The 50,874-nt window shown below is 74.1% G+C and carries 45 protein-coding genes; 28 read left to right on the top strand and 17 right to left on the bottom strand.

The annotated features are described in order from the left end of the window. Positions 1-227 precede the first annotated feature (227 nt). Entirely contained in the window at positions 228-1,679 is a 1,452-nt protein-coding gene (locus AB0946_RS39285) for a WGR domain-containing protein (RefSeq protein WP_366765523.1), read from the top strand. Between the two features lie 372 nt (positions 1,680-2,051). Here the strand turns inward: AB0946_RS39285 and AB0946_RS39290 are convergent, their stop codons facing one another. Both AB0946_RS39290 and AB0946_RS39295 read right to left on the bottom strand, forming a co-directional pair. Beyond that, positions 2,052-3,632 (bottom strand): glycerol-3-phosphate dehydrogenase/oxidase, encoded by a 1,581-nt coding sequence (locus tag AB0946_RS39290; protein ID WP_366765524.1) that lies wholly within the window; start codon positions 3,630-3,632, stop codon positions 2,052-2,054. Continuing rightward, on the bottom strand, positions 3,629-4,240 hold the full coding sequence (locus AB0946_RS39295; RefSeq protein ID WP_366765525.1) for a TetR/AcrR family transcriptional regulator: 612 nt from the start codon (positions 4,238-4,240) through the stop codon (positions 3,629-3,631). The genes AB0946_RS39290 and AB0946_RS39295 overlap by 4 nt, the downstream gene beginning before the upstream one ends. An 82-nt stretch (positions 4,241-4,322) precedes the next feature. Here AB0946_RS39295 and AB0946_RS39300 point away from each other — a divergent pair, with 82 nt between their 5' ends. From AB0946_RS39300 to AB0946_RS39315, 4 genes are all read left to right on the top strand, one after another. After that, complete coding sequence (locus AB0946_RS39300) at positions 4,323-5,915, top strand: FAD-binding oxidoreductase (RefSeq protein ID WP_366765526.1); 1,593 nt, start codon at positions 4,323-4,325, stop codon at positions 5,913-5,915. 39 nt (positions 5,916-5,954) lie between these two features. Further along, entirely contained in the window at positions 5,955-6,836 is an 882-nt protein-coding gene (locus AB0946_RS39305; RefSeq protein WP_366765527.1) for a diacylglycerol kinase family protein, read from the top strand. A gap of 72 nt (positions 6,837-6,908) precedes the next feature. After that, entirely contained in the window at positions 6,909-7,277 is a 369-nt protein-coding gene (locus AB0946_RS39310; RefSeq protein ID WP_366765529.1) for an NUDIX domain-containing protein, read from the top strand. A gap of 189 nt (positions 7,278-7,466) precedes the next feature. Continuing rightward, the gene (locus AB0946_RS39315; RefSeq protein ID WP_366765530.1) at positions 7,467-9,980 is read left to right on the top strand and encodes an ATP-dependent Clp protease ATP-binding subunit; all 2,514 of its coding nucleotides are present in this window, start codon (positions 7,467-7,469) and stop codon (positions 9,978-9,980) included. A gap of 25 nt (positions 9,981-10,005) precedes the next feature. Here AB0946_RS39315 and AB0946_RS39320 read toward each other — a convergent pair whose 3' ends face one another. Further along, on the bottom strand, positions 10,006-10,410 hold the full coding sequence (locus tag AB0946_RS39320) for an STAS domain-containing protein (protein WP_366765565.1): 405 nt from the start codon (positions 10,408-10,410) through the stop codon (positions 10,006-10,008). Between the two features lie 191 nt (positions 10,411-10,601). Here AB0946_RS39320 and AB0946_RS39325 point away from each other — a divergent pair, with 191 nt between their 5' ends. The 3 genes from AB0946_RS39325 to AB0946_RS39335 all read left to right on the top strand — a co-directional run bounded on the left by AB0946_RS39325 (position 10,602) and on the right by AB0946_RS39335 (position 15,418). Next, a complete protein-coding gene (locus tag AB0946_RS39325; protein WP_366765531.1) occupies positions 10,602-11,474 on the top strand; it encodes a trypsin-like serine protease in 873 nt (290 codons plus the stop codon). Positions 11,475-11,695: 221 nt separating this feature from the next. After that, a complete protein-coding gene (locus tag AB0946_RS39330) occupies positions 11,696-12,742 on the top strand; it encodes a class I SAM-dependent methyltransferase (RefSeq protein ID WP_366765532.1) in 1,047 nt (348 codons plus the stop codon). 963 nt (positions 12,743-13,705) lie between these two features. Then, complete coding sequence (locus AB0946_RS39335; RefSeq protein ID WP_366765533.1) at positions 13,706-15,418, top strand: LCP family protein; 1,713 nt, start codon at positions 13,706-13,708, stop codon at positions 15,416-15,418. A 33-nt stretch (positions 15,419-15,451) separates the two neighbouring features. Here AB0946_RS39335 and AB0946_RS39340 read toward each other — a convergent pair whose 3' ends face one another. After that, positions 15,452-16,231, bottom strand: coding sequence for a DUF1206 domain-containing protein (locus AB0946_RS39340; RefSeq protein WP_366765534.1), 780 nt, complete (start codon positions 16,229-16,231; stop codon positions 15,452-15,454). Between the two features lie 214 nt (positions 16,232-16,445). Between AB0946_RS39340 and AB0946_RS39345 the strand changes: the two genes are divergently transcribed. After that, positions 16,446-17,087, top strand: coding sequence for a hypothetical protein (locus AB0946_RS39345; protein WP_366765535.1), 642 nt, complete (start codon positions 16,446-16,448; stop codon positions 17,085-17,087). 243 nt (positions 17,088-17,330) lie between these two features. Further along, positions 17,331-17,948 carry a sigma-70 family RNA polymerase sigma factor gene (locus tag AB0946_RS39350; protein WP_366765536.1) on the top strand — a complete coding sequence of 206 codons (618 nt, stop codon included), beginning with the start codon at positions 17,331-17,333 and terminating at the stop codon, positions 17,946-17,948. 98 nt (positions 17,949-18,046) lie between these two features. Here the strand turns inward: AB0946_RS39350 and AB0946_RS39355 are convergent, their stop codons facing one another. Next, positions 18,047-19,180, bottom strand: a complete 1,134-nt coding sequence (locus AB0946_RS39355; protein WP_366765566.1) for an MFS transporter — start codon at positions 19,178-19,180, stop codon at positions 18,047-18,049. 291 nt (positions 19,181-19,471) lie between these two features. Here AB0946_RS39355 and AB0946_RS39360 point away from each other — a divergent pair, with 291 nt between their 5' ends. Continuing rightward, a complete protein-coding gene (locus tag AB0946_RS39360; protein WP_366765537.1) occupies positions 19,472-20,134 on the top strand; it encodes a ScbR family autoregulator-binding transcription factor in 663 nt (220 codons plus the stop codon). Positions 20,135-20,276: 142 nt separating this feature from the next. Here the strand turns inward: AB0946_RS39360 and AB0946_RS39365 are convergent, their stop codons facing one another. Beyond that, the gene (locus tag AB0946_RS39365) at positions 20,277-20,729 is read right to left on the bottom strand and encodes an SgcJ/EcaC family oxidoreductase (RefSeq protein WP_366765538.1); all 453 of its coding nucleotides are present in this window, start codon (positions 20,727-20,729) and stop codon (positions 20,277-20,279) included. A 90-nt stretch (positions 20,730-20,819) separates the two neighbouring features. On the opposite strand from AB0946_RS39365, the gene AB0946_RS39370 reads away from it, so the two are divergent. The 3 genes from AB0946_RS39370 to AB0946_RS39380 all read left to right on the top strand — a co-directional run bounded on the left by AB0946_RS39370 (position 20,820) and on the right by AB0946_RS39380 (position 24,603). Further along, a complete protein-coding gene (locus tag AB0946_RS39370; RefSeq protein ID WP_366765539.1) occupies positions 20,820-21,308 on the top strand; it encodes a MarR family transcriptional regulator in 489 nt (162 codons plus the stop codon). A 121-nt stretch (positions 21,309-21,429) separates the two neighbouring features. After that, positions 21,430-22,305, top strand: coding sequence for a class I SAM-dependent methyltransferase (locus tag AB0946_RS39375; RefSeq protein WP_366765540.1), 876 nt, complete (start codon positions 21,430-21,432; stop codon positions 22,303-22,305). A gap of 117 nt (positions 22,306-22,422) precedes the next feature. Further along, on the top strand, positions 22,423-24,603 hold the full coding sequence (locus AB0946_RS39380) for an MMPL family transporter (protein WP_366765541.1): 2,181 nt from the start codon (positions 22,423-22,425) through the stop codon (positions 24,601-24,603). Between the two features lie 213 nt (positions 24,604-24,816). Here AB0946_RS39380 and AB0946_RS39385 read toward each other — a convergent pair whose 3' ends face one another. After that, positions 24,817-25,740: an SDR family oxidoreductase gene (locus AB0946_RS39385; RefSeq protein ID WP_366765542.1), complete on the bottom strand. Its 924-nt coding sequence runs from the start codon at positions 25,738-25,740 to the stop codon at positions 24,817-24,819. Between the two features lie 85 nt (positions 25,741-25,825). Between AB0946_RS39385 and AB0946_RS39390 the strand changes: the two genes are divergently transcribed. Beyond that, a complete protein-coding gene (locus tag AB0946_RS39390) occupies positions 25,826-26,392 on the top strand; it encodes a helix-turn-helix domain-containing protein (protein WP_366765543.1) in 567 nt (188 codons plus the stop codon). Between the two features lie 84 nt (positions 26,393-26,476). Here AB0946_RS39390 and AB0946_RS39395 read toward each other — a convergent pair whose 3' ends face one another. Further along, positions 26,477-26,875 (bottom strand): ACT domain-containing protein, encoded by a 399-nt coding sequence (locus AB0946_RS39395; RefSeq protein WP_366765544.1) that lies wholly within the window; start codon positions 26,873-26,875, stop codon positions 26,477-26,479. Between the two features lie 197 nt (positions 26,876-27,072). Here AB0946_RS39395 and AB0946_RS39400 point away from each other — a divergent pair, with 197 nt between their 5' ends. From AB0946_RS39400 to AB0946_RS39420, 5 genes are all read left to right on the top strand, one after another. Next, positions 27,073-27,795 carry an FAD binding domain-containing protein gene (locus AB0946_RS39400; protein ID WP_366765545.1) on the top strand — a complete coding sequence of 241 codons (723 nt, stop codon included), beginning with the start codon at positions 27,073-27,075 and terminating at the stop codon, positions 27,793-27,795. 50 nt (positions 27,796-27,845) lie between these two features. Next, complete coding sequence (locus tag AB0946_RS39405; RefSeq protein WP_366765546.1) at positions 27,846-28,349, top strand: AAA family ATPase; 504 nt, start codon at positions 27,846-27,848, stop codon at positions 28,347-28,349. A gap of 90 nt (positions 28,350-28,439) precedes the next feature. Next, positions 28,440-29,366, top strand: a complete 927-nt coding sequence (locus AB0946_RS39410; RefSeq protein ID WP_366765547.1) for a glyoxalase — start codon at positions 28,440-28,442, stop codon at positions 29,364-29,366. A gap of 11 nt (positions 29,367-29,377) precedes the next feature. Beyond that, on the top strand, positions 29,378-29,827 hold the full coding sequence (locus tag AB0946_RS39415; RefSeq protein WP_366765567.1) for a DUF5709 domain-containing protein: 450 nt from the start codon (positions 29,378-29,380) through the stop codon (positions 29,825-29,827). 34 nt (positions 29,828-29,861) lie between these two features. Further along, positions 29,862-30,092, top strand: coding sequence for a hypothetical protein (locus tag AB0946_RS39420; RefSeq protein ID WP_366765548.1), 231 nt, complete (start codon positions 29,862-29,864; stop codon positions 30,090-30,092). Between the two features lie 61 nt (positions 30,093-30,153). Here the strand turns inward: AB0946_RS39420 and AB0946_RS39425 are convergent, their stop codons facing one another. The 9 genes from AB0946_RS39425 to AB0946_RS39465 all read right to left on the bottom strand — a co-directional run bounded on the left by AB0946_RS39425 (position 30,154) and on the right by AB0946_RS39465 (position 41,144). Then, positions 30,154-30,969, bottom strand: coding sequence for a carbohydrate ABC transporter permease (locus tag AB0946_RS39425; RefSeq protein ID WP_366765549.1), 816 nt, complete (start codon positions 30,967-30,969; stop codon positions 30,154-30,156). Between the two features lie 12 nt (positions 30,970-30,981). Then, positions 30,982-31,908, bottom strand: a complete 927-nt coding sequence (locus AB0946_RS39430; protein WP_366765550.1) for a sugar ABC transporter permease — start codon at positions 31,906-31,908, stop codon at positions 30,982-30,984. Next, entirely contained in the window at positions 31,880-33,130 is a 1,251-nt protein-coding gene (locus tag AB0946_RS39435; protein ID WP_366765551.1) for an ABC transporter substrate-binding protein, read from the bottom strand. The genes AB0946_RS39430 and AB0946_RS39435 overlap by 29 nt, the downstream gene beginning before the upstream one ends. A 137-nt stretch (positions 33,131-33,267) precedes the next feature. Continuing rightward, complete coding sequence (locus tag AB0946_RS39440) at positions 33,268-34,011, bottom strand: alpha/beta hydrolase (protein ID WP_366765552.1); 744 nt, start codon at positions 34,009-34,011, stop codon at positions 33,268-33,270. Between the two features lie 85 nt (positions 34,012-34,096). Beyond that, a complete protein-coding gene (locus tag AB0946_RS39445) occupies positions 34,097-36,844 on the bottom strand; it encodes an AAA family ATPase (protein ID WP_366765553.1) in 2,748 nt (915 codons plus the stop codon). 135 nt (positions 36,845-36,979) lie between these two features. Then, positions 36,980-38,041, bottom strand: coding sequence for a helix-turn-helix domain-containing protein (locus AB0946_RS39450; protein ID WP_366765554.1), 1,062 nt, complete (start codon positions 38,039-38,041; stop codon positions 36,980-36,982). A gap of 124 nt (positions 38,042-38,165) precedes the next feature. Further along, positions 38,166-39,017: an NmrA/HSCARG family protein gene (locus AB0946_RS39455; RefSeq protein WP_366765555.1), complete on the bottom strand. Its 852-nt coding sequence runs from the start codon at positions 39,015-39,017 to the stop codon at positions 38,166-38,168. Positions 39,018-39,990: 973 nt separating this feature from the next. Further along, entirely contained in the window at positions 39,991-40,566 is a 576-nt protein-coding gene (locus AB0946_RS39460) for a DNA starvation/stationary phase protection protein (protein ID WP_030640487.1), read from the bottom strand. Between the two features lie 134 nt (positions 40,567-40,700). After that, positions 40,701-41,144 carry an SsgA family sporulation/cell division regulator gene (locus AB0946_RS39465; RefSeq protein ID WP_366765556.1) on the bottom strand — a complete coding sequence of 148 codons (444 nt, stop codon included), beginning with the start codon at positions 41,142-41,144 and terminating at the stop codon, positions 40,701-40,703. A gap of 224 nt (positions 41,145-41,368) precedes the next feature. On the opposite strand from AB0946_RS39465, the gene AB0946_RS39470 reads away from it, so the two are divergent. From AB0946_RS39470 to AB0946_RS39505, 8 genes are all read left to right on the top strand, one after another. Continuing rightward, positions 41,369-42,358, top strand: a complete 990-nt coding sequence (locus AB0946_RS39470) for a pirin family protein (RefSeq protein WP_366765558.1) — start codon at positions 41,369-41,371, stop codon at positions 42,356-42,358. A gap of 21 nt (positions 42,359-42,379) precedes the next feature. After that, positions 42,380-42,718, top strand: coding sequence for a GNAT family N-acetyltransferase (locus tag AB0946_RS39475; RefSeq protein ID WP_225810084.1), 339 nt, complete (start codon positions 42,380-42,382; stop codon positions 42,716-42,718). Positions 42,719-42,985: 267 nt separating this feature from the next. Next, complete coding sequence (locus AB0946_RS39480) at positions 42,986-45,262, top strand: xanthine dehydrogenase family protein molybdopterin-binding subunit (protein ID WP_366765560.1); 2,277 nt, start codon at positions 42,986-42,988, stop codon at positions 45,260-45,262. Then, positions 45,259-46,191, top strand: a complete 933-nt coding sequence (locus AB0946_RS39485; RefSeq protein WP_366765561.1) for an FAD binding domain-containing protein — start codon at positions 45,259-45,261, stop codon at positions 46,189-46,191. The genes AB0946_RS39480 and AB0946_RS39485 overlap by 4 nt, the downstream gene beginning before the upstream one ends. Beyond that, the gene (locus AB0946_RS39490; protein WP_366765562.1) at positions 46,188-46,670 is read left to right on the top strand and encodes a (2Fe-2S)-binding protein; all 483 of its coding nucleotides are present in this window, start codon (positions 46,188-46,190) and stop codon (positions 46,668-46,670) included. Before AB0946_RS39485 ends, AB0946_RS39490 begins: the two co-directional genes overlap by 4 nt. A gap of 66 nt (positions 46,671-46,736) precedes the next feature. Then, on the top strand, positions 46,737-47,726 hold the full coding sequence (locus AB0946_RS39495) for an amidohydrolase family protein (RefSeq protein WP_366765563.1): 990 nt from the start codon (positions 46,737-46,739) through the stop codon (positions 47,724-47,726). 20 nt (positions 47,727-47,746) lie between these two features. Then, positions 47,747-48,985 (top strand): XdhC/CoxI family protein, encoded by a 1,239-nt coding sequence (locus tag AB0946_RS39500; protein ID WP_366765564.1) that lies wholly within the window; start codon positions 47,747-47,749, stop codon positions 48,983-48,985. Positions 48,986-49,063: 78 nt separating this feature from the next. Beyond that, positions 49,064-50,806: a pyruvate dehydrogenase gene (locus AB0946_RS39505; protein WP_171150276.1), complete on the top strand. Its 1,743-nt coding sequence runs from the start codon at positions 49,064-49,066 to the stop codon at positions 50,804-50,806. Positions 50,807-50,874 lie beyond the last annotated feature (68 nt).

Below are 50,874 nucleotides of genomic sequence, written 5' to 3' on the forward strand. Positions count from 1 at the left end.
AGGCGGAGGAGGGCGCCATGGCGGAGCCATGGCAACCGACGACAACGCGGCGAGGCGCGGTGCCAGGGCCCGCGAGCCCGGCATGATCCAAACGAAAGACCCTAGCCCCGACGGTCCCCGGGCCGGCCCCCGGGGTCCGGGGTGATTGTCAGTGGGTGCCCCTACGGTGAGGAGCAGTCGAGGACCTGCTGGAACGGCCGCGGGTCCGCCTGGGGGAGGGGTGTGCCATGTCCACGGCGTCCGCGGTGTCGACGACGTACCTGGAGCTGTCGCAGGAGGGCGACGGCGCCCACAAGTTCTACGAGGTCGCCGTCGACGGACAGGTGGTGACGGTGCGGTACGGCAGGATCGGCGCGGCCGGACAGACGCAGACGACGACGTTCCCGACCGCGGAGAAGGCCCGGGCCGCCGCCGCGCGGAAGGTGGGGGAGAAGGTCCGCAAGGGGTACGCCCCGGCGGTCCGGGGGCAGCGCGCGCCCCGCGCGGTGACCCGCCGCCAGGTGAGCTCCGCGCCGTCCACCGCCCGTGCCGTGGCCCCGGTGCTGTGGCGCTTCCGCACCGGCTCCGCCGCGTTCGGCATCCACGTCGACGACGACCGCTGCTGGGTGGGCAACCAGGCCGGTGACGTCTACACGCTGGACCACCAGGGCGCCGTCCTGGCCCGGTTCAGCCTGCCCGACGGGGTCAAGTGCCTGGTCGCGGACGACTTCTGGATCTACGCGGGCTGCGACGACGGCAAGGTCTACGACCTGTCCTCCAAACTCCCCTTCGCCGCCTACGACATCGCCGCCGACGTCGACATCTTCTGGCTGGACATCCACGAGGGCGTCCTGGACGTCTCCGACCGGGACGGCCGGCTCACCGTCATCGACCACGAGGACGAACACCAGTGGTCCCGGCGCAGCCAGGGCGAGCACGCCTGGATGGTCCGCGCCGACGACCGGGCCGTCTACCACGGCCACCACCGGGGCGTCACCGCCTACGCCCCGGACGGTGGCGGCGAGCTGTGGCACACGCCCACGAAGGGCGGTGTGCTCTTCGGCTGGCAGGAACAGGACGCGGTGTACGCGGGCACGGCGCACCGCGTGGTGCAGCGGCTGTCGAAGGACACCGGCGCCATCGAGGCGACGTACGCGTGCGACAGCGCGGTGTACTCCTGCGCCACCTCGCCCGGCGGCCGGTTCGTGTTCGCCGGGGACGCGGCGTCGTCCGTCTACTGCTTCGACCGGGACGGCACTCGCCTGTGGAAGCTCGGCACGGGCAGCGGCTCGGCGCTGTCGATGCAGTACCGCGACGAACGGCTCTACCTGGTCACCACCGACGGTTCGCTGGTGTGCGTCGACGCCAGCGAGGCGGCCGTCTCGGCGGCCCAGCAGGGCACGGTGCCGGTGGTACGGGACGTCAAGCTCGCCGCCGCGACGCCGACGTACGCCCCGGCCACGGAGGCCGCCGCGGTGGCCACGGTCGCCCAGGCACCCGCGGGCGCGGTGGTGGTCGAGTGCGTCCGGGAAAGCGGCCGACTCCGTGTCCACGTGGTCTCCGGCGGCTACGACTCCTCCTGGAACGTCCAGTTCCCGCGCGCGATACGCGAACCCGGCGCACGGTACGTGGTGGACGCCCTGCACCCGGCGGCGGGCGGTTTCTACCGCGTCCGCGGGGACATCCGCCGCCTCCTGTGACGCCGGCTCACGGGGCCGCGCCGCTCGGGAGACGGGGCACCGGTTGCCCGCCGACGCCTCCGGACGTTCCCGGTACCCGGGAGGGGCGGCGGCCCGATGCGCCGTCGCGGTGCGGGCACTGCGGCGGCCCGCGGCCCAAGGGCGCAGCCGTGCGGGACCGGCGCCGGCGCCGACCGCCGGGCCGGCGCCTCGCACCCCGGCTCCTGCGGTCCGTCCGGCGCCCCGCCGAGCGGCGCCCCACGACGACCGGGAGCGGGTGTCACGGGACGATCCTCTGCGCAGGACCGGCGGAGCGGGACGTGCCGAACGATGCCCGGCGGCGGGGCCCGGCGCCATCGGGCACCGGGCGCGCGCGTCCGCCGGGCGCCCGTGTCAGGGGTGTGCCGGCGCCGCCCCGTCCAGGACGTCCCGGGCCGTGGGCAGCGCCTGGACGCGGTCCTGTGGGACCACCCCGATGCGGGTCCGGCGGTCCAGGAGGTCGGACTCGTCCAGCGCGCCCTCGTGCCGCACCGCCCACAGCAGTTCGGCGCGGGTGACGGGATGGCCGGGGAGCACCGGCTCGGCAAGGGCGGGGTCCTGGGCGGCGAGGGCGTGGAGCGCCACGGCCTCGGTGCCGTAGCGGCGGACCAGGCGGCGCGGTGCGGGCAGCGAGCGCAGGCGTTCGGGCGCGGCGGCGCCGATCAGGGGCAGTGCGGCCGTGGGGGAGGGGGCGGCGCGCAGGCCGCGGGCTCCGGCCGCCGCGTCCACGGCGTCCTGCGCCATCCGCCGGTAGGTGGTGAGCTTGCCGCCGACGACCGTGGTGACGCCGTCGGGCGAGGTGAGCACCGCGTGCCGCCGCGAGATGTCGGACGTGCGGGGCGCCCCGTCGCGGGCGTCGTGGGCGGAGGTGTCCAGCAGCGGGCGCAGTCCGGCGAAGGCGCCGACGACCTCGTCCCGGGACACGGGGGTGCCGAGGGCCGAGCCGAGCACGTCCAGGAGGAAGCCGATGTCGGTCTCGGGGACCTCCGGCACGTCAGGGATCGCGCCGTCGACCGGTTCGTCGGTGAGGCCGACGTAGACCCGGCCGTCGCCCTGGGGCAGGACCAGCACGAAGCGGTTGGTCTCCCCGGGGATCGGGATGTGCAGTCCGGCCGGCAGGGCGCCGAGCTGTTCGGAGCGCAGGACGAGGTGGGTGCCGCGGGAGGGCCGTATCCGGATGCCCTCGGTGAGGGCGCCCGCCCACACCCCGGTGGCGTTGATGACGGCGCGGGCCCTGATCTCGCCCTCCTCGCCGGTGAGTTCGTCGCGGATCCGGGCGCCGGTCCCGGTCAGCCGCAGCGCGCGCACCCGGGTCAGCACCCGGGCGCCGTGCGCGGCGGCCGTCCGGGCCAGGGCGGTCACCAGCCGGGCGTCGTCGGTCACCTTGCCGTCCCAGGACAGCAGGCCGCCGCGCAGCCCGGCCGCGCGGACCGAGGGGGCGAGGTGCCGGGCCTCCGTCGCCGAGAGCCGGCGGGGCACGGGCAGCACCTGGCGCGGGGTCCGGGCGGCCAGCCGCAGCACGTCCCCGGCCCGGAGCCCGGCCCACGCCAGCGAGGCCTGGGCCCGGGACACCAGCGGGGTCAGCGGCAGCACGAAAGGCTGGGCCGCCACCAGGTGCGGCGCCGTGCGGGTCATCAGCACCCCGCGCTCGACCGCGCTCTCGTGCGCCACGTCGAACTGCGCGGAGGCCAGATAGCGCAGCCCGCCGTGGATGAGCTTGGAACTCCAGCGGGAGGTGCCGAAGGCCAGGTCGTGGGCGTCCACCGCGACGACGTCCAGTCCGCGGGCCGCCGCGTCCAGCGCGGCACCGGCGCCCGTGGCGCCCAGCCCGACGACCAGGACGTCGGCCGTCCGGCCGTCCGCGGCCTCGGCCAGTTCCCGGCCGCGCCGGTGTGCGCTCAGGGACGAGCCGGGCGCGGCCTCGGTGTGGCTCATGGCGTCAAGGTCCTCTCCAGGAGGGTGCGCAGCTCACCGAGGAGCGCGGCGGAGTCCAGCTCCGGATCGTCCTCGTCGGTCATGGTGCGCAGGGACAGGGCGAAGGACTGCACGGTCAACAGCAGGGCGCGCGCCTGCCGTTCGGTGTGGCCGGGCCGTACGGACCCGTCCGCGTGGCCCTCGCGCAGCGCGTCGGCGAGCAGCGCCAGCAGCGCCTCCTGGCTCGCGCCGCGCCGGTCGAGCACGTAGGGCAGGAGCAGTTCCGGGTCGACGTCGACGATCTTGCGGAAGAGGGGGTGCGCGCGGAACGCCCCGACCCCGGCCACCAGTCCGTCCACGATCCGGGTGCGTGTGGCCGTGCCGGGCGCGGGCTCCGGTATGGCCCGGGTGGCCACGTCGATCCACTCCCGGGTCATCAGATCGCCCACCAGGCTTCGCAGGTCCGGCCAGCGCCGGTACAGCGTCATCCGGGAGACGCCGGCGCGCCGGGCCACGTCGGCGAGCGTGGTGCGCCGTACGCCGACGGCCAGCACACAGTCGCGCACCGCGTCGAGCACGTGATCGTTGTCCGAGCCGCTGCCCGAACCGTTGTGACGAATGGGCGTCATGTGTCACAGTGTAACGCCCCGGCGGCCGGGCGGAGGCGACCGGACCCCGACCAGCACACCCACCTGTGAGGACGACCGTTCAATGGACATGCTGTGGAACGGCTGGGGCGACCCGGCCAAGGCGGCGCCGCTGCCCGACTCGGTGACCGGGCTGCTGCGCGACCTGCTCGGCGTCAGGCCGCGCAGCACGCCCGCGCTCGCCCTGGAGGACATCCGCCTGCCCGCCCCGAGCGTGGGTACCGCCGTCCTCACGGCGCTCGCGGCGGCCGTCGGCGGCGAGGAGCACGTCCGCACGGACACGGAGAGCCGCATCCGGCACACCCGCGGCAAGTCCACCCCGGACCTGCTGCGCATCCGCGCGGGCGACGTCGCCGACGTCCCGCAGGCCGTCGTCCTGCCCGCCGGACACGACGAGGTGCTCGCGGTCCTGCGCGCCTGCGCCACGCACGGCCTGGCCGTCGTACCCTTCGGCGGCGGCACCTCGGTGGTCGGCGGACTCGCCCCGCAGCGCAGCGCGTTCGTCGCCCTGGACCTGCGCCGCATGAACGGCCTGCTCGACCTGGACCCCGTCTCGCGCACCGCCGTCCTCCAGCCCGGCCTGCGCGCCCCCGAGGCCGAGGCCCTGCTCGCCGGGCACGGCTTCACCCTCGGCCACTTCCCGCAGTCCTTCGAATGGGCCACCATCGGCGGCTTCGCGGCGGCCCGTTCCAGCGGACAGGCGTCCGCCGGGTACGGCCGCTTCGACGAAATGGTCCTCGGCCTCACCCTCGCCACCCCCGAGGGGACCATCGAGACCGGCCGTGCCCCCCGCTCCGCCGCCGGACCGGACCTGCGCCAGCTGATCCTCGGCTCCGAGGGCGCCTTCGGCGTCATCACCTCCGTCACCGTACGGATGCGCCCCCTGCCCGAGACGCGGCTGTACGAGGGCTGGCGGTTCGGCTCCTTCGAGGAGGGCGCCACCGCACTGCGCCGGCTCGCCCAGGACGGCCCCCGCCCGACCGTGCTGCGCCTGTCCGACGAGACCGAGACACTCGTCGGCCTGGCCCAGCCGGACGCCATCGGCGCCGACCCGGCGCAGGGCGGCGCGGGATGCCTGGCGATCACCGGATACGAGGGGACGGCCGAGGAGACCGCACACCGCCGCGAACGGGCGGCGGCCGTCCTGACGGACTGCGGGGGCACCCCGGCCGGCACCGGACCCGGCGAACGCTGGGCGCACGGCCGCTACTCCGCGCCCTATCTGCGCGACGCCCTGCTCGACACCGGCGCCTTCGCCGAGACGCTGGAGACCGCGGCCTTCTGGTCCCGCGTCCCCGCCCTCTACACGGCCGTCCGCACGGCGCTCACCGACACCCTCACCCGGGCCGGCACCCCGCCCCTGGTGATGTGTCACATCTCGCACGTGTACGAGAACGGCGCCTCGCTGTACTTCACCGTCGTCAGCGCCCAGGGCGAGGACCCGGTGGCCCACTGGACGCCCGCCAAGCACGCGGCCAGCGAAGCCGTGCTCGCCGCCGGCGGCACCATCTCCCACCACCACGGGATCGGCACCGACCACCGCGACTGGTACGTCCGCGAGGCCGGCCCGCTCGGCGTCTCGGCCCTGCGCGCCGTCAAGCGCCGCCTGGACCCCGAGGGGCTCCTCAACCCCGGCGTGCTGCTGCCCACCGACTGACCCCACCCGATCCGACCGCCTGCCTCGAAAGGCCCACCGATGCGCCAGTTCACCGCCGTCGTCAACCCCACCGCGGGCGGCTCCACCGGGGCGGCGACCCTGCTCCGGCTGGCCCGGCTGCTCCGCGAGGGCGGGGCCGAACTGGAGACGGAGTACAGCCACAGCCTCGCCCACGCCCAGGACGTCGCCCGCGCGGCCGGTGCGCGCGGCCGCGTCGTCCTGGCCGTGGGCGGCGACGGCATGGCGGGCGGCATCGGCGGCGCGCTCAGCGGTACCGGAACCGTCCTGGGCCTCGTACCGGCCGGACGCGGCAACGACTTCGCCCGCGCGCTCGGCCTGCCCGCCGACCCGGCCGCGCTCGCCGGCATCCTGCTGCACGCCGAGCCCCGTCCCGTCGACACGATCGAGGTGGAGTCGGCCGTGCACCCGCGCACGGTGGTCCTGGGCAGCGTGTACGCCGGCGTCGACGCGCTGGCCAACCGGCACGCCAACAACGCCCGGCTGCTGCGCGGCGCCGCCTCCTACTACGCGGGCGGCCTGCGTGCCGTCACCACCTGGCGGGCGGCCGACTACCGCGTCACCGTCGACGGAGCGGAACACACCCACCGCGGCTACACCGTCGTCGCGGCCAACTCCCCTTATTACGGCTCCGGCCGGCTCATCGCGCCCGGCGCGCGCGTCGACGACGGCCTGCTGGACCTCGTGCTGATCCGCGAGGCCCCGCGCCGGCTGTTCTTCGCCCTGATGAACGAGCTGAAGACCGGCGCCCACGTCCGCCGCCCCGAAGTGAGCGTCCTGCGCGGCAGAGAACTGCGCATCGAGGCGGGCCGGTCCGTCCCCTACGGCGCCGACGGCGAGGTGGGGGCCACCCTGCCGGTCACGCTGCGGGTACGCCCCGGGGACCTGCCGGTGCTGTACTGACGCCCACGGCACCGACGGCGCATCACCCGCGCGCCCGTGGGTAGGCAAGGAGTGCCTGGGGAGGGGAGCCATATGTCGCTGGAGCAGGCCGAGGGTGTGGTGCGGGCGGTCGTCGTGTACGACGGGCGGCTGCTGCTGGTGCCGGAGGGAGACGGCTGGGCCCTGCCCTCGGGGACCCCGGAACCGGCCGAGAGCGCCCAGGCCACGGCGGCCCGGGCCGTCTACGAGCTGACGGGTTACCTGGTCGACGGCACCGAGCCGCTGGAGCCGCCGGACGCGGCCGGGGAGACGGCCGTGGTCTGCCAGCTGCTGAGCGAGTCACCGTCGGACGGGGGCCGCTTCGCACCGGAGCAGGTGCGCTGGGCACCGATGGAGGAGACAGCCGGCACGCCGCTGCCGGCGAGCGTGCGCACGTACCTGCGGGGGCACACCCCCGTGTGAACCCCCCGGTCAGCAGGAGAGCCGCGGGCCGTGGCACGGGGTGTGCCGTCGGCCCCGCGTGCGTACGGCGGGCCGGATCCCACGCCGGTCCCCTCCGGTTGCGGGGCCGTCCCCACGGGGGTTCAGTGAGTAGGGGCCGTCCGGGGGCCTCGATACCGCTGCTGCTCGCCTGCCGTACCAGGAGCTGTCATGTCGATGTCGTTCGGTGCGCCGTTCGGTTCCTCGGATGCGTTCAATGAACTGCTGAATCGTTTCTTCGGAATGTCGCCGACGTCATCGCCCCCCGCCGTGCAGCGCGTGCCCATCGGACGGCTGCTGACGGATTCGTCCCGGCAACTGCTGAACCTGGCCGCGCAGCGGGCCGCCGACGACGGCACCTCCGACCTGGACACCGAACACCTGCTCTGGGCGGCCACCCAGGTCGACCCCTCACGCCAACTCCTCTCCCGGCTGGGCGTGGACCCCGACACGATCGCCGCCGAGCTGGCCCGGGTCCTCCCGCGCGAGTCCGCCGAACCCTCCGCACAGCCGGGCCTCACCCCGGCGGCCAAACGCACCCTCGGTGCCGCCTACGCCCGGTCCCAGGCGGCCGGCGTCTCCTACATCGGTCCCGAGCACATCCTCGGCGCCCTGCTCGGCGACAGCGACACGGGTGCGGCCCGGATGCTGCGTGCCGAAGGCCTGGACACCGAACGCGTCGCGGGCCTGACCGAACAGCCGGCGGCGCGCGCCGAAGGGGCCCCCGCCGAACGGAAGACACCGGCCACGACCCTGGACGAGTACGGCCGAGACCTGACGGAGGAGGCCAGGGCCGGCAAGCTGGACCCGGTGGTCGGCCGCGGCGAGGAGATCGAGCAGACCGTCGAGATCCTCTCCCGCCGCTCCAAGAACAACCCGGTGCTCATCGGCGAACCCGGAGTCGGCAAGACCGCCATCGTGGAGGGACTCGCCCAGCGCATCGTGGCGGGCGAGGTCCCCGACGTCCTGAAGGACAAGCGCGTCGTCTCGCTGGACCTGTCGGGCATGGTGGCGGGCGCGCAGTACCGCGGACAGTTCGAGGAACGCCTCAAGAAGGTCATCGAGGACGTCCAGGCGGCGAGCGGCGACATCATCCTCTTCATCGACGAACTGCACACGGTCGTCGGTGCCGGCGCCACCGGCGAGGGCTCCATGGACGCCGGCAACATGCTCAAACCCGCGCTCGCGCGCGGTGAACTCCACGTCGTGGGCGCGACGACCATCGACGAGTACCGCAAGTACGTCGAGAAGGACGCCGCCCTGGAACGCCGGTTCCAGCCCGTGATGGTGCCCGAGCCCACCGTCGAGGAGACGGTGCAGATCCTCGAAGGGCTCCGCGACTCCTACGAGGCGCACCATCAGGTCCGCTTCGACGACGAGGCCCTGGTGGCCGCGGCCGAACTGTCCGACCGGTACATCAGCGACCGCTTCCTGCCGGACAAGGCCATCGACGTCATGGACCAGGCCGGTGCCCGGGTGCGGCTGCGCAGCGCCGGACGCTCCACCGAGATCGTCAGCCGCGAGGACCGCATCGCCAGGCTGCGCCGTGAACTCGAACAGGCCATCTCCGCCGAGGACTTCGAGAAGGCGTCGGAGCTGAAGCGGGAGATCGCCGAGGCGGAGGCGGAACTCGCCGGCATCGAGGAGCGCCGCGAGGGCGTCGTCTCCGTCACGGCCTCCGACATCGCCGACGTCGTCTCCCGCCGCACCGGCATCCCGGTCTCCCAGCTCACCGCCGGCGAGAAGGAGAAACTGCTCCGGCTCGAAGCGGACATGCACGCGCGGATCGTCGGCCAGGACGAGGCGGTCACCGCCGTCTCGCAGGCCGTGCGCCGCAACCGCGCCGGCATGGGCGACCCCCGCCGTCCCGTCGGCTCCTTCCTCTTCCTCGGCCCGACCGGTGTCGGCAAGACCGAACTCGCCAAGACCCTCGCCGCCCTGCTGTTCGGCGAGGAGGACCGGATGATCCGGTTCGACATGAGCGAGTTCCAGGAGAAGCACACCGTCGCCCGGCTGGTCGGCGCCCCTCCCGGATACGTCGGCTACGAGGAGGCGGGCCAGCTCACCGAGAAGGTCCGCCGCCAGCCCTACAGCGTGGTCCTCTTCGACGAGGTGGAGAAGGCCCACCCCGACGTCTTCAACACGCTGTTGCAGATCCTGGACGACGGACGGCTGACCGACGCCCAGGGCCGCACCGTCGACTTCCGGCACTGCGTCGTCATCATGACGTCCAACATCGGCGCGCGCCGCATCCTGGACCACAAGGGCGATGTCTCCGCACTCAAGGACGAGTTGATGGAGGATCTGCGCACGCGGTTCCTGCCGGAGTTCCTCAACCGGATCGACGACATCATCGTCTTCCACGCCCTGAGCGAGGACGACCTCGGACAGATCGTGGACCACCTGCTGGACCAGAGCAGGCGCAAGGTGCGCGCTCAGGGCCTGGACCTGGAGGTCACGGAAGCGGCCAAGAAGCTGCTCATCGCCCACGGCCACCAGCCCGAGTTCGGCGCCCGCCCGCTGCGCCGCACGATCCAGGCGGAACTCGACAACCGCATCGCCACCCTGCTGCTCGGCGGCGAGGCCGATCCCGGCGACACGATCGTCGCCGAGGTCCGCGACGACTCGCTGCACTGCACGGTACGCAAGAGCGGCTCCGGCGAACCGCCGTCCCGGGAAGGCTGAGGGAAGGAGTCCTCGGCCGCGCCGCTCAGCCTCCCAGCGCGTCCCGCACGCTGGGGTAGCAGGCGAGGAGGGGGGTGAGGCCGACGATCTCCAGGGTGCGCAGGACGGGCCGCCGTACCCCCGCCAGACGCAGCCAGCCCCCCGGGGCGTGGGCCTGATGGGCGGCTATGAGGACGTTGATGCCGCTGGAGTCCATGAACGGCACACCGCTGAGGTCCGCGACGGTGCGCGCGCCGTCGGGGTCCGCGGGGGCGAGGGCCCGGCGCAGGGCGCCGGAGGTGTGGTGGTCGACCTCGCCGGTCACCGCGACGACGGTGACACCGTCCACGTCGGTCCGCGTGACCGACAGCGGCTCCGGCCCCGCCTGCTCGTTCGTGTCTGCCGTGTCTGCCACGCGTCCCTCGTCCACGCTCACCCGATCCTTGCCCAGAGCTTCCCTTCCCGTCAGGCTGCCCAGGATCGCCCGGAGGATGCAGGAAGGCCCCTGCGCACACCGGGTGACCGCCGGGGGAACAGAGTTGCCGCTCCCCGCCGTCTTGTCCCGCACGGCCCGGCCCACTTCAATGCTCTCCACCCCCGCAGGAGAACACCTGTCCCACACCACCAGTGAAGGGGTTCTTCTTGAGAGCCGTACGTGTCACCGCCGTCACCGCCTGCGCCTGCGCCACCGTGCTCGCAGCCGCGCTGCCCTCCTCCGCGATCAACTCGTACAACGCCACGCCCGCGCCCGAGCGCACCGAGGTCGGAGCCCTCGTCGCCGCCTGGGACGACGACGGCGACCCGGCCACCCCGGACCGCGTCGACTGGGTGTGCTCCGGCACGATGGTCGACGCCGGCACCTTCCTGACCGCCGCCCACTGCACCAGCGACTGGCCGGCCGGCGTCCGCTTCTTCGTCTCGCTCGACCAGGACGTCCAGGCCGGACTCGACGCCGCCGCGAAGAAGTACCCGGGAGACCCGGCCGCCCAGGCGAACGCCGTCGCCGTCCAGGGCACCGCGCACACCCACCCCGACTACCCGGGCCCCGCCTCCGACCCGCACGACATCGCGGTCGTCGAACTGCCCGCCGCGAAGGTCGCCGCCCGCTGGTCCTTCACCCCGGCCACCCTGCCGACCGCGAACCAGCTCGGCGCCCTCGGCCCGCAGCAGCTGAACTCCACCGACTGGTTCGTCGCCGGGTACGGCACACAGGAGGCCGCCGGCGGACCGGGCGGCCAGACCCACCCCGGCGGCGGCGTCCGCATGAAGGCCCCGGTCACCTTCAACGCCCTGAACGACTCCTGGGCCCGGCTGGGCATGACGGCCCCGCAGGGCAACGGCGGTGCCTGCTACGGCGACTCCGGCGGGCCCAACTTCGCCGTCATCGGCGGCAGGAGCGTCCTCGCCGCCACGACCATCACCGGCGACACGCCCTGCTACGCCACGAACGTCGCCTACCGCCTGGACACGCCCGGCGCCCGCGCCTTCCTGGCACCGTTCGTGAAACTGCCGTAACCCCACGAGCCGGGGGGCACCGGTCCCTGCGCGGAGGGGCCGGTGCCCGCCCGTGCCTCCCGCGCGAGGGCCGCGGGGACTCCGCGCCGCGCGGCCCGGGAGAGCGTCGGGCCGGTGGCGGACATAGGCTGATCTGGCCGGGTATGCCACAGAGGACGGCCGAGCCCTGAGCCTTTCCCGATGCGACGGCCCGACCCGGCCGACGGGAAGGAAGAACCGGGATGGATCAGGAGAGGACCAACCAGTTCCTGGACCGCTTCGTCACCGACCTCGCGTCCACCGAGGCCGCCGGCAGCATCGCGCTGGGGCACCGGCTCGGCCTGTACCGGGCACTCGCCGAGGGGCCGGCGACGCCCGAGGAGTTCGCCGCACGCACGCGGTGCCATCCGCGTTACCTCACCGAGTGGCTGCGCGGCCAGGCCGCCGGCGGATACGCCGAGTACGACCCGGCGACCGGCCGGTTCTCGCTGGGCGAGGAGCAGGCGTTCTGCCTGGCCGACCCGGACGGTCCCAATGTCGCCGCCGCCTTCCGCTTCGCGCTCGGCATGCTGCGCGCCGAGCCCCGCATCGCCGAGGCGTTCCGCACCGGCGAGGGCGTTGGCTGGCATGAGCACGATGATGAGGTGTTCTACGGGGTCGACGCCTTCTTCCGCGCCGGTTACGAGGCCGAGCTGGTCCCGAACTGGATCCCGGCGCTGGACGGGGTCGACGCGAAGCTGAGCGCCGGGGCCCGGGTCGCCGACGTGGGGTGCGGTCTCGGCTCGTCGTCGATCCTGCTGGCCGAGGCGTATCCGCGCACGCGGGTCGTCGGGTCCGACTACCACGGGGAGTCGATCGCGCTGGCGCGCGAGAGGGCCGCCGAGGCCGGGGTCGCCGGGCGCGTCACCTTCCAGGTGGCCACCGCGCAGACCTTCGAAGGGGCGGACTACGACCTGGTGGCGATGTTCGACTGCCTGCACGACATGGGCGACCCGTTGGGGGCCGCCCGACGGGCGCGCGAGGCGCTCGCCGCGGACGGCACGTGGCTGCTCGTGGAACCGCTCGCGTCCGACCGGGTCGAGGAGAACTTCCATCCGGTGGGCCGGCTGTACTACAGCGCCTCCGCGTTCCTGTGCGTGCCCAACGCCCTGTCCCAGCAGGGCGGTTATGCCCTGGGCGCGCAGGCCGGCGAGACGGCCGTCCGCGAGATGGTCACGGAGGCGGGCTTCACCCGGTTCCGCCGCGCCGCGCAGACCCCCTTCAACGCGGTCTACGAGATCCGGCCGTAGACAGCGGGGCGAAGACCCGGCCGGCCCCGGCCCCGCCCGCGGAGCTACCGGCGGCGCCCGCCGCACCCGTTGTGGTGCCGGCCGCGTACGGGCCGCCCGCCGCACCGGCCCGGCTGTGTCCGACCCGGTCGCCGGCCAGGGGAGCGATGTCACGCGCGCCGCGCCGGCCGCGTGGGCGGCGCCCTGCCTGCCGCCAGCTCGGGCCCGCCGTGGTGCTCGTTGCCCCCCCGTGGTGCCGCCGCGCCCGCCGCCCCCGTCGTGGTGCTCCCGGTGCCCGCCGCGTACGGGCCGCCCCCTGCACCGGCCTGGCTGCGTCCGATGTGGCCCCGGTCACGGGCCAGGGAGCGATGTCACGCGCGCCGCGCCGGCCGCGTGGGCGGCGCCCTGCCTGCCGTCAGCTCGGGCCCGCCGTGGTGCTCGCGATCCCCGTCGTGGTGCCGCCGCGCCCGCCGTGGTGCTCGCAGCGCACGCCGTGGTGCCGCCGCGCCCGCCACCGCATTCGAACCGCCCGCCGCACCGGCCCGGCTGCGTCCGGCGCGGGCCCGGTCGGCGGCCGGGAGGGACGCACGCGCGCCGCGCCGGCCGTGTGGGCGGCGCTCTGCCCGCCCTCAGGCGGCACCTGGCGCAGTCGAAGCCCGCCGGACCGGTCCGCTCCCGCCGCGGCAGCCGACGGCAGATCCACCGCATCGACGACCCGGACGCCATGACCTGGTCCATGCCGTGGCGGCCGGGCCGACCGCGCGCTCCTCGGCCGCCCCGTCCCGGCGCAGGATTCACGCCGGACGCTTACCAAGGGCACGTACACTCCGCCTGCCGTGCCGCTCCGGACGCGGGCGGCCTCGCGATGAGATGGCCTCGCCTGTGCATCGGCTGTGGATCCGCGCTGTTCCGGCAACGTGTTTGCTAGATTGCGCAACCACGCAACCGATGTGCCGCAGGCCCGACCGTTCAGGGAAGTGGAAGATGAGCGACCCGTGGGACGGGCCGGCCGGCCAGGGCACGCGCAGCCGTGGCGCGCGGGTGCCCCGGCAGCGCGGGGCGGAGCCGGACGGCGCGCACCCGCCGGGCGGCCGGGCCGCGGCCCGCGCGGCCTCGCGGGCGCGCGGCGGCAGGCGGTCCCGCCGGGCCAGGCCGGTGCGGCGCGGCAGGCGGGTGCTGAAGATCCTCGGAATCGGCCTGTCCGTCCTGATCGTGGTCACCGCCGGCGCGGGCTGGTGGTTCTACGAGCACCTGAACGGCAACATCCACAGCGTCTCCCTGGACGGCAAGGGCGGCACGGAGAAGGCCGACGCCTTCGGCCGCACCCCCATCAACATCCTGGTCATGGGCTCCGACGGCCGGACCAGCGCCACGGACTGCAAGCTCGGCGGCGGCTGCTCGAAGACCGGCGTGCAGACCGGCAGCAACGCCGACGTGGAGATGGTGCTGCACATATCCGCCGACCGCTCGAACGCCACCGTCATGAGCATCCCCCGCGACACCATGACCAAGGTCCCGGCCTGCCGGGACAGTGAGTCGGGGCAGTCCACGAACGGCTACTACGGCCAGATCAACAGCGCGCTGCAGTACGGGCCCGCCTGTCAGGTGGCCACCGTCCACCAGCTCACCGGCATACCCATCGACCACTTCGTCAAGCTCGACTTCTCCGGCGTCGTGAAGATGTCCGACGCGGTCGGCGGCGTCTCCGTGTGCGTCAGCGACGACGTCTACGACACCTACTCCCACCTGAAGCTGTCCAAGGGCACCCACACCCTCAAGGGCGTCGCGGCCCTGGAGTTCGTCCGCTCCCGCCACGGCTTCGGCGACGGCAGCGACCTCGGCCGCACGGTCTCGCAGCACATCTTCCTCAGCGCGATGATCCGCAAGTTCAAGAGCGCGGGCACGCTCACCGACCCCACCGCGGTCTACCACCTCGCCGACGCCGCCACCAAGGCGCTGACCGTGGACGACGGGCTCGGCACGGTCAACAGACTGATCTCGCTCGCCGGCGACGTGAACAAGGTGCCCACCAAGCGGATCACCTTCACCACCATGCAGACGGCCCCCGATCCCGGCGACAGCGACCGGGTGGTGGTGGGCCCGGGCGCGAAGAGCCTGTTCGCCACCATCGCCAACGACCAGGCCCTGACCACCGGCTCCGGCAAGAAGTCCGCGGCGGCCTCCGCGACCGCCAAGGCGAAGGCCACCGCCCCCGCCGTGCCCGCGGCCGGGATCGCGGTGACGGTCGAGAACGGCACCGGTATCACCGGCCGCGCCTCCGCCCTCGCGACCGCCCTCACCGGCCAGGGCTTCAGCCCCGCCACGACGACGGCCAACGCCCCCAGCCCCGCCGGCAGCACCACCCTCACCTACGGCACCGGCGAGAAGGCCGCGGCCCAGACGGTCGCCAAGGCGCTCGGCCTGCCCGCGTCCCACCTGGTGCAGGGCGCCGGCAGCGGCCTGACCCTGGTGATCGGCGGCGACTGGCCGAGCGGCACCAGCTACCCGGGCGGCTCCTCCTCGCCGCCGCCCGCCGACACCAAGGCCGCCGTCGGGGGCGCCCACGCCTCCACCGCCGACCAGGCCAAGACCTGCGCCAAGGTGAGCCCCTACCGGACGGTCACGTACGGCGGCGTCTCCATGACACCGTCCCAGGCCTACGCCGCGGCGCGGAACAAGCCCGACTCCGACGCCTGAGCGGTCGCGGGGACCGGCCGTGAGGCCGCCGGGTCAGAGCTTGCGCCAGCGCGCGTTGCACCAGGAGAAGACGCCGAACGCGGCCAGGCCGAGCGCGACCAGCGCGAGCAGCCAGGGCCCGGCCGGCAGGTCGCGGAACGCGCGCAGGGTGTCGTCCATGCCCTTGGCCTTCCCCGGCTGGTGCCGGACGGCCGCGACGAGCGCGAACACACCGGCCGCGGCGAAGACCACACCACGGGCCGTGCCGCCCGTCACCCCGAGGCCCTCCACCACCGGCCGGACCCGGGCCGGCATGGCGTCGGTCCGCAGCTTGTCCCGGAACTTCCGCTGCACGGCCCGCACCGCGATCCACCCGCCGGCGATCACCACGGCGGCCCCCGCGAGACCGAGGAGCCACTGGCCGCCGGGCCACTCCAGCACCCGTGCGGTGACGTCGTCGGTGTGCCGGTCGGAGGAACCGCTGCCGCTGCCCCGTTCCCCGGCCGCGTAGGAGAGCACCGAGTAGGACACGAAGCAGTAGAAGACGCAGCGGAACAGCGCCGCCGCCCGCCGGGAGAGCTTGGACCCGTCGGGGCCGTAGCCGCCGAACGCGGCCTCGGACAGCCGCCACAGCGCCATCCCGGCGAGGGCGACGCCCACGATCCACAGCATCACCGAGCCGAACGGCTTTCCGGCCAGCTCGCCGAGGGCACCGCCGCGGTCGGCCTGGTGCCCGTCGCCGTCACCGCCGAAGGCGATCTGCACCGCGATGACGCCCACGAGCACATAGATCAGCCCACGCGCGGCGAAGCCCGCCCTGGCCGCCGCCTCCACAGCCGAGCTGTCCGCAACCCGCCGCGCCCGGGACCGACCCCGCACCGTCCATGTGTGTGCATCCATACAGCGCCGGATGCCCCCGGGCACGGCTCCGACACCTGCCCCGCCGCGGGCCCGTCCGCTGCGAGCCGGGCGGCCCGTTGAGCACCGGGGCGGGCGGTTTCCGTACCTCCCTGTGGAGAACGGTCACCGGGTGCGAGGATGGGGGGTCATGACGGCAGGGTGGGGTGTGCGCACGGTGCGTACGGCCGTGTTCGCGGCCGTCTGCGTCGTACTCGCCGCCCTCGGGCACGTCCTGATGTCCGGCCGTGACGTGCCCGCGTGGGCACTGGCCGCCGGCCTCGCCGGCACGGGTGGCGCGGGCTGGTGCCTGACCGGCCGTGAGCGGGGCCCGGCGCTGGTCGTCCCGCTCGTCGTCGCCGCCCAGGCGGCCCTGCACTCGGCGTTCTCCCTCGCCCGGACCGCTTCCCCGGGCACCCCGCCCCCGCCGGCCCCCGTGTCCCCGGGCATGGGCGCCATGCCGACGGACGCCATGGACATGGCGCACATGGCGCACATGGCGCACCCCACGGACGGAACCGGCTGGTCGGCGTCCGGGATGCTCGCCGCGCACCTGCTCGCGGCGCTCCTCACCGGACTGTGGCTGGCGTACGGCGAGCGGGCCGCCTTCCGCATCCTGCGGGCGGTGGCCGGCCGGCTGGCCGCGCCGCTGCGCCTGCTGCTGGCCCTGCCCGCCGCCGGCCACCCCGGCCCCCGCCTGCGCCGGCCCCGCTCGGACCGGGCGCCCAGCCTCGAACTGCTCATCCACGCGATCACCTCGCGCGGGCCGCCCACGGGAACCGCTGTCGTCTGAGGACAGCCGGTACACCGGGGCCGCCCCCGCGCGCCCCGGTCCACGGCCCTGCGCCCGCGCACGCGCCGGCGGCGCGCAGCCGCTCACGCCCGTCGCCGGGTGCGGTCGCACCCCGGCACGCCCGTGCCGGCGTGCCGTCGCCCACGACCCGTGCGCGCCCCGTAGGGCCGTCTCCTCCCACACCGGACCGGCCGCGCCAGGCGTGTCCCGGTCCGGTCACGGCCGACCCGAGAAGGACACCAGGTGATCACTCCTGTCCTGCCCACAGCACGGACCGCGTACGGCCGGACGTCAGCCGCCGACGAGTCGGCGACCGCGTGGGCGCTGGCCGCCCGGCACGGTGACGCCGACGCGGTCGAGCGCTTCGTCCGTGCCCTGCACCGCGACGTCCAGCGGTACGTCGCCCACCTCTGCGCCGATCCGCAGGCCGTCGAGGACCTCGCCCAGGACACGTTCCTGCGCGCCCTCGGCAGCCTGCACCGCTTCGAGGGCCGCTCCTCGGCGCGGACCTGGCTGCTGTCCATCGCCCGCCGGGCGGTGACCGACAGCCACCGCCATGCCGCCGCGCGGCCCCGGCTGTCCGACGCGGCCGACTGGCAACGCGCGGTCGAGTCGGCCCAGCCGCGCGGCCTGCCCGGATTCGACGACGGCATCGCGCTGCTGGACCTGCTCGCCGGGCTGCCGGCCGAGCGCCGGGAGGCGTTCGTCCTCACTCAGCTGCTCGGCCTGCCCTACGCCGAGGCTGCCGAGGCCGGCGACTGCCCCGTCGGCACGGTCCGCTCCCGCGTGGCCCGCGCCAGGGCGGCCCTGATCGGTCTGCTGGAAGCGGCGGAACAGCCCGCCGGCCCGCCGGCCGTCTGACCGCTCGGCCAGGGTGGGGCCGGCGCGCCACCGGTCCCACCGGGGCACCGGGGCGAGGACGCGGACCGACCCGGACGGACGCGGACGGTGGACTCCGGTCAGCGCGCTTCCGCGTCCGCTCCCGTGCCTCGCGGCCCGCGTCCGCCGGCCGTCAGCACCGCGCAGGCGCCGGCCGTCAGCAGTCCACCGGCGAGGAAGGTCCCCCGCGCACCGGCGAGCGGCAGGATCAGACCCCCGAGCGCGGCGCCCGCCGCGATACCGGCGTTGTACGCGCCGGAGTTCGCCGCGAGGGCGAGGTCCGTGCGGCCCGGTGCCCAGTGCAGCATCGCGTTCTGGGCGGTCATGAACACCGGTCCGAGCGCACCGCCCATCAGCACCAGGCACACGACCGCCGGGACCTGATGGCCGCCCGCCGCGGACAGGCCGAGCATGCCGAGCGCCTGGGTGGCCACGGCCGTGGGCAGCGCGGCGTGCGGGAAGCGGTCCAGCAGCGCCGCGGTGACGCTCACCCCGGCCAGACAGGCGGCACCGAAGACCGCGAGCAGCACCCCGGCCGTGCCGGGGGCGAACCCGCTCACGTCGTCCAGGAACGTCACCAGGTAGGTGTATCCGGCGAACGCCCCGGTGGCGGAGAGGAATCCCGCCACCAGCACGGTGGTGAACCGGCGGACGTCGGGGCCGGCGCCGTACGCGGCGGGCTCGTCCTCCGGGCGCGAGGCCGGCAGCAGGACGGCGATGGTCACGAGGCAGACCAGCCCCGGAACCGCCAGGCAGGCGACCGGTACCGGCCAGCCGCGCTGCCGGCCCAGCCAGGTTCCCGCGGGGACACCGAGGACCAGGGCGAGCGAACCGGCGACGGACAGCGCCCCGACCACGCGCCCGCGCACCTCCGGGGCGAACAGGCCCACCGCGACCGGTCCCGTCACCGCCCAGAACAGCGCCTGTGCGAGGGCGGTCAGCAGCCGCGCCCCGAGGAGAGGACCGTACGAGCCGGCCAGGGCCCCGCCCAGGCTGGACACGACCAGCGCGGCCAGCACCCCCGTGAGTACGTGACGCCGGGGCACCGCCCGCAGGGCGTGGGCGAGCGGCAGGGAGGCGACGGCGACCGTCACGCCGTAGCCGGTGACCAGCAGCCCGACCGCCGGCAGGGACACCCCGAGGCTGTCGGACATGAGGTCCAGGAGGCCGATGGGCAGGTTCTCCGCGGTGTTGAAGGTGAAGGCGGCCAGCATGAGGGCCGCGAGCACCGCCGGGCCGCGCCATGCGGCCGGTCGCGCGCCGACCTCACGGTCTCGTCCCGGCCTGGTCCACCGCGCCGGCTCCGTGACACCGCCCATGCGCTCAGCTCACCGGGCACACCGGTCCCGCCGCAACCGAATTCCGGCTCGCTGCCACGGCCGGGGCGTCCTGTGACGGGCGCATGTGCCAGGTCCCCGTGAACCGCCTTGGCCCGCCCTTGCGTTCAGAGGGCGTGCGGTAGGGTACGAGCTGTTTGGTTTAATTTTCAGCTTGGGGGAGGGTCCATGGCTCAGCAGGAACGAGCTGTCCGGACCCGACGTGCTGTTCTGGAAGCGGCCGCCGCCGTCTTCGCGGAACGCGGATACGCCGCCGCCACCATCGCCGAGATCCTGAACCGGGCCGGTGTCACCAAGGGCGCCCTGTACTTCCACTTCGACTCCAAGGCGGCCCTCGCCCGGGGCGTGCTGCAGGAGCAGCTGCGGACCGAGTACCACCTGCCCCGCGAACTGAAGCTGCAGGAGTGGGTGGACGCGGGCATGACCCTCGCCAAGCGGCTGCCGCAGGAGCCCGTGCTGCTCGCCGGTGTCCGGCTCTCGGCCGACCTCCAGGGCCACGACGTCCTCGGCAGCGCCTGGCCCGCCTGGGCCCGGATGACCTCGTGCGTCCTGGCGGAGGCGAAGGAACGCGGCGAGGTGCTGCCGCACGTGGACCCCGAGGAGACCGCCCAGGTCTTCCTCGGCGCCTGGATCGGTGTGCAGTTCGTCTCGCAGGCCGTGGCCGGCTGGGCCGACCTGGACGACCGCATGTCGGCACTGTACGGGCACCTCCTCCCCGCCATCGCGGCCCCGGCCGTCCTCGTCCGGCTGGACACCGCTCCGGACCGGGGCGCCCGTGTGATCGCCGAGGTCCAGCGGAACCCGGCGGCCCTCGCCGGCGTCTCCGCCTGACGCCGGCCGCCGCGCCCGGCTCCCGCCGACGGGTGTCTTCGAGGCGTCGAGATTGGCGTCGTACCCACAAGTACCAAACCGCCGGGACGGTTTACGACGGGCCTCGTCCGAGGCCATCTGTGTTCGAGGACCCGGAAACCGGTCACGCCCGTCCGGCCGCGGGGACCAGGCCGGGGGCGAACCGGAACGAGACCGCCTCCGTCAGCGGCTTGCGCCTGGTGTTGTGGAAGGCGGCGATCCGCCACCTTCCGTCCGTCTCCCGCACCAGCGTGTACGTCTGCACCTTGCCGAGCCGGCGGGGCCGCCTGCCCTTGTAGGTGTCGCCGCGCCCGCTGACGACGGCCGTGTCCGGGGCGGGGAAGCGGATGCCGACGACCTCGTCCGCGAGCCGGGTGTGCTTGAGGAAGGTCGTGAACAGCACGCGATGGCTCTCGGTGATGTCCCGGCGTCCCTGGTAGAGCGTGCCGACGTAGGTGGCGTAGGTGGCGTCCTCGGTGAACAGGCGGCCGTAGGCGTCGGCGTCGTGGTCGTTCCAGGCGGCGACGAGCGCGTCCAGGACGGCGCTGACGGCCGCGGCGTCGTGCGATGCGGGCATGACGGAGGTCTCCCCTCATGGTTAGACTGGCGCGGTGTCTTACTGAGAACAGTATCTGCACGTGTGCAGAGACTTGGGAAGGGGTCCACCGTGCCGAATCCCGGGAGCGGCAGGGACGACGAACACGTGATCTTCCGTCAGTACCTGGACGCCGTGGGCCTCCAGGGCCTGGCCAGCGCCGAGGCCGCGGGTCTGCACACCTCGGAGTGGTACGCGCTCAGCCTGCTCGGCCGGGAGGGCAGCCTGACCTCGGGCGAGCTCGCCACCCGCACGGGGCTGACCACCGGGGCCACCACCCGGCTGATCGACCGCCTGGAGCGCGCCGGATACGCGCGCCGTACGCCCGACCCCACCGACCGCCGGCGCGTGCACGTCGAAGCCGTCCCGGACGCGCTCGACCGCGTGGAGCAGGTCGTGGGCCCGGCCCGCCGCCGTCTCGCCGAGGTGCTGGCCCACTACTCACCCGAGCAACGCGCCCTGATCTTCGACTACTTCGCCCGCGCGGCCCCCGCGTTCCGCGCCGCGACCGAGGAGATCCGGGCGGCGGCCCCGCCCAGGCGGGCCAGGAAGTCCGGCTGACCCCGGCGGACCGGCGCGCCGGACGGCCGCGCGCACGCCGCGCGCACGCCGGGCGCTCCCGGGCGTGACATCATCGCCGTCGTCCCTACGAGCGCTCCGCACCGGAAGGGCACGGGCCACGATGACCGACTGGGAGTGGGACGAGACCCTCTTCGCGGGCGCCGCCCCCTACTACCAGCGGGGCCGGCTGCCCTACGCCCCCGGGCTGGTCCCATGCCTCGCGGAGGTGCTCGCGGCCGACGGCACCGGACGCCTCCTCGACGTGGGCTGCGGTCCGGGCACCGTCACCCTCCCCCTGGCCCCGCTGTTCCGCGAGACGGTCGGCGTCGACCCGGACCCCGGCATGATCACCGAGGCCGCCCGCCGGGCCGCCACCGCCGGACTGGCCGCCAGGACCCGCTGGCTGCGGCTGCGCGCCGAGCATCTCCCGGCCGGTCTCGGCACGTTCGACGTGGCGGTCTTCGCCCAGTCCTTCCACTGGACCGACCGCGAGCGGGTGGCCCGGACCGTCCACGGCATGCTCCGGCCCGGCGGAGCACTGGTGCACCTGGCCGACCTGACGACCGAACACCGTACGACCGCGGGCCTGCCCCACCCGGACGTGCCCTACGCCGGCATCACCGCACTGGTCCGGCGGTACCTCGGCCCCGTCCGCCGCGCCGGCCGGAGCCTGCTGCCGCGGGGCACGCCGGGAGGTGAGGCGGCGGTGTTCTCCGGGGCCGGATTCGCGGGCCCCGAGCGGCATGTCGTACCCGGCGGACAGGCGCTGGTGCGCACCACGGACGACGTCGTCGCCTGGACGTTCTCGATGTCCTTCGCCGCCCCGCACCTGTTCGGCCCGGACCGCGCGGTCTTCGAGGCGGACCTGCGCCGTCTGCTCGGCAGCGCCTCCCCGGCGGGCCGGTTCGCCGAACGGGTCCCGAGCACCGAGGTGTTCGTCTGGCGCCGGCCGCCCGACGCCTATATCGAGGAGAGGACGCGTGCCCATGGTCACTAGGATGTGAGGCCAAGACAACCATGCGACCGGCCGTTCGTTACGGTCCGGTCGGGGTCGCCGATGCCAGGGACCGCTCCCCGGGCTGCGGTGATCTTCCTTCCCAGGAGGACCCTCCGCATGTTCCGACGAATAGGCAACGCCGTCGTCCGTCATCCCGTTTGGACGATCGTGGCGTGGCTGATCGCCGCGGTGGCCATCGTGGCCACCGCTCCGAGTCTGCCCTCGAACAGTGACGAGAGCAGCTTTCTGCCCAAGAGTTACGAGTCGATCCAGGCGGCGCAACTACAGGAGAAGGCGTTCCCCAGCGCCTTCACGCCGTCGGCGATCGTGCTCTACCAGCGCACCGACGGCGGCAAGTTCACCGCCGCCGACGTGCGTGACGTCGCCCGGATCACGTCCGAGCTGGGCGAGAAGCACATCGACCAGGTACAGAAGGTCGTCCCCGGCCGGCCGTCCGAGGACGGCAGGTATGACCTGACCCTCGTCCAGATGGACAGCAAGTCCGCCGGTCAGCCCAAACAGGCCGACGCCGCCAAGGAGTTGCGCGAAGAGGCCAAGAAACTGGCCAAGGGCACGGACCTGGAGGCCAGGCTCGGCGGTTCCGCCGCGCAGGCGCTCGACCAGCAGGACTCCTCCAAGCGGGGCGAGGCGCTGATCGGTATCGGCACCTTCGGGATCATCCTGATCACCCTGCTGATCATCTTCCGCGCACCGATCCTCGCCGTGCTGCCCCTGGTGCTGATCGGCCTGGTGTCCGCCGTCGCCAACGGGCTGATCGCCTACGCCACCAAGCTGTTCGGGCTGGAGGCCAACAGCTCGATCTCCTCCATCCTGATCGTGGTGCTCTTCGGCGTGGGCACCGACTACTTCCTGTTCCTGATATTCCGTTACCGGGAGAGTCTGCGGGCCGGCGACGAGCCCAAGGAGGCCATGGTCAACGCGGTCGGCCGGGTCGGCGAGGCCATCGCCTCGGCGGCCGGCGCGGTCATCATCGCGTTCCTCGCCCTGGTGCTGTCCACGCTGGGCTTCCTCAAGCAGATGGGCCCGGCACTCGCCATCGCGGTCGGTGCCACGCTGGTCGCGGGTCTGACCCTGATCCCGGCCGTGGTCTCGCTCATCGGGCCGAAGGTCTTCTGGCCCTCGAAGTCCTGGAAGACGGAACCCGAGAACGCCCGCTTCGCCGCCCTCGGCCGGGGTGTCCAGCGCCGCCCGGCGCTGACCGCCGTCGTCTCGGGCCTCGTCCTGCTCGTCCTGTCGCTCGGTACCCTCGGCTACAAGGCCACCTTCGACCTGGCGTCGGGCTCCATGCCCAAGACCAAGGAGTCCATGGTCGTCCAGGACGAGATGCAGAAGGCGTACTCGGCGGGCGCCGCGGCGCCCACCGACGTCTACCTGTCCAGCACCGACGGCAAGCCGCTCGACAAGTCCGCCTTCGACGCGTACGCCGGGAAGCTCGGTGCCGTGGACGGCGTCGCCAGCGCCCGCCTGACCCAGGTCAACAAGGCGGGCACCACCGCGGACTTCACCGTCACGCTCAAGTACGAGGCGTCGACGGACAAGGCGATCGACGCGGTGGGCAAGGTCCGTGACGTCGCGCACTCCTCGGCGCCCGGGGGCGCCGAGGCGCTCGTCGGCGGCATGTCCTCGATCTACAAGGACATCAACGCGGCGGTCAACCACGACTACCGGACGGTCTTCCCCGTCGCCGCCGCCCTGATCATGGTCATCCTGGGCCTGCTGCTGCGCAGTGTGGTCGCGCCCTGGTACCTCATCGCCTCCGTGGGCCTCGGCTTCGGCGCCACCCTCGGTGCCACGGTGTGGATCTTCCAGGACGCGCAGGGCCACTCCGGGCTGATGTTCATGCTGCCGGTGATCATGTACCTCTTCGTGGTCGCGATCGGCACCGACTACAACATCCTCATGATCGCGCGGTTGCGCGAGGAGGCCCGTGAGGGCCGTGAGCCGCGCGAGGCCGCCGGCATGGCGCTCCGGCACGCCGGGCCGACCGTGGCCGCGGCGGGCTTCATCCTGGCGGCGACCTTCGCCACGATGATGCTGGCCGGCAACGCGCTGCTCTCGGAGATGGGCTTCGCGGTCTCCTTCGGCATCGCCGTGGCCGCGTTCGTCATGGCGATGTTCTTCACCCCGAGCCTCACGGCCCTCATCGGCCACGCGGCTTGGTGGCCGGGCCACGCCGACCGGGCGGTGGTGCCGGCCGCCGGCGCCGGTGCCGGGACGACCGGCTCCGGGCCGGCCCGGGGCGAGGAGGACCGGGACCCGGCCGGGCGCCGCGGTTAGGGTCTTCCGTTCGGATCGGACTGGATCAGGGCCCGCGAGCCCGGCGTGATCCGAGCGACAGGCCCCGGCGGCGGCCGGTGGGACCGGTGGAGTCCCGCCGCGCGTACGGGCGGTGGATGACACCGGCCGGTTCCGCCGGGCGGCGGCCGGCCTGAACGACGAGTCCTGCCGGGCCACATGGCCCGGCAGGACTTTTTCGTGCGGCCGGTGCGGTCAGCCGGTGGCGGCGGGGCCGCGGAAGTAGTGGCCCTCGTCCAGGTCCGCGAGGAGACCGGGCTGGACCGGTTCCCAGCCCAGCAGTTCGCGGGTCAGGGCGCTCGACGCGACGGCGTCGAAGCCGAGCGGGCCGCTCAGCCAGCCGAAGTGCTCGGCGGCGTCCTCGGGTGCCACGGAGGTCACCGGCACCTGAAGATGACGGCCGATCACCTCCGCGATGTCACGCAGCGCGACACCCTCCTCCGCCGCACCGTGCAGCACCGAACCGGCGGGCGCCTTCTCGGCCGCCAGCCGGAACAGCCGTGCGGCGTCGAGGCGGTGCACGGCCGGCCAGCGGGTGGTGCCGTCGCCCGGGTGGCCGGAGACGCCCCTGGCGCGGGCGACGGCGACCAGGCTCGCGGCGAAACCGTTGTCCCCCTCGCCGTGGCAGGTGGGGGAGAGCCGCACCACGGACGAGCGGACACCCCGTTCGGCGAGGGCCAGCGCGGCCTCGGCGGTGGTCTGCCGGACGGCGAAGTGCGAGCCGTGGAGCGCGGGCCTGTCCCGTTCGGTGGCGAGCCGTCCGGGTGCGACCCCGAGCAGTCCGGAGGCCAGGACGAAGGGCCGTCCGGTGCCGGCGAGGGCGTCGCCGAAGGCGTCCACGGCCCGGCGGTCGGCCTCGGCCGCCTCCTGGAACGCGCCGCTGAAGGCCAGGTCGTGTTTGAAGGCGAGGTGGATCACCCCGTCCGAGGCGGCGGCCGCGTCCCGCAGCACGGCGAGGTCGTCGACGGTGCCGCGGACGACCTCCGCCCCGGCCGCGGTGAGCGCGGCGGCGGAGGCGTCGGAGCGGGCAAGCCCCACGACCTGGTGTCCCGCCTCGATGAGGTCGGGCACGAGGGCGGAGCCGATCCAGCCGGACGCCCCGGTCACGAAGAAACGCATGGGAGGACCCCAGACTCTTGATGTCAGTGACTGTCATGGACCTTAGCACTCGATGTCAGTGACTGTCATCGCGTAGGATCTGCGCATGGGCAGATGGGAGCCGAACGCGCGCGAGCGCCTGGCGGAAGCGGCGTTGGAGCTCTACGGCGAACGCGGGTACGAGCAGACCACCGTGGCGGAGATCGCCAAGCGCGCCGGACTGACCGAGCGCACCTTCTTCCGCCACTACGCCGACAAGCGCGAGGTGCTGTTCGGCGGGTCGGGGGAGCTGGAGGACCTGTTCGTGCGGGCGGTCAGCGGGGCGCCGGCGGACGCCGCACCGATCGAGGCACTGGCCGCCGGGCTCGACGCGGTCTCGGAGGTCTTCGCCGACCGCCGCGCGTACGCGCGCGCCCGGCACGCCGTGATCACGGCGAACGCGGAACTCAAGGAGCGCGAGCTGATCAAGCTCGCCTCCCTGTCGACCGCGCTCGCGGGCACCCTGCGCGGGCGCGGCGTCCCGGAACCGGCCGCGAGCCTCGCCGCCGAGGCCGGGATGGCCGTCTTCAAGATCGGCTACGAACGCTGGCTGGCGATGCCCGGGGACCGCGACCTGGCGGACCTGGTGCGAGAAGCGCTGACCGAGTTCAGGGCGGTGGCCGCCGGCGGCTGAGCCGCGGTGGAGGACCCGGCCGCTCCCGGCCGGAGCCCGGTCGCGTGCTGGTGTGCGGAGGCCGGGGCCCGGTGCCGGTACGACTCAGGCGGCGGCGTCCGCCAGTCGCCGGAGGACCTCCACCGCCCGCTCGGCCTGATCATGGGGCACGAAGAGGTGGTCGTGGTGGAAGCCCGCCACGACGTTGCAGCTCAGGCCCGCGTCCGCGAGCGCCCGGGAGACCGCGGCGGTCAGCCCGACCGCGTCCAGCGCGGAGTGCACGCGCAAGGTGATCCACCCGGCCACGTAGTCGTACGCCATCCCGGCCGCGTCCGCGTCCGCCTGTGGCAGCACGAGGGTGAGGCCCTCCTGCTCGGCGACCGTGACCACCGGGGAACAGCCGGACGGTACGCCGCCCTCGGCCATGGTGAAGACATAGCGGCCCGGGTTCAGCTCCGGCCGCATGCCGCTGAGCAGGGCGCGCAGATCGGTCTCGCCTGTCACGGGTCCCACCCTACGGGCCGATGCCGGCGGTCGGCCGCCCGGCCGGATGCCGCGGTGCGCCGACGGGGGGAAGCGCGGCGCGTGCTCGTGTGAGCCCTGTACGCGCCCCCGTTCGTGCGACAAGACTGCGCTGTCGGCGGGCAGCGGACGGGCGCCGCCCGCGCATCGTCCGAGCCCAGGAAGGCAGGTCGGCCGCCGTGCTGTTGCGTCTGCCCACGTCCGTGGCGGAAGCCCGGGAATGCCTGGCCGAGGGGGCCGTGCCGGTAGGCGGGGCGACTCTCGTGTGGGCGACCTGGCAACGGGACGGGTTCCCCCGACTGGCCATGTCCCTGCGGGAGTTGCCGGAGGCGAACGTCCTTGACCCGCGGACCGTGGGCGGCGCCGTCGTCCTGCACCGGATCGACGCACGGGTGCCGGATGTCCTGCGGCTGGCCGCGGCCACGGTCGGCACCGGCGCGGTACGGCGGACGGCGACCGTCGGCGGCAACATCGCCGGCAGCACGCTGCGCTGCCTGCTGCCCGCCGCGCTCGTCCTGGACGCCCGCGCGACGGTCCTGGAAGCCGACGGCGTCCGCGAGACCGACCTGGCCGAAGTGGTCGCCAAGCGGCCGGTGCTGATCGGCCTGCGCTGGCGCACGCCGACCGCCTCGGCGTACCGCAAGCTGCCGGCCGAGGCGGGCGGCGCGCCGCCCCTCGTCGTCGCCTCGGCCCTGCACGCCGGGCAGGGCGCGCCCCACCGCGTGCGGGTCGCCGTACGGGACGGTTACGAGGTGCTCAGCGGTGCCGTCCCCGGCGACACCGGCGCCGACGAGGCCCTCGAAGCACTGCGCGGCACCGCCCTCGGCGAGCTGCCGTCCGCCGCGTGGGACGTCGTACGCCCCCAGGTCGTCGGCCTGTGGGACAGGCGCGGTACGGACTGAGGGGACGGCTGCCCTCCACGGTCGTGCACGGGCGTGTCATCGTGGCGGGTATGGCGACGGAACCGGACGTGGCGGTGCTGGTCGGGCTCCAGGCGGCCGGCAAGTCCACCTTCTACGCGCAGTGCCTGGCCGGCCGGTACGCGCTGGTCAGCAAGGACCTGTTCCCACGCGGTGCCCGCAACAGGCAGGGCCGGCAGATGCGGCTGGTGGCCGAGCACCTGGCCGCCGGACGTGCCGTGGCCGTGGACAACACCAATCCGTCACCGCAGGAGTGGGGACCGCTGGTGGAGGCGGCCCACGCCCACGGGGCGACCGTGACGGCCTACTGGTTCCCGCCGGACGTGACGGGCTCCCTGCGGCGCAACGCCGCGCGCGAGGGCCGCGACAGGGTCCCCGACGTCGGCGTCCTCGCCACGGCGAAGCGGCTGCGCAGGCCGTCGCCGCGAGACGGCTTCGACGCGGTGCGCGAGGTCCGGTTCGACGGGCGGGGAGGCTTCCGGGTGCGGGACCGAACCGACGACACGCGGTCCGCAGGGGCCGAGACAGTTCCCTGACGGGCAACACCCGGGGCGCTGTCGGGATCAACGCCCGCGCGCCGGGCTCCTACCTTTTCGGTGCACAGGGTCCGACCGAAGGGGACGGGAATGAAGCGCAAGGCGATGGCATGGGTGCTGCCCGCGTTACTGGTGGCGCTCGGCGTGGTGGGCTCCGGGGCTCCGTCCTCGGCGCGGAACGCGGACCGGGCCGCGGCCATGCCGACCACGGCGGTCGGACCGCAGTACGACACCACGCACGTCTACGTCACCCCCGGCGCGACGGACGCGTTCGTCGCGAGCTGGGAGGCGACCTTCGGCGGGACCCACACGGCCAAGGTCGTCACGACGGTCACCCCGACGCCCAGCACCACCGAGTCCGAGCTGGTCTTCTCGCCGGTCGGGACCCTGTCCGTCTTCGACTTCAAGACACCGGTTCCCTATCCGTTCGGCAGCGAACGGACGGGCTGGCTCATGAGCGACTTCGACACGGGCGTCCGCCTCGCCCGCAGGAGCGGAGCCGAGGTCGTCGTCGCGCCCTTCGACGACCCCATAGGCCGGGACGCGGTCGTACGGTTCCCGGGCGGGGTCAACGCCCAGTTGTACTGGCACACCAAGGTGCCGTCGTACGCGCCGCTGGAGAGCGTGCCGGACGACCGCGTCTATCTGACGGCGGACTCGGTCGACGCGTTCCTCCGCTCCTACCTGCGCTTCACCGGGGGCCGGATCGTCGCCGACCAGCGGGCGGCGGACGGTGGTGAGCTCGGCCGGCCCGGGGAGACGTACCGCCGCGTCGCCCTGCGCTCCCCGTACGGCAACACGGTCGTCAGCGTCACCGACGGCCACCTGCCCTACCCGTTCGGCAGGGAGACCACCGGCTACGCGGTGAAGGACCTGCCGGCGACGCTGCGCAGGGCCGGGGCGGCGGGCGCGAAGGTGCTGTGGGGGCCGTACGCTTCGGGGGGCCGGTCCTCCGCGATGGTGGAGTTCCCCGGTGGCTATGTGGCCGAACTGCATCAAGGAGGGGATCGCGGGTGACCGACGCGACGATGGGGGATGACGTCTACCAGCCGGACGGATCGGAGGTGCAGGACGACGCCGGCCTGCTCGACGCGTCCGACACCCTGGACTACCGGAGCGGCGAAGAGGCCCTGGACGAGGGCTACTCACCCCCGGAGCGCCCCTGGGGCGTGGAGCACACCGGTGTCACGGCGGCGGAACGCTGGCGGGGGGAGAGCCTGGACGAGCGCCTCGCCGAGGAGGTGCCGGACATCGGCGTCCCGGAGGGCGACGGCATCGGCGACACCTGGGGCACGGACGGAGAACTCGTCGACGACGAGGTCGGCGACGAGCGCGCCGGACGGCTCGTCGCGCCCGACGAGGGCAGCCACGAGAACACCGAGTCCGACCTGTTCGCCTCCGACCGGGGTCTGGACGGCGCCGGAGCCTCGGCGGAGGAGGCCGCGATGCATGTGATCCCCGACTCCGAGAGCTACTGACGCCCACCGCGGGCCCGACACGGAGGACCGTCCGATGAGCAGCGCCGAACCAGGGGCGGACACCAGCCACCACCATGTGCGGCACCTCCGGGAACGGATGACCGAGCACCAGCGCCGTGCCCGGGCCGAGCGGGAGGAGTCCGTGCTGGAGGACGCGATCGACGGGGCGGCCTTCGACCTGGCCGCCGACATCGCCCACCCCACCGCCGGCGGTTCGGAGCCCGGCTACGACGTCGACACGGACCTCGGCGTCGACCGGAGGTAGCGGCACCCCGCGCTCCGCAGGTGGACACCGCCGGCCGGCCCCGCTCCGGGGCCGGCCGGTCTCATCTGAGGGCTCCGCCGGTGATCCCGGCGGCCAGGTGGCGCTGGGCGGCGACGAGCAGCGCCGCCGCCGGAACGGACGCCAGGACGGCGGTGGCCATGACGGCGTTCCACTGGTCCGTGTGGGCGCCGAGGTACTCGTAGATGCCGACGGTGACCGGCCGCACCGAGCCCGTGGTGTTCAGGGTGAGCGCGAAGAGGAAGTCGCTCCAGGCGAACAGGAAGCAGAAGAGGCCGGCGGTGATCAGCGCGTTGCGGCTCAGCGGGAGCACCACGGACCACAGCACGCGGAGCCGTCCGGCGCCGTCCACGCGGGCGGCGTCGATGATCTCCCCGGGGATGCTCCGCATGAACGCGCGCAGGACGAGGATCGCGAAGGGCACGCCCATGGTGGAGTCGGCGAGGATCAGCCCGCCGTAGGAGTTCAGGAGTCCGAGGTCGGTGTAGGCGCCGTACAGGGCGTTGGCCACCACGATGCCCGGCACCGTCTGGGTGACCAGGATGCCGAACAGCACGAGCGTGGTGCCCCGCAGGCGGAGCCGGGCGAGCGCGTAGGCCGCCGGTACCGCGAGGCCGAGGCTCAGCGTCACGCTGCCGAGAGCCACGACGAGGCTGGTGACCAGGTTGCGTCCCTGGTCGCGCAGGGCGGTGGCGTAGCCGCCGAGGTCGGGGTGGCGGGGGAACCAGCCCGCCGTCAGCATGGTGCCCGACGGCTGCAGGGAGGCGTTCACCATCCAGTACACCGGGAACAGCAACACCACGAGCAGGAGGATCCCCACGACCGTGGACAGGGGTCCGCGTGCGGGTCCGCGCTTCACCGCAGGGCCCCCTCAGCTGTTCCGGGCGCGCCGGTCGGCGCGCAGGTGGACGAGGGCGAAGACGAGCGAGACGAGGACGAGCACGTTGCCCGTCGCGGCGCCGCGCCCGAACTCGAACTGCTGGAAGGACAGCTGGTACGAGCGGGTGGCCAGGGTCTGCGTCGCGTCGGCAGGCCCGCCGCCCGTGACCACGAGGATGATGTCGAGCACCTTCACCGTGTAGACGACGCCCAGCACCAGCACCACGCCGGCCACGGGTCGCAGCAGCGGCCAGGTGACATGCCGGAACGACGCCAGCCGGCCGGCGCCGTCCAGCTTCGCCGCCTCGTACAGGTGCGCGGGGATGTCCTGGAGGCCGCCGTACAGGATCGCGGTGTTGAAGGGGATGCCCACCCAGATGTTCACCAGGATCACCGACACGAGCGCCTCGGAGGTGCCGGTCAGCCAGGGGACGCCCGAGGACAGCAGGTGGAGGCCGCGCAGCGCCTGGTTGACGACCCCGCTGTCCGTGTCGAGCATCCACCTCCACGTCGTCCCGGAGACGACCAGGGGCAGCAGCCACGGCAGCAGCAGCAGCGACCGCAGCAGGCCGCCGAGCGGGAACTTCCGCTGGAAGAACAGGGCGAGGGCCAGCCCGAGCACGAACTGCCCGGCGAGCGAACCGGCGGTGAACACGACCGTGGTGAGCAGGGCCCGCCAGAACGCGTCCGCGGACAGGGCGGCCGTGTAGTTCCGCAGGCCCACGAAGGGCGCGGCGCCGGTGTAGAACGTCGTCACCGAGTACTCCTGGAAGCTCATCACGACGTTCTTGACGACGGGGTAACCGAAGAACAGCGACAGGTGGAGCAGGGCGGGCAGCAGGAACAGCCACCGGGAGACCCGCGCCCACAGCCGGGCCCGGCCCGCCCCGTCAGGAACCGGTCGCGATCCGCTGCGCATGCCTGAGCGCTTCCCGCGGGGTCCGCTCACCCGTCAGCGCGGCCTGCACGGCGGTGTAGATCCCGGTCGCCGCTCGCGGCCACTCGACGCCGAGCTCGCCGGTACGGGCCCGGGCCCCCTCCACGCTCTTGACGAAGGCGGCCATCGACGGAACCCGCTGGGCGTACCGGGACGCGACCGAGGTGCGGGAGGGCACGGTGTGGTACTGCTCGGCCAGGGCCAGCATGTTCGCGGGGTCGTTCAGGCAGGCCAGGACCCGGGCGGCCGTCCGCTGCCGGGCCTCGGAGGAGCTCCGCGGAACCGTCCACACCTCACCGCCGAGCGGGGTGACCAGTCTCTGGCCCGGCCGGCGGACGGGCAGGGGTGCCACGCCCCAGTGCAGGTTCTCCGTCCCGTCCATCGCGGAGATGCGCCAGGGGCCGTTGACCATCATGGCCGTCCGGCCGGCGACGAACTGGTCGTGGACGTCGGCCTGGGTCCAGTTCAGCACCGACTTCGACATCGACCCGCTCCTGACCAGGTCCACCCAGAGCTGGAGGGCCTGGGCGGCCTGCGGGCTGTCCAGCCGCTTCTCGTCTCCGCCGTTGGACCACAGGAAGGGCAGGAACTGCCAGGTGCCCTCGAAGGTGGCGTTGGCGTCCACGGCCATGCCGTAGCGGCCCGGCCGGGTCAGCCGGGCCGCGGCCGTCCTCAGCTCGTCCCAGGTCTTCGGCACGGCGACACCGGCCTCGGCGAGCATGTCCTTGTTGTAGAAGAGGGCGACCGTGCTGACCGTGGGCGCGAGCCCGTACACCTTCCCCCGGTAGGTGCCCGCCGACCGGATGCCCTCGCTGTAGCCGCCGGCGTCGATGCCGTACCGGTCCAGCGCGGTCAGCGCCCCGGTCCGCGCTATCTGCTGCAGGTCGGGGTTGTCGAGCATCAGCAGGTCGGGCAGGGTCCGCGAGGACGCCTGCCGCAGCACCTGGGGAACCAGCGACGCCCCCGGCACGCTCCTGTGCTCGACGGTGACACCGGCGGCCTTGCCGCAGGCGGAGAGCCGCTCACCCCACTGGGCGTGCTCGGTCGCGTCGGTGTAGTAGTCGAGGGCGGTGATGGAGGTCACCCGGCCGCCGGCCGAGCCGGAGCCGGTTCCCCCACCGCACCCGGCGGCGGCCAGTACCAGGGCGACGGTTCCGAAGAGGGCGGTGATCCGCCGCGCCGACGGTCTGACCGCTGTGTTCATGGGGTGGAGCCTTCCGAGCGCTGCTGGTACCGGACCGTCCCGAGTCCGGATGAGTGGGTCCATACCGGCATGTTCCAGTCCGAGCAGGGATGCTACCGGAAACAGACGATCGGAAGATCAGCGGATTTCGCACGTCGTCAGTACAGGGGCCCGCGGTCGCCGCACTCGCCCGCGGCTTCCCGGATCATCGCCGCCACGGCGTCCGGCCGTGACAGGACGACGGCGTGCGAACCGTCCACGACGCGTTCGGTGGCCGCCATGCGCTGGGCCATGAAGCGCTGAGCGGTCGGGCTCAGCATCCGGTCGGCGGCGGCGATGGCGTACCAGGACCGCTTGCGGGCCCACGCGGGCGGTCCCGACCTCGCGGTCAGCGCACCCCGCGCGATCGGGCGCTGCGTCACGGACAGCACGCTGCCCGTCCCGGGCGCCAGATCGGCGGCGTACACGTCGAGGAAGCGTTCGCGGCGCAGGTACAGCTCGCTGTCCGGGCCGGCCGGGGACTGTGCGGGAAGCCGGCGGGCGACGGTCGGATCCGGCCCCGGCATGGGGGAGAAGCGGTGCGTGACGTCCAGCAGGGACTCCCCGGCGTCCAGCCCGAAACCCGCTACGTAGCACAGCGCCACGACGTTGTCGGTGTCGGCCGCGGTGATGACCGCGCCCCCGTAGCCGTGCCCGGCCAGCACGACCGGGGCGCCGATCTGGCCCACCACGCTCCTGAGGTAGGCGGCGTCGTGCGCCAGGCCGCGCAGCGGGTTCGCCGGCGCGTACACCGTCAGTCCGCAGGCGTGCAGGCGACGGATGACCCCCGCCCAGGACGAGGCGTCGGTGAACGCACCGTGCACGAGCACGACGGTCGGCGGTAAAGGCGTGCGTCCGGGCACCTCGGTGACCTCCGGTGGGGGGTGGAGGCGTCCAGCCAAACCCATCCGGGTCACGCCGGCATCGCGCGAACGTACCAGGAACCGCTCACTCGTCGGGCAGGGCCATGACCAGGTTGGCCAGCTGCACCCGGGAATTGACCGACAGCTTGCGGAAGGCGGACGTCAGGTGCGTGTTGACGGTGTGCGGGGAGACGACGAGCAGCTCCGCGGCCGCACGGTTGCTGTGTCCCTCGGCGATCAGCCGCGCGACCTTCTTCTCCGAGGCGGTCAGGGCCTCCCAGCCCTGGACGGGGCGCTGCGTGTCCCCCGCGCGCCGTCCGCCGGCGCCCGCACGCCGCAGATCGCGCTGGACGTGGGCCGCCACGGCGTGCGCTCCCGCCGCGGTGAACGCGTCCTGGGCCGCGGTCAGGGCCGCCACCGCCTCGTCCCGCCGGCCCGCCGTCAGGAGCGCCCGTCCGAGGTCGGCGCAGGCCGCGGCCCGGACCAGCGGGCGAGGACTCTCCCCGAGCAGGGTGACGGAACGTTCCAGCAGGGCCGGGTCGCCGCACACCAGCCCACGGGCGCGCGCCGCGAGACCCGTGGCGGTGGGCACCGTCGGATTGCGCCCGGCGTGGGCCTCGGCCTGCGCGGCCAGGTCCTCGGCGAGTGCCCGGTCCGCGCCGCGCAGGGCCACGCGGATCGCGGTGCCGATCCACGTGCGCAGCAGCCGCCAGCGCAGGAAGGGCCCCTCCCGCTGCACCTGCCGGACCCGGTCGACGGCGCGTCCGGCGTCCCCGTCGGCCTCCGCGTGGACCGCCTCCAGGAAGCGCACCGCGGCCGTGTTGCCCGGGTTCGGCTTGACCGCCAGCCGTTTGCGCGCCTCGGCCAGGTGCTGCCGCGCGGCCTCCCGGTCGCCGCGCAGCAGGGCGATCCGTGAGCGGATCACCCGGCCGTTCACCTGCTGGACGTGCATCTGCACCTCGTCCTCCAGGCGCTCCATCGTCACGAAGTCGGCCTCCGCGTCGTCCAGCCGGCCCAGCTCCAGATGCTGCTGTCCCTGCGCCCACAGCAGCATCGCCTCACGGATCCCGTCCGATTCGTCCGCCGCCCTCGCCAGCAGCCGCTCGCTGGTGACGAAGTCGTCCATGTGCTGGTACGCGACGATCTCCTCGGGGAGGAAGGTGGGGTCGACGGCGCTGAGCGCGGTGAAGCGTTCCAGCGCGAGGGCGTTCTCCCCCGCGTTCAGCGCGATCTCCCCGAGCGCGAACAGGGCCTGGACATGGGCCTCCCGGTCGCCGGTCGCCACGGCGGCACGCAGCGCCTCCTCGCCGGCCTCCCGCGCCGGTGCCAGGTCGTGCGCCCGGGACAGCGCCAGCGCGCGCAGACCGGCCAGCCGCGCCTCCACCTCCGGGGCCGCGCCGCCGACCGCGAGGGCCGCCTCGGTGCGGCGGCGCAGCTCGTCGGCGAGGTCCAGGTTCCACAGCGTGCCGCCGAGGGCGGCGTGGAGCCGGCCGAACGTCTCCATGGGCGGCCGGTACGCCAGCAGCCGGTCCCCGGTCGCGAGCGCCTCACGGTTCCGGCCGGCCCGGGTCAGGGACACGATCGCCTGCTCACCCACGGCGAACCACAGCGGGCGAGCCACCGGCACCAGGTCCAGCGCGCGCGTCAGCAGGTCGGCCGCGAGGCCCGGCGTGACCGGCAGCACGTCGGCGGCGGCGCGCCTGAGCAGCACGACCGCCTCCTCGTCTCCCGGCTGGGCGCCCCTGAGGATGTGCGACACCACGTCGATCGGCTGGTGGCCCGAGGCGACGAGCCGGCCCGCGGCCTCCCGGTGCAGCACCTTCCGGGCCGAGGGCGGGATGTCCACGTAGACCGCCTGGCGCAGCAGGTCGTGGCGGAAGACGAGCTGGTCGCCGTCGTCGTCCAGGAGCCCCGCGCGCACGGCCTCCTCCAGCGCCGGGAGCAGCGTGACGGACGGCCTGCCGCAGAGCGCGGCGGCGTCCTGGAAGCCGAAACGGCGGCCCAGCACCGCTCCCATCTGCAGGAAGCGCAGCGTGTCCGGGTGCAGCGAGGCGAGCCTGCCGCGGACGCCCACGACCAGCCCGGGGGGCACGGGCTCACCGGAGGCGTCGGAGGCCCGCAGCCCCGCCAACATCTCGACGGCCAGGAACGGGTTCCCGCCCGCCCCGGCGAGCAGCTCGCGCACCCGCTCGTCGACGTCCGCCCCCAGGGCGTCACCGGCCAGCTGGCCGATGGCCGCGCCGGACAGCGGGCCCAGGGACAGGATGCGCACCGGGAGCTCGTCCGCCACGGCCGCGAGGATCTCCTCCGCCGGTCCGCCGACGCCCTGCCGTTCGGTCAGCAGCCACAGCACGGGGGAGGTCCGCAGCCGGCCGGGCAGCTGCTTCAGGGCGAACCGGCTCAGCGGGTCGGCCCACTGCACGTCGTCCAGGGCGATCAGCAGCGGCGCGCCGCCGGCCCGGTCCTCGATGGCCTCCGCGAGCCGCTCCACCAGCCAGATCCGCTGGTCGTGCCGGCGGGTGAGGGCGACCAGCGCGTCACTGGACAGCAGCGGCCGGTCGCCGTGCAGCACGCAGGTCGCCAACGACGACAGCGGCACGAGGTGGTGCAGCTCGTCGGCCTTGCCGAGGCCGACGGAGAAGCCCGCGGCCTGCGCACCGGCGACGGCCTCGGTGAGGAGCGTGGTCTTGCCGATGCCCGGTTCCCCGCGGAGCACGGCGAGCGCGCCGCCGCCGGTGCGGGCCACCGAGTCGATCAGCGTCCGCAGCACGTCCAGTTCGGCCTCCCGGCCGCGCAGCCCGCTGCGCGACAGCGGTCCGCCTGACCCCGCCACCTGAGCCCTCCCCGTCCGCACGCGCCGGTCGGGCCGGCGCCCCAGGGCCACTATGGCAAAAACGGCAGCTCAGCGCATTGTGGGGAGGCGACGACGCGTGACCCCGCTCACTGCTGACCGGCTCATCCGACCGGCTCAGGCCGACACGGCCGGTGCGACCGGCAGTGAGGCGGGGTGCACGGGCGTCCCGCCCCGGAGCGACGCGGTCCGCGGACGCAGGGCGGAGTCGCGCCACGCGGCGGGGGAGATCCCGTAGGCGGTCCGGAACACCCTGCTGAAGTGGGAGGCGCTGGTGAAGCCCCAGCGGTGCGCCACCGCGGCGACGGTCAGGTGCGCGGCGTCCCGGCGGGCCAGGTCGCGGCGGCAGTGCTCCAGCCGGCGCTGCTGGATCCACCGGCTGACGGTGATGTCCTCCAGCTCGAACAGCTTGTGCAGATAGCGCACGGAGATGTGGTGGGCCCGGGCGATGGAGTCCGGCGACAGCTCCGGGTGCGCGAGGTGCCGGTCGATGTACGCCCGGATCCGGACCAGCGACGTCCGGGCGCCGCTCGCCGAGTCCTCGGTTCCCCTGCCGATCCGCTCCTCGGCCAGGGTCTGCACCAGGTCCACCACGTTGCGGGCGATCAGCTCGCCCGTCCGCTGGGGATACGTCGCCGCGCTGTCCACGAGCCGGGACAGGAGCGGGGTCAGCAGGCCGCCGACCGCCGATTCGGAGCCGAGCGGGGCCGCCGTGATCTGCCGCAGCTCCGATTCGCTCAGGCCCAGGACCTCCCGGGGCAGCACCAGGGACTTCGTCCGGAAGCGCTCGGGGAGGGTCAGCCGGACGGGCCGCGCCATGTCGTAGACGAAGAGCTGCCCCGGACGCACGTGGGCCTCACGGTCGTCCTGTTCGACGCGGGCGGCGCCTCCGCAGAGCAGCTTCACCACGACGTAGTCGTCGTCGCTCCCCGCGATGAGCCGCCGGGTGCGATGGGCCCGCAGCGGATCGCCGTCCACCGTGACGGTCTGCACCGGGCCCAGCGGCGACGTACGGATCGTGCCGCGGTCGACCTCGTCCGGAACGCCCATGTCAACGGCGCCGAAGGTCTGGGACAGTGCCTCGCGCCAGTACGCCCGCCGTCGGTGGGCGGGAACCGTCTGCGTGGTGTGGAGGGTGCCCGAGGCCCCTGGGTCCAGTGTCGATGGATCCGACGACATGATCTCCGCCCTTCGGCCGTTGCGCTTTCGAAAACGCAGCGTGTCAGGGTGGCCGGGTGACCACATCGCGTGAACGCGTGAGACCAGGGGTACGGGACGACGAGCCGTTCTCCCGCCGGCCGGATCAGCGGGCCCCTGTCCAGGTGCGCCGTGCCCAGTCCGCGAAGGACGTCCAGTGGACCTCCGGGTGGGCGGCGTGCAGTGCGGGGATGTCGACGCGGTAGCCGGGTCCGTTCAGGAAGGCCCACATGGCGTGCATGTCCGGATTGCCGATCGCCGCCAGCGGGACCTGCTCGTGCCGGACCTCTCGCCCGAGCGCCGCGCCGAGCGCGGCCGCCATCTCGGCGGGGGTGGGCGCGTCGCCGGCCAGCTCGATGCGCCGCCCGGTGTAGGGGGCGGGATCGAGCAGCACCTCCGCCGCGAACGCGCCGAGGTCCGGACGGGCGAGCTGCTGCAACGGCCGATCGGGCGGCAGCGGCAGATCGAGCACGCCGTCCAGGACGCGCTCCGCTCCGCCCAGCGCGTTGTCGAAGAAGTAGGTCGGCCCCAGGATCGTGTACGGCACGTCGCCGGCGGCCAGCTCCGCCTCGATGCGCGCCTTGCTCTCGAAGTGCGGCACCCCGCTGTCCTGGTCGGCCCCCGCCACGGAGCTGAACACCAGGTGGGGAACGCGTGCGTCCGCCGCGGCGGCGAGGATGGCCCGCCCCTGGTCCACCTCCGCGTCGACTCCGGCCTCGAAAGGCGTGGTGAACGCGAAGACGCCCGCCACCCCCCGCATCGCCGAGGCCAGCGACGCACGGTCGCTCAGCGAGCCCGCCACCACCTCGACGCCGCGCTCGGCCAGTTCCCGGGCGGAGCTCCGGCCCGGGTCACGGACCAGCGCGCGGACCCGCGCCTGGCGGCCCAGCAGCGCGTCGGTCACCGCGCCGCCCTGCCCTCCGGTCGCCGCGAGCACCAGAACCGGTTGGTCGTTCATCGGGATCTCCCTCTCTCGTACGTGGTGATGGGCACCGGCCGGAGTGCGCCGCCCCGGCCACCTTCCACCCCGGCTCGCCGCACCCGGCGTCACGGCGCGCGGGGGGGCCTTGACCGTCCCCGGGGTGGGTGACCTCGGCCGGGGGCCGGTCCGGGGACGGCTGGGGGCTGTCCGGCTCGTGCCGGGGGCGGGCGACGTCGGCCGGTGCCTGGTCCGGGGGCGGCCGGGGGCCGCCCGGCTCGGACCGGCGGCCACCGGGTCACCGGCCGGCCGGTCGTCGTGGCCACGGCGGGCGAACGGCCGCCTGCCCGGGGCGCGGCCGAGGCCCGACCGGGCGCCCGCGGCCGGCGGCGGCCCCGCCCGTGGTGTGTCCGCCCTCCAGCGGGGGCCGGTGTGCCCGGCGCCGGGCACGACCGTCGCCGTGGCCGCCGTGAGCAGCGCCCGCCGGTACGGAGACCTCGGACCGGGACTCCGATCGAGCTGCCTCGCGTCCCGGAGCCGGTCGGTTCCGGTCGGCGGGTATGGACGCCGGCGCGGACGCGTGCAGGGCGGGCTGGCTGGGGCGGCCGGGCCGGTCGGCGGCCTCGCCCGTGGTGTGTCCGGCCTTCAACCGGGGCCGGTGTGCGCACCGGGTAGCCGGCGCCCGGGAGTTTCACGGTCCGCCGCGGATGAGGCGGGGAGCACGGGCGCCAGGCCCCGCCACGGTCGGCGCGCCCCGGAGCAGCAGCCCGGTCGCGATTCCGCCCACCGCACGCAGCCCGTCCCCGCGACCCGCCACGAGCGCACGCCGGATCACCACCGCCATGTCCGGGCGGGCCCCGGCGCCGGGCGCGATGCCGGTGGACGGTCGTCGCGAGTCCGGCCGCGGTGTGCCTCTGCGGGCGGAGTCCGCGGGATCACGGCGTGGAGCCGGGGCGGGCGGGGTCGCGGTCGGACACGCCGCCCGTTCCGCCGTGGGCGGTCCCCGCCGGGCTCAGGAGCGGACGAGCGGGGTGTCCACCAGGTGCTCGGCCAGGAACCAGGCCTGCAGTTCACCGGTGCGGATGATCTGGGACACCAGCAGGTCGTTGGTGCCGTCGTCACCGAGTTCGGCGGTGCGGGCGGCCGCGTCGTGGGCCTCGGTCAGGATGGTCTCGTGGGCCTCCAGGAGCCGCGAGAGCATCGCCGGGACCTCCTCCACACCGTCCGGCGGGCGCGGGATCGACGTGATCTCGGCGACGTGCCGGGGGTCGCCCACCGCGACGCCGCCCAGGGTCTGGACGCGCTCGGCGAGGGTGTCGACCAGTTCCAGCTGCTCGCCGGCGTGCTTGTCCAGCAGCAGGTGCAGCTGGTAGAAGGTCGCGCCCCGCATGATCCAGTGGTGCTTCTTGTAGAGGCCGTAGAGGATCTGGGTGTCGGCCAGCACCTTGTTCAGGCGCTGGCAGGAGTACATGCGTGCCTCGTAGGACAGCGCGATGGGGAACTGCTTGACGGTTCCGAACTCCTGGATGACCGCGCCCTTCTGGTGCAGCCAGGGCTGGCTGCTCGGGGGCTGGGTTCCGGTGGTCATGACGTGCCTCCTGCGGCTGGCGTGCTTGCGTACGAGACCGACGCTAGGTGCCGAACCGGGGGGCGCGTTGCCCCGGAGCGCACGCATTGGTGCTCGTCAGCGCACCGGAGCGGAACCCGCGGCGCACCGGCGGGTCACTCGCTGCCGGCCGTGAGCTGCTCCACGACACGGTCGAGGTCGACGTGGCGGTGCTCGGTGCCCGGCGGCACCAGTACCTCGGTGCGGTGCAGGAAGGCCGTGACGGAGGCGCTCGCCAGTTCCAGGAGCGCCGATCCCGCGCGCGTCCGGAGCAGGACGCGGATCGAGCCCGGCCGGCCCTGGTGCCGCGGGTAGACCACCACGTCCCCGGTCCCGGCGGGCCGGCGCAGCCCCTGGGCGAGGAGCGACCGGGCGAAGACCCACTCGACACAGAGCGCGGAGGGGGCGCCCAGGGACAGGCGGACGGCGTAGGGATCCGCGGCGGAGTACCCGAGTTCGGCCGGTACCGGTATCGGCAGTTCGTCGGCCACGGTGACGCGGACGCTGGTCTTGCATACGATCGGGTCCTCGTCCGCGGCCCCGGCAGAATCGTTTCTCATGCCGTCCCCCTGTCTGCGACGGTTCGGTTCGGTGTGTCGGCCCGTGCCCTGACGGGCCGGGGTGCTGACGACGGTACGGCGGGACCGGGGGAGCGGCTTGCCGACGAGCGCACGGGTTGTTGTCCGAAGAAGAAGCACCCCCCACCGGTCCGCCTGGCGTCCGGGCCGGTCCGGCCGGATGATGGTTGAATGTAGAACAATTACTGGGTGGAGAGGTGATCCCGATGAGCAATGTCGAGACGGAGCCCGCCGAAGTGCGCTGCGGCACCGAGGCGGACGGCGGGCCGCCGGCCGGGACGCCACGGGTCGACGTGCTGACCCCGCGCGACGTCCCCCTGGGCGGCCCGCGCGCGATGACCGTACGGCGCACCCTGCCGCAGCGCGCCCGGACCCTGATCGGCGCCTGGTGCTTCGCCGACCACTACGGCCCCGACGACGTCGCCGAGACCGGCGGCATGGACGTCGCCCCGCACCCCCACACCGGGCTGCAGACGGTGAGCTGGCTCTTCAGCGGGGAGATCGAGCACCGCGACAGCCTGGGCAGCCACGCCCTGGTACGGCCGGGCGAGCTGAACCTCATGACCGGCGGGTACGGCATCAGCCACTCCGAGGTCTCCACCCCGCGCACCACCGTCCTGCACGGCGTCCAGCTCTGGGTGGCGCTCCCGGAGGAGCACCGCGCCACCGCGCGGGACTTCCGGCACCACGTCCCCGAGCCCGTCCGGACCGACGGCGCCGAGATCCGGGTCTTCCTCGGCTCCCTCGCCGGCAGCACCTCCCCGGTGCCGGCCTTCACGCCCCTGCTCGGCGCCGAGATCGTCCTCCAGCCGCACGCGTCCGTCACGCTCGCCGTGGACCCCGGATTCGAGCACGGTCTCCTGGTCGACCAGGGCGCCGTCCGCCTCGCCGACGTCCCGCTGAAGCCGGCCGAGCTGGGCTACGTGCACCCCGGGCCGGCCACGCTGACCCTGACGAACGAGTCGGACGGCACCGCGCGGACGGTCCTCCTCGGCGGAACGCCTTTCGAGGAGGAGATCGTCATGTGGTGGAATTTCATCGGCCGGAGCCACGAGGACATCGTCAGGGCCCGCGAGGACTGGCAGAACTCCTCCGACCGCTTCGGCGCCGTCGAAGGATATCCGGGAGACCGTCTTCCCGCCCCCGTCCTGCCGAATGCCACCATCACCCCGCGCAGGAATCCGCCGCGTCACTGACGCCCATCAGAAAGGCACCCCATGAGCCAGCCTTCCGCCACCCCGGTCGTCGAGCGTGTGGACGCCAGGAATCGCTACGAAATACACGTCGACGGAAAGCGCGCCGGTCTGACCGCCTACCGCGACCGCGACGCGCAGCGCGTCTTCTACCACACCGAGATCGACGACGCCTTCGCCGGGCAGGGCCTGGCCTCCCGGCTGGTCCAGGAGGCGCTCACCGACGTACGGGAATCCGGGAAGCGGATCGTGCCCGTCTGCCCCTACGTGGCGAAGTTCCTCAAGCGGCACGAGGAGTTCGCCGACCTCGTCGACCCCGTGACGCCCGACGTCCTGCGCTGGCTGGAGACCGAACTGGGCTGACCGGCCACCTCCCGGCCGCCGGCCGTCCAGGGCCGGCGGCCGGCTGTCCGGGCAGCGCACCACCTCTGGCCCCACAGCGCACACCGCCCGTGTTCCCCTCGCCCCGCGGACGCCTCCGCGGTTAGTGTCCAGGCAGTCGAATTCCACCGGCGTGGGCGTTCCCCGCGAACGCCCGCGCGGCGACGGGCCGCATTTCCCGCACACCTTCGCATGCGGATACGGCCGTCGCCCGGTCAATTCCCGCCACCACACGAACGAGGTGTTGTCGTGGAGCGATGGACAAGGCGCGAGGACGAACGGCTGCTCACCGGGAAAGGCCGGTACGTCGCCGATATCCAGGTGCCCGGCTGCCTGGACGCCGCATTTGTGAGAAGCGAGGTCGCCCACGGCTCACTGCGCGGCGTGGACTGTGCCGCGGCGCGTGACGTGCCCGGTGTCGTGGGCGCCTGGTCGGCCGCGGACCTGCCGGACCTGCCGCCGGTTCCGCACACCCTGCTCGCCCGGCTGTCGACGGAGGAGGCCGTCGCGGGCCGGGAGTGGCCGGCGCTCGTCAAGGACCGGGTGCGCTATCCCGGCGAGGCGCTGGCGGTGGTCCTCGGCGAGGACCGCTACCGGGCCGAGGACGGGGCGGCCGAGGTCACCGCCGTGGTCGATCCGCTGCCCGCCGTGGTGACACCGTCCGCGGCCCTGGACGACTCCGTCCGCCTGTTCGACGGCCTCAGCAACACCGCCCTGCGGGGCGAGGCCGGCACGCCCATCGACCCGGCCGTCTGGCGGGACGCCGCCGCCGTGGTCGAGGCCGCCTACCGGCAGCAGCTGCTCATGCCCAGCCCCATGGAGTGCCGCACGATCCTCGCCGTGCCGGAGGGGGACCGGCTGACCGTGTGGTCGGGCCACCAGATGCCGCACCGGCTGCGCCGCGAACTCGCCGCGCTGCTCGGCTGGTCCGCCGACCGCATCCGGGTCGTCGTCCCGGACACCGGAGGCGCCTTCGGCTCCAAGAGCGCCGCCTTCCCCGAGTTCGTGGTCGTCGCCCACCTGGCCGTCACGCTCGGCCGGCCCGTGCGCTGGATCGAGGACCGCCTGGAGTCCATGCTCGTCGCCACCCGCGGCCGGGGCCAGGACCAGACCGTCCGGCTCGCCGCCGACGCCGAAGGGCACCTGCTCGCCTACGAGTTGACCATCAACGCGGACGTCGGCGCCTATCCGCATCTCGGCGTGGGACTGCCCATGCAGACGGCGTGGATGGCGCCCGGCGCCTACACCACCCCGCACGTCCACGCGACCCTGCGCTCGGTGCTCACCAACACCATGGTGACCTACCCCTACCGCGGCGCCGGGCGCCCCGAGGCCGCCATCGCCATCGAGCGCACCATGGATCTGCTCGCCCGGCGGCTCGGCATCGACCCGGTCGAGCTGCGGCGGCGCAACTTCATCCCGCCCGACGCCTTCCCGTACGACACACCCACCGGCCGCCGCTACGACAGCGGGAACTACGCCGCCGCGCTGGACCTCGCGCTGGAGACCGTCGGCTACGAGAAGTGGCGCGCGGAGCAGGCCCGCCGTCGCGGCGACCCGGACGCGCTGCCGCTCGGCATCGGCGTCTCCTGCTACGTGGAACGCTCCGGCGGCGAACCCGGCGGACTGCACGAGTTCGGCAGCCTGGAGGTCCATGAGGACGGCACCGTCACCGCCCGCTGCGGCGCCGCCCCCAGCGGCCAGGGGCACGAGACGGTCTTCCCGGCACTCGTCGCCAGGACCCTCGGCATCCCCGAGGCGCGGGTCCGTCTCGTCGAGGGCGACACGGACGAACAGCCCGAAGGCCTCGGCTCCTTCGCCAGCCGGTCGGCACAGGTCGACGGCGCGATGTTCCAGCGGGCGGCCCACCTCCTGATCGAGCGGGCCCGCCGGCGGGCGGCCCGGCTGTGGGACCTGCCGGCCGACGAGGTCGCGTGGGCCGACGGCACCGTCCACGCGCCCTCCGGCGGCCCGGCCGTCCTGGGCCTGGCCGAACTGGTCAAGGCGACCGGGCCGCTCCGCGTCGAGACCCGCTACGAGGCCGCGATGGCCTTCCCGTTCGGCGCGCACGTCGCCGTGACCGAGGTGGACCCCGACCTCGGCACCGTGAACGTCCTGCGCCTGGTGGCCGTGGACGACTGCGGAGTGGTCCTCGACCCCGCCGTGGTGCACGGACAGGCGTACGGGTCCGCCGTACAGGGCATCGGCCAGGCCCTCTACGAAGGCATGACGTTCGACGCGGACGGCGTACCCCACCTGGCGAACGGATTCCTGGACTACCTGCTGCCCACGTACACGGAGATCCCGCCCATCGAGATCAAGGACACCTGCACCCCCGGTCCCGGCACCCCGCTGGGCGCCAAGGGAGCGGGCGAGTCGGGCTGCATCGGCACCCCGGCCGCCATCGTCAACGCCGTCGCCGACGCCCTGCGCATCGCCGACCCCGACCTGCTCCAGATGCCGCTCACGCCGGACAGCGTCTGGCGGGCGGCCCGCGCCCCGAAGCACGAGGAAGGTGTCCGGTGAAACCCGCGTCCTTCGACTACGTCGTCCCCCGCACGGTCGCCGAGGCCGTCCAGGCGCTCGGCGACTCCGGCCGCGCGGCCCGGGTGCTCGCCGGCGGGCAGAGCCTGATCCTGGAGATGCACCTGCAACGCGTCCGGCCGCGACTCGTCGTCGACATCAACCGCATCCCGGAACTCGACGGCATGCGCGTCGACGGCGACGAACTGCGCGTAGGCGCCCTCGTCCGGCACGCGGCCTTCGAGCGGGCCGGCGCCGTCCCCGGCCCGCTCGGCACCCTGCTGTCCCGCGCCGTCGTCAACATCGCCCACCCGCCCATCCGTTCCCGCGGCACCATGGCCGGCAGCTACGGCTGGGCCCACCCCGCCTCGGAGTGGTGCGCCATCGGCGTCGCCCTCGACGCCACCGTCGAGGTCACCGGTCCCGACGGCGCCCGCTGCATCCCCGCGCGGGACTACTTCCTCGGGCCGTACCGCACCGCGCGCCGTCCGCAGGAGCTGATCACCGCCGTACGCCTGCCGCTGCTCGGCGGGAACACCGGCGTCGGCTTCGTCGAACACCGCCGCACGCACTTCTGCTTCGCCCAGGTAGCGGTCGCGGCGGCCCTCACCGTGACCGACGGCGTGATCAGCGACGCACGCATCGGACTGGTCAACTGCGCCGACCGCCCCCTGCGGGCCCACGCCGCCGAACAGACGCTGATCGGCACCGGCTTCGCACCGCCGCCCGAGGGGTCCCGGCTCCCCGCCGGCCATCCGTTCGCCCGCGCCGGCCGGGCCGCCGCCCAGGAGGACGCCGCACCCCTCGCCGAGCCGTACGCCGACGTGGAGTACAAGCGGCAGGCCGTCGCCGTCCTGGTCGGCAGGACACTCACGGAGGCGGCGACCGACCTGCGCTCGCGTCTCGCGCCACGACAGGGAGACCCCCGATGAAGATCACGCTCACCGTGAACGGCACCGCGCACGCCCTCGACGTCGAACCCCGCCGTCTGCTCGCCGACGTCCTCCGCGACGACCTCGGCCTCACGGGCACCCACCTGGGCTGCGAACACGGCATCTGCGGGGCGTGCAGCGTGCTCATGGACGGCGAGGCGGTCCGCGCCTGCCTGGTGCTCGCCGTACAGTGCGACGGCCGCTCGGTCCGCACGGTCGAGGGCCTCGCCGGGCCCGACGGCGCACCCCACCCGCTGCAACGGGCGTTCTCCGCCGAGCGCGCGCTCCAGTGCGGTTTCTGCACCCCGGGTTTCCTCATGGTGGCCGCCGGGGCGCTCGACGCCGACCCCGACCTCGCCGACAAACCCGAGGCCGTCGAAGGCGTCGTCGGCTCCAACATCTGCCGGTGCACCGGCTACGAACCCATCCGGCGCGCCGTCGCCCGCGCGGCCAGGGAACAGCGGGAGACCACCGCCTGACACACGCCGGCCCCGCACGGACCGCCCCCGCGAGGGGCGGTCCCAGGACCGACCGAGGAGACACACATGAACGGTGACATCCGCGCCGGAGTGATCGACGTGCACGCCCACTGGCTGCCCCGCGACCTGCTCCCCCTGCCGCCCGGCAACCCGCTCGGCGGCATGAACGACCGCGACGGCGAACTCTTCCTGGGAGACGTCCCGCTGTCGTTCCCGACCACCGCGATGACCGACGTCGACACCATCGTCGCCGACACCCTGAAGGCCGGACTCGGCGCGCGCGTCATCTCCGCACCCCCCTTCGCCTTCCCCGTGCACGCCCCCGCCGAGGCCGACGACTACGTCGCCGCCTTCAACGGACAGCTCGCCGACGCCGTCTCCCGCACCGACGGCACCCTCGTCGGACTCGGACTGGTCCGGCTGGACGACGCCGGCGCCGCCCGCAGGGAACTGACCCGGCTCGCCGCGGCCGACGGGATCGCGGGCATCGCCGTCCCGCCCGTGGTCGACGGCCGCTCCTACGACCGGGGCGTCCCCCGGCAGATCCTCGGCATCGCCGCCGAACTGGGCCTGTCCGTCCTCGTCCACCCGATGCAGCTGCCGCGCCCCGAATGGGACCACCACTACCTGGTCAACCTCGTCGGCAACCCGGTGGAGAGCACGACCGCCGTGGCGGGGGTCCTGCTCGGCGGCGTCCTGGAGGAACTCCCCGGCCTGCGGATCTGCTTCGTCCACGGCGGCGGCTGCGCGCCCGCGCTGCTGGGGCGGTGGGGACACGGCTGGCGCACCCGCGAGGACGTGCGCCGCGGCAGCGGCCGGCCCCCGGCGGAGTCCTTCGGCCTGCTCTACTTCGACACGGTCACCCACGACCCCGGGGCCCTCACGCTGCTGCGGGCCCACGCCTCGCCCGACCGCATCGTCTGCGGCAGCGACTACCCCTTCGACATGGCCCAGCCGGACCCGGTCGGCTTCCCGTCGGCGCACGGCATCGACGCCGCGGCGCTCGAGGCGAACGGCCGCCGGTTCCTCGGGCTGACCCCGGCGAACGACAGCTGACGGCAGATCGGAGACATCCCATGCGAGACCTGGCGCCCCGCCTGCTGCAGTGGCAGGCCGCAGGAGCCCGTTGCGCCCTCGCGAGCGTCGTCGCCGTCCGGGGCAGCGCGCCGCTGCGCGCCGGAGCGGCGCTGTGCGTCCACGAGGACGGCACGGCCCTCGGCAGCGTGTCGGGAGGCTGCGTCGAAGGCTCCGTCCACGACCTGGCCCGGGAGGTGCTGGACTCGGGGCAGGCGCGGTGCGTGTCCTTCGGGTACGCCGACGACGACGCGTTCGCCGTGGGGCTGATGTGCGGAGGCGAGATCGACGTCTTCGTCCAGGCCGTGGACCACGCCACGACACGGGTTCTCGCCGCCGCCCACCTGGCCGCGGCGGCGCGGCGGCCGGTCGTCGTGGCGCGTGTGCTGCCGGGAGCGGACCCGGGTGCCGGCTGTGTCGCCGTGTGGCAGGACGGCCACCTGGGCAGCACCGGCGACCCCGCCCTGGACATCGCCGTCCTCGCCGACGCCCGCCGCCTGCTCGACCGGGACGGCACCACCGTACGGACGTACGAGGCCGACGCGTCCCGGAGGTACGAGGCCGGTGCGGACCGTTCCCGCGACGCCGGTGTGCCGAACGGGTCACGGGCCCCGCGCGTGCTGTTCGAGTCCTGGGCCCCGCCGCCCCGGCTGCTGGTGTTCGGCGCCAACGCCCACGCCGCCGCGGTGAGCCGCATCGGCGCCCTCCTCGGCTACCACGTCACGGTCTGCGACGCCCGGGCCCCCTTCACCACACCCGAGCGCTTCCCGGACGCCGACGAGGTCGTGGTCGACTGGCCCCACCGCTACCTGGCGGCCACGCGCACCGACCACCGGACCGTGGTGTGCGTGATGACGCACGACGCCAAGTTCGACGTCCCCGTCCTCACCGAAGCCCTCGGCCGCCCCCTGGCCTACGTCGGGGCGCTCGGCTCCCGCCGCGTCCAGGCACGCAGACGGGAGGACCTCGCCGCGGCCGGCGTGTCGCCCGACGCCCTCGCGCGGTTGCGCGCGCCCCTCGGCCTCGACCTCGGCGCGTCGACCCCGGAGGAGGCCGCCGTGTCCTTCGCCGCGGAACTCATCGCCGTCCGCTCCGGCCGCACCGCCCGCCCGCTCTCCCTGCTGGACGGCCCCATCCACCCGGCCGCGGCAGCGGACCGCCCCGGCGCCGCCGGCGGCCGGTGCGCTGCCGGAACCGATCCCGTGCGCGGACGGACAACGGCGGCGCTGCGCGCTCACTAGCGTGGGCCGGGCGCGAGGCAGGCCCTCCGTGCCCCCGCCCGGAGGGTCGTGCCGCAAGGCCCGAACCCGAGGAGAGCCATGGCCAAGCAGACCATCGCCGAACAGTACGTCGACCTCATGGCGCGCGCCGGTGTGCGCCGCATGTACGGCGTGGTCGGAGACAGCCTGAACCCCGTCGTCGACGCGGTCCGGCGGCACGCCGACGTCGAGTGGATCCAGGTGCGCCACGAGGAGGTCGCCGCGTTCGCCGCCGGAGCGGAGGCCCAGCTCACCGGGCGGCTCGCGGCCTGCGCCGGATCCTGCGGGCCCGGCAACCTCCACCTGATCAACGGCCTGTACGACGCCCACCGCTCGATGGCACCCGTGCTGGCGCTGGCCGCCCACATACCCAGCGGCGAGATCGGCACCGGCTACTTCCAGGAGACCCACCCCGACCGGCTGTTCGCCGAGTGCAGCCACTACTCCGAGCTGATCTCCTCACCCCGTCAGATGCCCCGCGTGGTGCAGACGGCCATCCAGCACGCCGTCGGCCGGCGCGGGGTCTCGGTCGTCGCCCTGTCCGGTGACACCGCCGCCGAGGACTCCCCGGACGCGGCACCCGAACTCGCCATGCCCCTGGACCTGCCCGCCATCCGCCCGAGCGACCACGAGATCGCCCGGCTCACCGAACTGGTGGACGGCGCCGAACGCGTCATGGTGTTCTGCGGCCGGGGCGTCGCCGGAGCCCACGCCGAGGTGATGGAGTTCGCCGGGAAGGTCAAGGCCCCGGTCGGCCACGCCCTGCGCGGCAAGGAACACATCCAGTACGACAACCCGTACGACGTCGGCATGTCGGGACTGCTCGGCTACGGCGCCGCCTACGAGGCCATGCACGAGTGCGACCTGCTCGTCCTCCTCGGCACCGACTTCCCGTACACCGACTTCCTGCCCCGTCACGTGCGCACCGTGCAGGTCGACGTGCAGCCCGAACGGCTCGGCCGGCGCACCCAGCTCGACTTCGCCGTCTGGGGAGACGTCCGCGAGACCCTGCGGTGCCTGACGCCCGCGGTGCGGGAGAAGCAGTCGCGCCGGTTCCTCGACCGGATGCTGGAACGGCACGCGCACGCCCTCGAAGGAGCCGTCGGCGCCTACACGCGCGACGTCGACCGGCACACCCCCATCCACCCCGAGTACGTGGCCTCGGTACTCGACGAGGAGGCCGCCGACGACGCCGTGTTCACCGTCGACACCGGCATGTGCTGCGTATGGGCGGCGCGTTACCTCACGCCGAACGGCCGTCGCCGCATCCTCGGCTCCTTCGTGCACGGTTCCATGGCCAACGCGCTGCCCCAGGCCATCGGCGCCCAGTTCCTCGACCGTGGCCGGCAGGTCGTCTCGCTCTCCGGCGACGGCGGGTTCTCCATGCTCATGGGCGACTTCCTCACGCTCGTCCAGTACGACCTGCCGGTCAAGGTGGTCGTCTTCAACAACTCCTCCCTCGGCATGGTCGACCTGGAGATGATGGTCGACGGCCTGCCCCCGCACGGTACGACCTACCCGCACGCCGACTACGCCGCCATCGCCACGGCCGCAGGTGCGCGCGGCATCCGGGTGGAGCAGCCCGGCCAGGTGCGGGACGCGCTGCGCGAGGCGTTCGCCCACGACGGGCCCGCACTGGTGGACGTCGTCACCGACCCCGCCGCGCTGGCCGTACCGCCGAAGATCACCACCGAACAGCTCACCGGGTTCGCCCTGTCCGCGAGCCGGACCGTCCTGAGCGGGGGCGTGGGCCGCATGGTCCACCTGGCCCGGGCCAACCTGCGCAACATCCCCCGCCCCTGACCCGGCGCGCCCCTACCCGGCGAGCGGCGCTGTACGCGTGGGGCTGGCTGCCCGCCGCCACCGCCGAC

Origin of the sequence: Streptomyces sp. NPDC046870, from assembly GCF_040704595.1 — a bacterium.
Lineage (GTDB): Bacteria > Actinomycetota > Actinomycetes > Streptomycetales > Streptomycetaceae > Streptomyces > Streptomyces argyrophylli.

Excerpts from the sequence above, each read along its gene's own strand:
- AB0946_RS39410 (WP_366765547.1), top strand. The coding sequence starts at position 28,440 with ATGAAGCGCAAGGCGATGGCATGGGTGCTGCCCGCGTTACTGGTGGCG.
- AB0946_RS39365 (WP_366765538.1), bottom strand. The coding sequence starts at position 20,729 with ATGCCCGCATCGCACGACGCCGCGGCCGTCAGCGCCGTCCTGGACGCG.
- AB0946_RS39360 (WP_366765537.1), top strand. The coding sequence starts at position 19,472 with ATGGCTCAGCAGGAACGAGCTGTCCGGACCCGACGTGCTGTTCTGGAA.
- AB0946_RS39390 (WP_366765543.1), top strand. The coding sequence starts at position 25,826 with ATGGGCAGATGGGAGCCGAACGCGCGCGAGCGCCTGGCGGAAGCGGCG.
- AB0946_RS39355 (WP_366765566.1), bottom strand. The coding sequence starts at position 19,180 with ATGCTGGCCGCCTTCACCTTCAACACCGCGGAGAACCTGCCCATCGGC.
- AB0946_RS39465 (WP_366765556.1), bottom strand. The coding sequence starts at position 41,144 with ATGAGAAACGATTCTGCCGGGGCCGCGGACGAGGACCCGATCGTATGC.
- AB0946_RS39495 (WP_366765563.1), top strand. The coding sequence starts at position 46,737 with ATGAACGGTGACATCCGCGCCGGAGTGATCGACGTGCACGCCCACTGG.
- AB0946_RS39450 (WP_366765554.1), bottom strand. The coding sequence starts at position 38,041 with ATGTCGTCGGATCCATCGACACTGGACCCAGGGGCCTCGGGCACCCTC.
- AB0946_RS39295 (WP_366765525.1), bottom strand. The coding sequence starts at position 4,240 with ATGACGCCCATTCGTCACAACGGTTCGGGCAGCGGCTCGGACAACGAT.
- AB0946_RS39460 (WP_030640487.1), bottom strand. The coding sequence starts at position 40,566 with ATGACCACCGGAACCCAGCCCCCGAGCAGCCAGCCCTGGCTGCACCAG.
- AB0946_RS39290 (WP_366765524.1), bottom strand. The coding sequence starts at position 3,632 with ATGAGCCACACCGAGGCCGCGCCCGGCTCGTCCCTGAGCGCACACCGG.
- AB0946_RS39285 (WP_366765523.1), top strand. The coding sequence starts at position 228 with ATGTCCACGGCGTCCGCGGTGTCGACGACGTACCTGGAGCTGTCGCAG.
- AB0946_RS39335 (WP_366765533.1), top strand. The coding sequence starts at position 13,706 with ATGAGCGACCCGTGGGACGGGCCGGCCGGCCAGGGCACGCGCAGCCGT.
- AB0946_RS39385 (WP_366765542.1), bottom strand. The coding sequence starts at position 25,740 with ATGCGTTTCTTCGTGACCGGGGCGTCCGGCTGGATCGGCTCCGCCCTC.
- AB0946_RS39420 (WP_366765548.1), top strand. The coding sequence starts at position 29,862 with ATGAGCAGCGCCGAACCAGGGGCGGACACCAGCCACCACCATGTGCGG.
- AB0946_RS39345 (WP_366765535.1), top strand. The coding sequence starts at position 16,446 with ATGACGGCAGGGTGGGGTGTGCGCACGGTGCGTACGGCCGTGTTCGCG.
- AB0946_RS39470 (WP_366765558.1), top strand. The coding sequence starts at position 41,369 with ATGAGCAATGTCGAGACGGAGCCCGCCGAAGTGCGCTGCGGCACCGAG.
- AB0946_RS39315 (WP_366765530.1), top strand. The coding sequence starts at position 7,467 with ATGTCGATGTCGTTCGGTGCGCCGTTCGGTTCCTCGGATGCGTTCAAT.
- AB0946_RS39380 (WP_366765541.1), top strand. The coding sequence starts at position 22,423 with ATGTTCCGACGAATAGGCAACGCCGTCGTCCGTCATCCCGTTTGGACG.
- AB0946_RS39305 (WP_366765527.1), top strand. The coding sequence starts at position 5,955 with ATGCGCCAGTTCACCGCCGTCGTCAACCCCACCGCGGGCGGCTCCACC.
- AB0946_RS39300 (WP_366765526.1), top strand. The coding sequence starts at position 4,323 with ATGGACATGCTGTGGAACGGCTGGGGCGACCCGGCCAAGGCGGCGCCG.
- AB0946_RS39430 (WP_366765550.1), bottom strand. The coding sequence starts at position 31,908 with ATGCGCAGCGGATCGCGACCGGTTCCTGACGGGGCGGGCCGGGCCCGG.
- AB0946_RS39415 (WP_366765567.1), top strand. The coding sequence starts at position 29,378 with ATGGGGGATGACGTCTACCAGCCGGACGGATCGGAGGTGCAGGACGAC.
- AB0946_RS39310 (WP_366765529.1), top strand. The coding sequence starts at position 6,909 with ATGTCGCTGGAGCAGGCCGAGGGTGTGGTGCGGGCGGTCGTCGTGTAC.
- AB0946_RS39435 (WP_366765551.1), bottom strand. The coding sequence starts at position 33,130 with ATGAACACAGCGGTCAGACCGTCGGCGCGGCGGATCACCGCCCTCTTC.
- AB0946_RS39375 (WP_366765540.1), top strand. The coding sequence starts at position 21,430 with ATGACCGACTGGGAGTGGGACGAGACCCTCTTCGCGGGCGCCGCCCCC.
- AB0946_RS39330 (WP_366765532.1), top strand. The coding sequence starts at position 11,696 with ATGGATCAGGAGAGGACCAACCAGTTCCTGGACCGCTTCGTCACCGAC.
- AB0946_RS39405 (WP_366765546.1), top strand. The coding sequence starts at position 27,846 with ATGGCGACGGAACCGGACGTGGCGGTGCTGGTCGGGCTCCAGGCGGCC.
- AB0946_RS39500 (WP_366765564.1), top strand. The coding sequence starts at position 47,747 with ATGCGAGACCTGGCGCCCCGCCTGCTGCAGTGGCAGGCCGCAGGAGCC.
- AB0946_RS39455 (WP_366765555.1), bottom strand. The coding sequence starts at position 39,017 with ATGAACGACCAACCGGTTCTGGTGCTCGCGGCGACCGGAGGGCAGGGC.
- AB0946_RS39505 (WP_171150276.1), top strand. The coding sequence starts at position 49,064 with ATGGCCAAGCAGACCATCGCCGAACAGTACGTCGACCTCATGGCGCGC.
- AB0946_RS39475 (WP_225810084.1), top strand. The coding sequence starts at position 42,380 with ATGAGCCAGCCTTCCGCCACCCCGGTCGTCGAGCGTGTGGACGCCAGG.
- AB0946_RS39490 (WP_366765562.1), top strand. The coding sequence starts at position 46,188 with ATGAAGATCACGCTCACCGTGAACGGCACCGCGCACGCCCTCGACGTC.